62 protein-coding genes and 1 pseudogene (2 of these 63 cut by a window edge) are annotated in these 54029 nt (G+C 60.3%); 34 read left to right on the top strand and 29 right to left on the bottom strand.

Annotation, left to right across the window (positions count from 1 at the left end):
- From V7787_RS04585 to V7787_RS04565, 5 genes are all read left to right on the top strand, one after another.
- Nucleotides 1–116: the 3' end of a cytochrome-c peroxidase gene (locus tag V7787_RS04585; protein ID WP_064490630.1), read on the top strand. The gene continues 883 nt to the left of window position 1, outside the view; 116 of the gene's 999 nt are visible here — the last part of the coding sequence; its start codon lies beyond the left edge, outside the window; it ends in the stop codon at nucleotides 114–116.
- Complete coding sequence (locus V7787_RS04580) at nucleotides 113–1927, top strand: DAHL domain-containing protein (RefSeq protein ID WP_064490629.1); 1815 nt, start codon at nucleotides 113–115, stop codon at nucleotides 1925–1927. Before V7787_RS04585 ends, V7787_RS04580 begins: the two co-directional genes overlap by 4 nt.
- Entirely contained in the window at nucleotides 1924–3327 is a 1404-nt protein-coding gene (locus tag V7787_RS04575; RefSeq protein ID WP_064490628.1) for an ATP-binding protein, read from the top strand. The genes V7787_RS04580 and V7787_RS04575 overlap by 4 nt, the downstream gene beginning before the upstream one ends.
- 157 nt (nucleotides 3328–3484) lie before the next feature.
- On the top strand, nucleotides 3485–3898 hold the full coding sequence (arfB, locus tag V7787_RS04570; RefSeq protein WP_010953846.1) for an alternative ribosome rescue aminoacyl-tRNA hydrolase ArfB: 414 nt from the start codon (nucleotides 3485–3487) through the stop codon (nucleotides 3896–3898).
- Between the two features lie 266 nt (nucleotides 3899–4164).
- A complete protein-coding gene (locus V7787_RS04565) occupies nucleotides 4165–4530 on the top strand; it encodes a histone-like nucleoid-structuring protein, MvaT/MvaU family (RefSeq protein WP_014591145.1) in 366 nt (121 codons plus the stop codon).
- Between the two features lie 141 nt (nucleotides 4531–4671).
- Here the strand turns inward: V7787_RS04565 and V7787_RS04560 are convergent, their stop codons facing one another.
- On the bottom strand, nucleotides 4672–6054 hold the full coding sequence (locus tag V7787_RS04560) for an aminotransferase-like domain-containing protein (RefSeq protein ID WP_336086141.1): 1383 nt from the start codon (nucleotides 6052–6054) through the stop codon (nucleotides 4672–4674).
- Between the two features lie 121 nt (nucleotides 6055–6175).
- On the opposite strand from V7787_RS04560, the gene V7787_RS04555 reads away from it, so the two are divergent.
- Entirely contained in the window at nucleotides 6176–7045 is an 870-nt protein-coding gene (locus tag V7787_RS04555; RefSeq protein WP_064490626.1) for a DMT family transporter, read from the top strand.
- A 111-nt stretch (nucleotides 7046–7156) separates the two neighbouring features.
- On the opposite strand, the gene V7787_RS04550 is transcribed toward V7787_RS04555, so the two are convergent.
- The 7 genes from V7787_RS04550 to oxdA all read right to left on the bottom strand — a co-directional run bounded on the left by V7787_RS04550 (nucleotide 7157) and on the right by oxdA (nucleotide 14078).
- Nucleotides 7157–8419: a GTP-binding protein gene (locus V7787_RS04550; RefSeq protein WP_336085995.1), complete on the bottom strand. Its 1263-nt coding sequence runs from the start codon at nucleotides 8417–8419 to the stop codon at nucleotides 7157–7159.
- On the bottom strand, nucleotides 8416–9078 hold the full coding sequence (gene nthB, locus V7787_RS04545) for a nitrile hydratase subunit beta (protein WP_336085993.1): 663 nt from the start codon (nucleotides 9076–9078) through the stop codon (nucleotides 8416–8418). The genes V7787_RS04550 and nthB overlap by 4 nt, the downstream gene beginning before the upstream one ends.
- A gap of 41 nt (nucleotides 9079–9119) precedes the next feature.
- Nucleotides 9120–9701 (bottom strand): nitrile hydratase subunit alpha, encoded by a 582-nt coding sequence (gene nthA, locus V7787_RS04540; protein ID WP_064490623.1) that lies wholly within the window; start codon nucleotides 9699–9701, stop codon nucleotides 9120–9122.
- Nucleotides 9702–9789: 88 nt separating this feature from the next.
- The gene (locus V7787_RS04535; protein ID WP_336085989.1) at nucleotides 9790–11304 is read right to left on the bottom strand and encodes an amidase; all 1515 of its coding nucleotides are present in this window, start codon (nucleotides 11302–11304) and stop codon (nucleotides 9790–9792) included.
- 189 nt (nucleotides 11305–11493) lie between these two features.
- A complete protein-coding gene (locus V7787_RS04530) occupies nucleotides 11494–12018 on the bottom strand; it encodes a group I truncated hemoglobin (protein WP_064490621.1) in 525 nt (174 codons plus the stop codon).
- Nucleotides 12019–12071: 53 nt separating this feature from the next.
- Nucleotides 12072–12938, bottom strand: a complete 867-nt coding sequence (locus V7787_RS04525; protein WP_336085985.1) for a transporter — start codon at nucleotides 12936–12938, stop codon at nucleotides 12072–12074.
- A gap of 81 nt (nucleotides 12939–13019) precedes the next feature.
- Nucleotides 13020–14078, bottom strand: coding sequence for an aliphatic aldoxime dehydratase (gene oxdA, locus V7787_RS04520; RefSeq protein ID WP_198747050.1), 1059 nt, complete (start codon nucleotides 14076–14078; stop codon nucleotides 13020–13022).
- A gap of 529 nt (nucleotides 14079–14607) precedes the next feature.
- Between oxdA and V7787_RS04515 the strand changes: the two genes are divergently transcribed.
- Nucleotides 14608–15549, top strand: coding sequence for a helix-turn-helix domain-containing protein (locus V7787_RS04515; protein ID WP_336085982.1), 942 nt, complete (start codon nucleotides 14608–14610; stop codon nucleotides 15547–15549).
- A gap of 85 nt (nucleotides 15550–15634) precedes the next feature.
- On the opposite strand, the gene V7787_RS04510 is transcribed toward V7787_RS04515, so the two are convergent.
- The 3 genes from V7787_RS04510 to V7787_RS04500 form a co-directional block, all read right to left on the bottom strand.
- The gene (locus V7787_RS04510; protein WP_010953850.1) at nucleotides 15635–16111 is read right to left on the bottom strand and encodes a nuclear transport factor 2 family protein; all 477 of its coding nucleotides are present in this window, start codon (nucleotides 16109–16111) and stop codon (nucleotides 15635–15637) included.
- A gap of 53 nt (nucleotides 16112–16164) precedes the next feature.
- Nucleotides 16165–16743, bottom strand: coding sequence for a TetR/AcrR family transcriptional regulator (locus V7787_RS04505; protein WP_064490618.1), 579 nt, complete (start codon nucleotides 16741–16743; stop codon nucleotides 16165–16167).
- 113 nt (nucleotides 16744–16856) lie between these two features.
- Nucleotides 16857–17747 (bottom strand): LysR family transcriptional regulator, encoded by an 891-nt coding sequence (locus tag V7787_RS04500; protein WP_336085977.1) that lies wholly within the window; start codon nucleotides 17745–17747, stop codon nucleotides 16857–16859.
- Between the two features lie 105 nt (nucleotides 17748–17852).
- On the opposite strand from V7787_RS04500, the gene V7787_RS04495 reads away from it, so the two are divergent.
- Both V7787_RS04495 and V7787_RS04490 read left to right on the top strand, forming a co-directional pair.
- Nucleotides 17853–18860, top strand: a complete 1008-nt coding sequence (locus tag V7787_RS04495) for a zinc-binding alcohol dehydrogenase family protein (RefSeq protein ID WP_336085975.1) — start codon at nucleotides 17853–17855, stop codon at nucleotides 18858–18860.
- Nucleotides 18861–18974: 114 nt separating this feature from the next.
- The gene (locus tag V7787_RS04490) at nucleotides 18975–19361 is read left to right on the top strand and encodes a putative quinol monooxygenase (RefSeq protein ID WP_129932428.1); all 387 of its coding nucleotides are present in this window, start codon (nucleotides 18975–18977) and stop codon (nucleotides 19359–19361) included.
- A gap of 109 nt (nucleotides 19362–19470) precedes the next feature.
- Here the strand turns inward: V7787_RS04490 and V7787_RS04485 are convergent, their stop codons facing one another.
- Genes V7787_RS04485 through V7787_RS04475 form a run of 3 tightly spaced genes read right to left on the bottom strand, consistent with a single transcriptional unit; the run spans nucleotide 19471 to nucleotide 22166 of the window.
- On the bottom strand, nucleotides 19471–19614 hold the full coding sequence (locus tag V7787_RS04485) for a hypothetical protein (protein ID WP_177410024.1): 144 nt from the start codon (nucleotides 19612–19614) through the stop codon (nucleotides 19471–19473).
- 56 nt (nucleotides 19615–19670) lie between these two features.
- Nucleotides 19671–20582, bottom strand: a complete 912-nt coding sequence (locus tag V7787_RS04480) for a magnesium transporter CorA family protein (RefSeq protein ID WP_064490615.1) — start codon at nucleotides 20580–20582, stop codon at nucleotides 19671–19673.
- A gap of 3 nt (nucleotides 20583–20585) precedes the next feature.
- Nucleotides 20586–22166 (bottom strand): RimK family protein, encoded by a 1581-nt coding sequence (locus V7787_RS04475; RefSeq protein ID WP_336085970.1) that lies wholly within the window; start codon nucleotides 22164–22166, stop codon nucleotides 20586–20588.
- 94 nt (nucleotides 22167–22260) lie between these two features.
- Here V7787_RS04475 and V7787_RS04470 point away from each other — a divergent pair, with 94 nt between their 5' ends.
- Together V7787_RS04470 and V7787_RS04465 are read left to right on the top strand one after the other, a co-directional pair.
- On the top strand, nucleotides 22261–23355 hold the full coding sequence (locus V7787_RS04470; RefSeq protein ID WP_064490613.1) for a GNAT family N-acetyltransferase/peptidase C39 family protein: 1095 nt from the start codon (nucleotides 22261–22263) through the stop codon (nucleotides 23353–23355).
- 96 nt (nucleotides 23356–23451) lie between these two features.
- A pseudogene (locus V7787_RS04465) lies at nucleotides 23452–24111 on the top strand (AraC family transcriptional regulator); the annotation flags it as partial.
- 62 nt (nucleotides 24112–24173) lie between these two features.
- Here V7787_RS04465 and V7787_RS04460 read toward each other — a convergent pair.
- On the bottom strand, nucleotides 24174–25052 hold the full coding sequence (locus tag V7787_RS04460) for a LysR family transcriptional regulator (RefSeq protein ID WP_014591125.1): 879 nt from the start codon (nucleotides 25050–25052) through the stop codon (nucleotides 24174–24176).
- A 107-nt stretch (nucleotides 25053–25159) separates the two neighbouring features.
- On the opposite strand from V7787_RS04460, the gene V7787_RS04455 reads away from it, so the two are divergent.
- A complete protein-coding gene (locus tag V7787_RS04455; protein ID WP_064490611.1) occupies nucleotides 25160–26161 on the top strand; it encodes a zinc-dependent alcohol dehydrogenase family protein in 1002 nt (333 codons plus the stop codon).
- Between the two features lie 196 nt (nucleotides 26162–26357).
- On the opposite strand, the gene V7787_RS04450 is transcribed toward V7787_RS04455, so the two are convergent.
- The 4 genes from V7787_RS04450 to V7787_RS04435 form a co-directional block, all read right to left on the bottom strand.
- Nucleotides 26358–26873, bottom strand: coding sequence for a GrpB family protein (locus V7787_RS04450; protein ID WP_019438508.1), 516 nt, complete (start codon nucleotides 26871–26873; stop codon nucleotides 26358–26360).
- A 118-nt stretch (nucleotides 26874–26991) separates the two neighbouring features.
- Complete coding sequence (locus V7787_RS04445; RefSeq protein WP_081273118.1) at nucleotides 26992–27540, bottom strand: histidine phosphatase family protein; 549 nt, start codon at nucleotides 27538–27540, stop codon at nucleotides 26992–26994.
- Between the two features lie 17 nt (nucleotides 27541–27557).
- Nucleotides 27558–28586 (bottom strand): SDR family oxidoreductase, encoded by a 1029-nt coding sequence (locus V7787_RS04440; protein WP_064490609.1) that lies wholly within the window; start codon nucleotides 28584–28586, stop codon nucleotides 27558–27560.
- A gap of 3 nt (nucleotides 28587–28589) precedes the next feature.
- Entirely contained in the window at nucleotides 28590–28778 is a 189-nt protein-coding gene (locus V7787_RS04435; RefSeq protein WP_064490608.1) for a hypothetical protein, read from the bottom strand.
- Nucleotides 28779–28895: 117 nt separating this feature from the next.
- Here V7787_RS04435 and V7787_RS04430 point away from each other — a divergent pair, with 117 nt between their 5' ends.
- On the top strand, nucleotides 28896–29777 hold the full coding sequence (locus V7787_RS04430) for a LysR family transcriptional regulator (protein WP_064490607.1): 882 nt from the start codon (nucleotides 28896–28898) through the stop codon (nucleotides 29775–29777).
- A 65-nt stretch (nucleotides 29778–29842) separates the two neighbouring features.
- Here V7787_RS04430 and V7787_RS04425 read toward each other — a convergent pair whose 3' ends face one another.
- Nucleotides 29843–30286 carry a winged helix-turn-helix transcriptional regulator gene (locus V7787_RS04425; RefSeq protein WP_020190213.1) on the bottom strand — a complete coding sequence of 148 codons (444 nt, stop codon included), beginning with the start codon at nucleotides 30284–30286 and terminating at the stop codon, nucleotides 29843–29845.
- A 114-nt stretch (nucleotides 30287–30400) separates the two neighbouring features.
- On the opposite strand from V7787_RS04425, the gene V7787_RS04420 reads away from it, so the two are divergent.
- The 4 genes from V7787_RS04420 (at nucleotide 30401) to V7787_RS04405 (ending at nucleotide 34027) form a co-directional block, all read left to right on the top strand.
- On the top strand, nucleotides 30401–31399 hold the full coding sequence (locus tag V7787_RS04420) for an NADP-dependent oxidoreductase (RefSeq protein ID WP_064490606.1): 999 nt from the start codon (nucleotides 30401–30403) through the stop codon (nucleotides 31397–31399).
- A 46-nt stretch (nucleotides 31400–31445) separates the two neighbouring features.
- A complete protein-coding gene (locus tag V7787_RS04415; protein WP_020190215.1) occupies nucleotides 31446–32240 on the top strand; it encodes an SDR family NAD(P)-dependent oxidoreductase in 795 nt (264 codons plus the stop codon).
- A 40-nt stretch (nucleotides 32241–32280) separates the two neighbouring features.
- Nucleotides 32281–33348, top strand: coding sequence for an alkene reductase (locus tag V7787_RS04410; RefSeq protein WP_336085955.1), 1068 nt, complete (start codon nucleotides 32281–32283; stop codon nucleotides 33346–33348).
- Between the two features lie 199 nt (nucleotides 33349–33547).
- The gene (locus V7787_RS04405) at nucleotides 33548–34027 is read left to right on the top strand and encodes a MerR family transcriptional regulator (protein ID WP_104887557.1); all 480 of its coding nucleotides are present in this window, start codon (nucleotides 33548–33550) and stop codon (nucleotides 34025–34027) included.
- A 15-nt stretch (nucleotides 34028–34042) separates the two neighbouring features.
- On the opposite strand, the gene V7787_RS04400 is transcribed toward V7787_RS04405, so the two are convergent.
- Both V7787_RS04400 and V7787_RS04395 read right to left on the bottom strand, forming a co-directional pair.
- Nucleotides 34043–34969, bottom strand: a complete 927-nt coding sequence (locus tag V7787_RS04400; protein WP_104887885.1) for an acetoacetate decarboxylase family protein — start codon at nucleotides 34967–34969, stop codon at nucleotides 34043–34045.
- Between the two features lie 114 nt (nucleotides 34970–35083).
- Nucleotides 35084–35887, bottom strand: coding sequence for a type 1 glutamine amidotransferase domain-containing protein (locus V7787_RS04395; protein WP_064490604.1), 804 nt, complete (start codon nucleotides 35885–35887; stop codon nucleotides 35084–35086).
- A gap of 300 nt (nucleotides 35888–36187) precedes the next feature.
- Between V7787_RS04395 and V7787_RS04390 the strand changes: the two genes are divergently transcribed.
- Both V7787_RS04390 and V7787_RS04385 read left to right on the top strand, forming a co-directional pair.
- Nucleotides 36188–37444 carry an NADH:flavin oxidoreductase/NADH oxidase family protein gene (locus tag V7787_RS04390; protein WP_064490603.1) on the top strand — a complete coding sequence of 419 codons (1257 nt, stop codon included), beginning with the start codon at nucleotides 36188–36190 and terminating at the stop codon, nucleotides 37442–37444.
- 167 nt (nucleotides 37445–37611) lie between these two features.
- Nucleotides 37612–38154 (top strand): AAA family ATPase, encoded by a 543-nt coding sequence (locus V7787_RS04385; RefSeq protein WP_020190221.1) that lies wholly within the window; start codon nucleotides 37612–37614, stop codon nucleotides 38152–38154.
- A 62-nt stretch (nucleotides 38155–38216) separates the two neighbouring features.
- On the opposite strand, the gene V7787_RS04380 is transcribed toward V7787_RS04385, so the two are convergent.
- Complete coding sequence (locus V7787_RS04380) at nucleotides 38217–38675, bottom strand: hypothetical protein (RefSeq protein WP_336085949.1); 459 nt, start codon at nucleotides 38673–38675, stop codon at nucleotides 38217–38219.
- Nucleotides 38676–38905: 230 nt separating this feature from the next.
- A complete protein-coding gene (locus V7787_RS04375) occupies nucleotides 38906–39805 on the bottom strand; it encodes a LysR family transcriptional regulator (RefSeq protein WP_064490601.1) in 900 nt (299 codons plus the stop codon).
- A gap of 93 nt (nucleotides 39806–39898) precedes the next feature.
- Here V7787_RS04375 and V7787_RS04370 point away from each other — a divergent pair, with 93 nt between their 5' ends.
- The 7 genes from V7787_RS04370 (at nucleotide 39899) to V7787_RS04340 (ending at nucleotide 44756) form a co-directional block, all read left to right on the top strand.
- Nucleotides 39899–40924 (top strand): ketopantoate reductase family protein, encoded by a 1026-nt coding sequence (locus tag V7787_RS04370; protein ID WP_336085947.1) that lies wholly within the window; start codon nucleotides 39899–39901, stop codon nucleotides 40922–40924.
- A complete protein-coding gene (locus V7787_RS04365) occupies nucleotides 40921–41319 on the top strand; it encodes a VOC family protein (protein WP_010953899.1) in 399 nt (132 codons plus the stop codon). The genes V7787_RS04370 and V7787_RS04365 overlap by 4 nt, the downstream gene beginning before the upstream one ends.
- A complete protein-coding gene (locus V7787_RS04360) occupies nucleotides 41316–41771 on the top strand; it encodes a MaoC family dehydratase (RefSeq protein ID WP_060537967.1) in 456 nt (151 codons plus the stop codon). Before V7787_RS04365 ends, V7787_RS04360 begins: the two co-directional genes overlap by 4 nt.
- The gene (locus V7787_RS04355; protein WP_064490600.1) at nucleotides 41768–43000 is read left to right on the top strand and encodes a CaiB/BaiF CoA transferase family protein; all 1233 of its coding nucleotides are present in this window, start codon (nucleotides 41768–41770) and stop codon (nucleotides 42998–43000) included. The genes V7787_RS04360 and V7787_RS04355 overlap by 4 nt, the downstream gene beginning before the upstream one ends.
- Nucleotides 42997–43815, top strand: a complete 819-nt coding sequence (gene aroE, locus V7787_RS04350) for a shikimate dehydrogenase (protein ID WP_064490599.1) — start codon at nucleotides 42997–42999, stop codon at nucleotides 43813–43815. The genes V7787_RS04355 and aroE overlap by 4 nt, the downstream gene beginning before the upstream one ends.
- Before the next feature lie 4 nt (nucleotides 43816–43819).
- A complete protein-coding gene (gene aroQ / locus V7787_RS04345) occupies nucleotides 43820–44257 on the top strand; it encodes a type II 3-dehydroquinate dehydratase (protein ID WP_010953903.1) in 438 nt (145 codons plus the stop codon).
- 241 nt (nucleotides 44258–44498) lie between these two features.
- Entirely contained in the window at nucleotides 44499–44756 is a 258-nt protein-coding gene (locus V7787_RS04340; protein WP_014591103.1) for a hypothetical protein, read from the top strand.
- Nucleotides 44757–44807: 51 nt separating this feature from the next.
- Here V7787_RS04340 and V7787_RS04335 read toward each other — a convergent pair whose 3' ends face one another.
- The 3 genes from V7787_RS04335 to V7787_RS04325 all read right to left on the bottom strand — a co-directional run bounded on the left by V7787_RS04335 (nucleotide 44808) and on the right by V7787_RS04325 (nucleotide 46676).
- Nucleotides 44808–45500 carry an anti-sigma factor gene (locus V7787_RS04335; protein WP_064490598.1) on the bottom strand — a complete coding sequence of 231 codons (693 nt, stop codon included), beginning with the start codon at nucleotides 45498–45500 and terminating at the stop codon, nucleotides 44808–44810.
- The gene (locus V7787_RS04330) at nucleotides 45497–46045 is read right to left on the bottom strand and encodes a sigma-70 family RNA polymerase sigma factor (RefSeq protein ID WP_064490597.1); all 549 of its coding nucleotides are present in this window, start codon (nucleotides 46043–46045) and stop codon (nucleotides 45497–45499) included. The genes V7787_RS04335 and V7787_RS04330 overlap by 4 nt, the downstream gene beginning before the upstream one ends.
- Nucleotides 46046–46148: 103 nt before the next feature.
- Entirely contained in the window at nucleotides 46149–46676 is a 528-nt protein-coding gene (locus V7787_RS04325) for a DUF3455 domain-containing protein (RefSeq protein ID WP_064490596.1), read from the bottom strand.
- 216 nt (nucleotides 46677–46892) lie between these two features.
- On the opposite strand from V7787_RS04325, the gene V7787_RS04320 reads away from it, so the two are divergent.
- From V7787_RS04320 to V7787_RS04310, 3 genes are all read left to right on the top strand, one after another.
- Nucleotides 46893–47180 (top strand): hypothetical protein, encoded by a 288-nt coding sequence (locus V7787_RS04320; protein ID WP_012052457.1) that lies wholly within the window; start codon nucleotides 46893–46895, stop codon nucleotides 47178–47180.
- A gap of 403 nt (nucleotides 47181–47583) precedes the next feature.
- The gene (locus V7787_RS04315) at nucleotides 47584–47952 is read left to right on the top strand and encodes a hypothetical protein (RefSeq protein WP_010953909.1); all 369 of its coding nucleotides are present in this window, start codon (nucleotides 47584–47586) and stop codon (nucleotides 47950–47952) included.
- Nucleotides 47953–48152: 200 nt separating this feature from the next.
- Nucleotides 48153–48461 carry a hypothetical protein gene (locus V7787_RS04310; RefSeq protein ID WP_064490595.1) on the top strand — a complete coding sequence of 103 codons (309 nt, stop codon included), beginning with the start codon at nucleotides 48153–48155 and terminating at the stop codon, nucleotides 48459–48461.
- A gap of 225 nt (nucleotides 48462–48686) precedes the next feature.
- Here the strand turns inward: V7787_RS04310 and V7787_RS04305 are convergent, their stop codons facing one another.
- Entirely contained in the window at nucleotides 48687–48887 is a 201-nt protein-coding gene (locus tag V7787_RS04305; RefSeq protein WP_020191126.1) for a hypothetical protein, read from the bottom strand.
- Between the two features lie 169 nt (nucleotides 48888–49056).
- On the opposite strand from V7787_RS04305, the gene V7787_RS04300 reads away from it, so the two are divergent.
- Entirely contained in the window at nucleotides 49057–49416 is a 360-nt protein-coding gene (locus tag V7787_RS04300; protein ID WP_064490594.1) for a hypothetical protein, read from the top strand.
- 42 nt (nucleotides 49417–49458) lie between these two features.
- Here the strand turns inward: V7787_RS04300 and V7787_RS04295 are convergent, their stop codons facing one another.
- Nucleotides 49459–49665, bottom strand: coding sequence for a hypothetical protein (locus V7787_RS04295; protein WP_020191128.1), 207 nt, complete (start codon nucleotides 49663–49665; stop codon nucleotides 49459–49461).
- Between the two features lie 227 nt (nucleotides 49666–49892).
- Here V7787_RS04295 and V7787_RS04290 point away from each other — a divergent pair, with 227 nt between their 5' ends.
- From V7787_RS04290 to V7787_RS04275, 4 genes are all read left to right on the top strand, one after another.
- Complete coding sequence (locus V7787_RS04290; RefSeq protein ID WP_019438486.1) at nucleotides 49893–50873, top strand: quinone oxidoreductase family protein; 981 nt, start codon at nucleotides 49893–49895, stop codon at nucleotides 50871–50873.
- A gap of 13 nt (nucleotides 50874–50886) precedes the next feature.
- Entirely contained in the window at nucleotides 50887–51735 is an 849-nt protein-coding gene (locus V7787_RS04285) for a TauD/TfdA dioxygenase family protein (RefSeq protein WP_012052451.1), read from the top strand.
- A gap of 54 nt (nucleotides 51736–51789) precedes the next feature.
- Entirely contained in the window at nucleotides 51790–52842 is a 1053-nt protein-coding gene (locus V7787_RS04280; RefSeq protein ID WP_020191130.1) for a 3-keto-5-aminohexanoate cleavage protein, read from the top strand.
- A 127-nt stretch (nucleotides 52843–52969) separates the two neighbouring features.
- Nucleotides 52970–54029: the 5' portion of an MFS transporter gene (locus V7787_RS04275; protein ID WP_064490592.1), read on the top strand. The gene runs 221 nt beyond the window's last position; only the first 1060 of its 1281 coding nucleotides appear in the window; its start codon is at nucleotides 52970–52972; its stop codon lies off the right edge, out of view.

Raw genomic sequence — 54029 nt, 5'->3', positions numbered from 1 at the left:
GTGCGATCGACGTGATGTTCCAGTATCAGCTTGGACGAATCCCAAGCGATGAGGACCGCAGGCTCATCACGCTGTTCCTCAAAACCCTTACTGCTGAAAAGGCGGGTCAGCCATGAGGGTGATTTCCCGGCGTACAAGCCTGATTCTATTCAGTGGGTTGGTCTTTGTACTGGCGTCGATGCTGCTGTACTTGTACCTGAATTCCGGGTCAGAGCAGACCCAGACCTACAACGAATCCCGAGATCTCATTCGTCAGCTCAAGCAACAGGATGCTGTATGGGAAAACGAGGTGCTCAAGGCCCGGGTAGCCGTCTCCCATAACTACGATCCACTTGTGATTCCTCTCAAGGAGATGAAGCGGCTGTGGGCACGATTCGACCGCCGGGAAGCCGAGCAAGGGCGCGATGACTCAGACCAGTGGCGCGATGCCCATGACGGTTTTCTTTCTGCGTTCGGGGAAAAGGCTCGGCTCGTGGAGCAATTCAAGTCGCATAATGCCTTGCTGCGAAATTCGTTGGCATTTCTACCCACCGCCGAGGACGGTATTCAGGCCCAGATCAACACCATGCTGGCCCCGAATCGGCAGGAGGTACACGGATTCGTCACTGACACCTATGACCTCTTGCTGAGTGCCCTGGAGTTCGCGCAGGTTACCTCTGTGGAAAGGGCTGCCGAGATAGAGGTGGGGTTAGGCAACTTGGCTGTTAACACGGAGAACCTGCCCAAAGAATTCCAGACGCCCCTCAATCTGTTGAGCAATCACGTGGCGTTGATCCTGCGCGAGCAACCTGTCGTCAACCGCCTGCTCGAGCAGATCGAGGCGATCCCGGTTGCCGAGCGCCTGGATACGATCACCAGCCTTTTGGACAGGGATCAACAGCAGGTTGAAAAGATCAACCGTAAAAACCATCTCTACACGTTATGGCTATCAGGCTTGCTGATGTTCTCGGTCATTTGCCTGGCAGGGCTGCTGGTGCGCAGTTTCGCCGAGGTGAGACGGGTCAACAACGCATTGCAAAGCGCCAATGACGTCCTGGAACAGCGGGTCGAGGAACGCACCCTGGCGCTCCGGAACGCTCAGAGCGAGCTGTTCAACGCCGCGCGCCAGGCAGGTATGGCGGAGATCGCCACCAATGTGTTGCATAACGTGGGCAACGTGCTCAACAGCGTGAACACATCCTCTGATCTCATCGCTCGAACGTTGCGCAGCAGCAAAACCCAGGGTTTGGGCAAGGCCATGCAACTGTTTCGCGAGCATGCCACTGACATCGGTCGGTTTCTCGACGAGGATCCCAGAGGCCGGTTGCTTCCTGGCTACCTCAACCAGCTGACCGAGGCGATCGCCGATGAACAGAAGGAGATGGCGATCGAGCTGGAACGAATGAACAAGAGCATCGACCACATCAAGGAAGTGGTGGCCACCCAGCAATCCTATGCCGGCGCTAAAAATGTGCCAGAGCCGCTGTCGGTCAACGACCTGGTCGAGGACGCGCTGCGCATGAACGCAGGCGCGTTGACCCGGCATCAAGTGAGGGTAGTGCGCGACTTCGCAGATCTGCCTATGGTGATGGGCGACCGGCATCGGCTGTTGCTGATTCTGATCAACCTGATCAGCAACGCCAAGTACGCCATGTCCGGCCCCGGCAGCGACCCGCGGACGATGATCCTCAGGACGCGCATCGTTGAGGGGGGCTTCCTGGAAATGAGCGTGCTGGACGAAGGCGAAGGCATTGCCCCTGAAAACCTGCAGAAGATCTTTGCCCATGGCTTCACCACGCGCAAGGACGGGCATGGCTTCGGCTTGCACAGTTGTGCCCTGGCCGCCATCGAGATGAATGGTCACCTGACCGCACACAGCGACGGCCCTGGCTTGGGTGCTGTCTTTACCCTGAGGATCCCGCTGATCGCGGTGACGGAGCCTGCATGAGTGACATGATCAATCGCCGGATCCTGCTGATCGATGACATGCCGACTATCCACGAGGACTTTCGCAAGATCCTTGCCCCGGCCAGATCGCAGAACTCTGAGCTGGACGAGATGGAAGGGTTGTTGTTCGGCGAGCAGGTCAAGAACGAACGACCGGTATTCGAACTCGATTCAGCCTATGGCGGTGAGGAAGGTCTCGGCCTGCTGAAGCGTGCGCTGCAGGCCAGCAAGCCCTACGCGTTAGCCTTCGTCGACATGCGAATGCCAGGTGGATGGGATGGCGCTCAGACCATTGAGCACCTGTGGGAAGAGGACCCGCTGTTGCAGGTAGTTGTCTGCACTGCCTACTCGGACTATTCCTGGGATGAGTTGCTCGACCGGCTGCAGGCCCACGATCGCTTGCTGATCCTGAAAAAACCGTTCGACAACATCGAGGTCCAGCAAATGGCCAGCACCTTGCTGACCAAGTGGGAAATGACCCAACGAGCCTCGCTGAAAATGCACCAGCTCGAACAGCGGGTAGAGCGGCGTACCCAGCAACTGACCCAGGCCAGCGAGGCGCTGCAGCTGGAGATCGAGGAGCGCAAGCAGCTGGAAAGCCAACTGGTGCAATCGGAGAAGCTCGCCTCGTTGGGGCAGATGGCCGCCGGCGTAGCGCACGAGATCAACAATCCGATCGGTTTCGTGTCCTCCAACCTGGGCACTCTGGGAGGGTACTTCCAGCAACTGGCAGCGATGCTCGACGCCTATCGCGAGGCCGAACTGATGCTCGGCGCAAACGAAACCACTGGGCGCTTGCAAAGGCTTCGTGAGCAGACGGAACTGGAGTTCCTCATGGAAGACATCCCGATCCTCATCAAGGAGTCCAAGGACGGAATCGGTCGAGTGGCGCATATCGTCAAGGACCTCAAAGACTTCTCGCGCGTTGATAGCGCTCAGCAGTGGCAATTAGCCGATTTGCAGCAGGGCATTGACTCCACGCTTAACATCGTCGCGAGCGAGCTGAAACATAAAGCCGACCTGGTAAAACGGTACCAACCGTTACCCCCTGTCGAATGCCTGCCGTCGCAGATCAACCAAGTGATAATGAACCTGGTGCTCAACGCCGCCCAAGCCATGGGCCCCGAGCGGGGCACCATCACATTGGGCACTGCTCATCAAGGCGCCTGGGTGTGCATCGAAGTTGCAGACACAGGCGCGGGGATAGCACCGGAGAACATCAAGAAAATCTTCGATCCTTTTTTCACCACCAAGCCCGTCGGCCAAGGTACAGGGCTAGGCCTGTCCCTTTCCTATGGCATTGTAAAGAAACACGGTGGGGAGATAACCGTATCAAGCCAGGTCGGAGTGGGAACAACGTTTCGTGTACAACTGCCGGTAAAGCAGAGCGCAACGCTGTGATGGCGCACGCGTTCTAGCTCTGGCTGGCATGAAGTGCACGGCCCCGACGAGGGGAGTGCTCGCTTGGGTCGGCTTGCGCACTGATTCAAAGAACCCTGCATTGTGCTATGGGGGAGCGGCGCAGTCTGTGATAATGGGCAATGACAAGGGCCCTATCATGCTGACTATCTCCAATAACGTGCATCTGCCAGATGCCGAAATCGAACTCACATACATCCGCGCGCAAGGCGCGGGTGGGCAGAATGTCAACAAAGTGTCCAGCGCGGTACACCTGCGCTTCGACATCCCGGCCTCATCGTTGCCCGAGTTTTACAAGGCGCGGCTGCTGGCGCTGCGTGACAGTCGCATCACCGGCGACGGCGTGTTGATCATCAAGGGCCAGCAGTACCGCACTCAGGAGCAAAACCGTGTTGACGCATTGGCGCGTCTTGCCGAGTTGATCATCACCGCAGGCAAGACCGAAAAGAAACGCCGCCCCACCAAGCCGACCCTCGGCTCGAAGACCCGCCGCCTCGAAGGAAAAGCCAGGCGGAGCACTGTCAAGGCGGGGCGGGGGAAGGTGGAGTTCTAGTGTCTGTATGAACAGCGTTGAGACGAAGTTCAGGCAAGGCGAAAACAGCCGAGGAAGCGGAGTTTACGGGTTGTAATTGAGCATTCCGGGGCTGTTTTCAACGCGGCCTTACCGAGTATCAAGGTATTTCATACAGCGCCAAGAAGGAGATATACCCAATGTCGTCGAGCTGACGGTAGATCTTTGCCGCTGATTTTTAATTTTGGTTTGAACTTGAACTGCGTTAGGATTCTCTAAACAGCATCCACGTATTCAGGAGTATGCACATGTCGCGTTTGGCAGAGTTTAGACAGCTTGAACAGAAGTTGGCGGCCCAGTTGGCCGAACTGGAAGCCATGAAAAGCAGCGGTGAGCTTCAGAAAGAGATCGAGTTCGAGACCAAGCTGCGTGACCTGCTAAGCAAATACGGTTACAGCCTGCGCGATATCATCAACATCCTGGATCCTCAGGCCAGTCGCCGGTCCGCAGCTCCTGCGGCTACAGAGAAAGCCCCACGCCGTGCTCGGCAAGTGAAGCAGTACAAGAACCCGCATAATGGAGAGGTCATCGAGACCAAGGGTGGCAACCACAAGCTGCTCAAGGAATGGAAAGCCCAGTACGGGGCAGAAGAAGTGGAATCCTGGGTGTCCTGATTTGTGCTGATGTCGCCCTCATTGCACTAGCTGAAACACTTTGTCCCTTTTCGAGGAAGCGACAGCGTCGCCTCCTCGAAACAGGGCGTTCATCGTGGGTGGGCGGAATGAGCTGACGTGGTTAAACAGGAAGTTTCGCCACTAAGCGCTCAGTGTCCGTTTCAATACTTCGTAAATTTTGGCATCAGCCGATTGGGCGACATTGAAACGGAGGAAGTCACCCGCAGCCATCGACTGGCTGAACGCATTTCCGGGCGCCAGTACTACACCTTCATTCAAGCAAGCCCGAGCCAGCGTTGCTGCATCCTTGCCTTGAGGAAGTTGGCACCAGACGTACATGCCTGACTGGGGCGTTATCCAGGGCTTGATACCAATGGCTTGAAGCCTCGCTACCGTTCTGTCCATAGCCTCGGCCAGCCTGAGGCGAACACTTTCCATGTGTTTCCGGTACCCGCTATCGGTAATCGCCAGATGGATGATGTCCGCGGCCAGGCGGCCACCCCCGAATGTGGTCGCAATCTTGAGATCGACCAGGCTCTCGATCCAGTCACTGCGAGCCGCGATGTAGCCGCATCTAATCGAAGCAGAGATGGTCTTTGAAAAGCTACCTATCTGGATGACACGAGAGAGGCCATCGAAGGCAGACAGCCGTGGCGCTGGTGCATTCTCGAAATCCCCGAAGATGTCGTCCTCTACGATCACCAGGCTGGAGGTGTCGGCCAGCTTCAGCAACCTGTGTGCCGTGACCGGAGACAGGGTGGCGCCGGTCGGGTTGTGGATGCCTGAATTGGTTATGTACAACCGGGGAGAATGCGCGAGCAGGGCAGCGCCAAAAGCATCGATGTCCGGGCCCGTCGCGGTGTAGGGAACCCCTACGATATTCACCCTGTGCGCTTTCAGCAGTGCGTGAAAATTGAAATAGCAGGGGTCGTCGACCAGCACAGTGTCCCCCGGCTCCAGCAGAAAACGGCAGATCAGGTCGATGGCGTGGGTGCCGGACTCAGTGAGCATGATCTGTTCAAGTGGGGCTTCGATCCCGATGCCTGTCAGCTTCCGTGACAAGAATTGCCTGAGCGGCAGATGCCCAAGTGGCGAGGCATACTCCGTCAGTTTCGACGTGTCGGAACGGGCAACGGTGCGAAGCGCTTTGCGCAAGCCGGCATCGAACATCCACGAGGCAGGTAGCCACCCGCACCCTGGTTTCAATGCATCGCTAGCGGTGTCAAGAGACTGGCGCGAGATCCACAGCGGGTCCACTTCACGATCAAGCCTTGGGCCGAGTTCGGTGAGTACCAAGGGCGCCACTGGCCCGGCTACGTAAAAGCCGGAGCCAGGACGAGAATTGAGTACACCCTCAGCCATCAACCTTTCATAGGCCTCAAGCACCGTAGAAACCGACACCTGCATGGTCTGAGCCATCGCACGCACCGAGGGAATTCTCGCACCTGGTGTGTAGGTTCGAGAGGCTATCCGCGACTGGATTTCACCCATGACAGTTCGAATTCGCGTTCCGTCCCGTTTCATCGCACCCTCAACTGTGCTGGATTCATATGCATAACAGTTTGGTTTAAGTGTATTGGATTGTACATGGTCTGGGTGAGCCTGTCGGTGATGTACTGAGCCTTGGCTTATCGAGGACTTACCGATGGAAAAATCAGCAACCGGGTGGATCAACGGTTTCATAGGCGTCGCCATTTTTGCGGGTTCGTTGCCGGCAACCCGAGTGGCAGTGGCCGACTTCGAACCGACGTTTCTCACCTGTGCCCGGGCAACAATTGCCGCCATGCTGGGCGCGCTTTTTCTGATCGTGCTACGCCAGCCTCGACCCAAACGGCGGGATCTGTCGCCTTTGGCCGTAACAGCGCTCGGCGTTGTTATCGGTTTCCCGCTACTGACAGCATTTGCCCTTCAGCACATAAGCTCTGCTCACTCCATTGTCTTTGTCGGGCTCCTGCCATTGTGTACCGCAGGATTTGCGGTTTTGCGGGGCGGTGAACGACCTCGGCCATTGTTCTGGCTGTTCTCGTTGACAGGTGCCGGGTTGGTCGCTGGCTATGCGTTGATGAACGGAGGCGAGGCGTCGGCGGTGGGCGATCTGCTGATGTTGGCTGCGGTTGTGGTCTGTGGGTTGGGCTATGCCGAAGGAGCGCGCCTCTCGCGGACATTGGGTGGTTGGCAGGTGATCAGCTGGGCGTTGCTGGTAGCGTTGCCGTTCATGCTGCTGCTGACGGTAGTCAATCTTCCAGCCCCTGATGACTTTGCCAGGGTAAGTGCCCCTGCGTGGTTCAGCTTTGGCTACGTTTCACTGTTCAGCATGCTGATCGGGTTTGTGTTCTGGTACCGAGGGCTCGTCCAGGGGGGGATTGCGGCAGTGGGCCAATTGCAACTCTTTCAGCCGTTCATGGGGCTTGGGCTGGCAGCGTTGCTTCTGCACGAGCATGTCAGCTTGACGATGCTGCTCGTGACGCTGGGGGCTGTCATCTGTGTTTATGGGGCCAGGAAGTATGCCCAATAGATGAACAGCCAGGCAGAGCGCAATGTCGAGCTGATGGGGTTAACGGGGCCGGTTGTCTCGCCACTGCAAAACGGTTGCCGACTTTCGGCGAGACGTACTCCGCACCTCCAACTAGAAAATGGCATCAGCCGGTAATGACTGCGTCTTGCTGGCCGACAAGGCCCGGTTGTCGAACGCGCTGGCCCCCGGCAACCTTGCCCAGGCCAACGGACCGATGGCGATTTCTTCTGCACTCAACAGGCAATGGTCGAGTTCGCGTTGCAGTGTCTGGGTATCCAGGTCCTGGCCAATGAACACCAGCTCCTGACGGCAATCGCCGACGATGCTGTCCCACTTGGCCATGATGCCCTGCAAGCGATACTTGTCCTGCGGCCACTGTGACGGGTCGATGAAGTTCCACCAATGGCCAACGTAGTCCCATTGAAACTGCTGGCCGCTGTGTACCAGCAAGCCGATTTCGCGGTGGCGGCTGGCAAGCCAGAAATAACCTTTGCTGCGCAGAAGACGGCCGTTGCGCCAGGGCCGGGCGAGAAAATCAAGCAAGCGTTGCGGATGGAACGGGGCGCGCGCTCGGTACACCCATGACGTCACGCCATAGGTCTGCGACTCGCCGGCCGGGGCGTCGTGCGCGTCCATCTGTTTCATCCAGCCGGGCGCTGCGGCAAGGCTGGGCAAATCGAACAGCTGGGTGCCGAGGATGCTCGACAGCGCGACGTTGCCGGCCACCATCGGCAGGATCTGTGCGCCTGGATTGAGCCCGGCGAGAACTGCCAGCAGGGCCTGGTACTGCGCCTCATCGACCAGGTCGCGTTTGTTGACCAGAATCACGTTGGCATACTCGACCTGCTCGATCAGCAGATCGGCCAGCGGGCGCCTGCTGTCATCCGTGGCGACGTCGGCCCGCGCGACGGTTTCGGGTGAGTCGAGCATGGCCATGAACTGGCTGGCATCGACCACCGTCACCAGCGTATCCAGCCGCGCCAGTTCGCTGAGGCTGAAACCGTTGGCGTCGAGAAAGGCAAAGGTCTCGGCGACTGGCATCGGCTCGGAAATCCCGGTGGACTCGATCAACAGGTAATCGAAACGCTGCTGGCGCGCCAGCGCGCTGATCTGCTCAAGCAGGTCGGCGCGCAGGGTGCAGCAGATACAGCCGTTGCTCATCTCTATCAGTTCATCCTGGCCACGATACAGCGCAACGTCGCGCTGGACCTGGGCGGCATCGATGTTGACCTCGCTCATGTCATTGACGATAACCGCCACCTTCAGGCCCTGGCGGTTGCGCAGGATGTGGTTGAGCAGGGTGGTCTTGCCTGCGCCGAGGAAGCCTGAAAGGACCGTCACCGGCAGCCGGCCTGCCTGGGCGCCGGCAATCATGCGCGCACCACTCGCGGGCTTTCGACCTTGTCCAGATAGCTTTCGAACAGGTCTACCACCACCAGGCCGTCGTCCGCGGCATCGCCCCACAGGTCCCGCACGCGGAACTCGACATGGTAGGTCGGTTGATGCGCAGCGCTCTGGTCGCCATGGCCAATCGCGTCCGGAAACGGCCACTGTTCAGTGGTCCGGTGCAGCACTACGCCTTGCTTGCCGCGCACATATGCAGGCATGCGCACATGCCCGGCCACGTATTCATCGCGTACGATGACCCGGTCGCCCACTTCAAAAGGCGCTCGCCCGGTAATTGCAGCACGCCCTTGCGCATGGGCGGGGTTGGCCAGCTTGAAGTGCGAGCCGAGTGCTTCATTCAGTTCGGCCTGTGTGATGACGCCTGTTTCGACCAGCAGCGTGGCAGTGGCGATCACATAACGCTCGTAGTATTCGGTGCCGACGTGCTGGCGCACGTCAATGCGTTCGACGGCATGACGTATCTCGTCGACGCTGAACTTGTTCAGGTGGTCGACGCCAATGAACATCAGGCTGTAGGCAAGGTGTTCCCAGTCCTGCTTGAACACCTGCTTGTAGCTCAGGCTGTTGATGCGGTGGGGCACTTTGCCAAAGCCCTGGAAACCGCCGAGATCGTGAAAGCCATCCATATTGAACACTCCGGAAGTTGAATGGGGTTGGGCGGCCTTGCTCAGCCAACGCGGGGCAGGGCGACGCCGATCAGCACATCCTTGGTCACCAGTTGCCGCAACTGCTCTTCGTTCATATGCTCTGAGCCCGCTGGTCGTTGCGGCAGCACCAGGTAGCGGCTTTCAGCGCTGGTGTCCCAGACCTTGACCACCATGTCGCCGGGCAACTCAGTGCCCAGCTCGCGCAATACCGTGCGCCCCTCCCGGACCAACCGCGCACGGAACTCGAAGCCCTTGTACCACTCAGGTGGCAGGCCCAGCACCGGCCAGTTCGTGCAGGAGCACAGGCTGCAGACGATCACGTTTTTCAACTGCGGGGTGTCTTCCAGGGCGACGATGTATTCGCCCTGTGGGCCGGTGAAGCCGAACTGGGCGCAGGCGGCCGTACCGTCCTTGAGCAGCAGCTCGCGAAACTGCGGATCGACCCAGGCCTTGGCGACGATGCGCGCGCCGTTTTCCGGGCTCCAGCCGTGTTCCATCAGCTGGGTGAGCTGTTCAATGTAGCCCTCGGGGATGAGGTCTTTGCGCTTGAGCACTGCAAACAATGCGCGCGCGCGCTCACCAGGGGTTGAAGTTGCCGTCATGGGATTACTCCTCTCGTCCAACACGGTTGTTGAAATCTGTTGTTGTGCCAGCGGTATTTTTTCAGGGGCGCAGCGCCTGCTGCCTGGGTCACAGCGTGCGCCAGTCCACCGCGGCCTCGAACGCTGCCGCGGCCTGATAGATCGTGCCTTCGGCATAGTGCTTGCCGACCAGCATCAGCCCCACCGGCAGGCCGTCGACCAGGCCGCAAGGGATGGACATGGCCGGGTGACCGGTGATGTCTTGTGCGGCGGTATTGCCGAGCATCTCCAGCGCGCGCGAGACACTCTCGGTGATCGAGCAACCTGGCGCTGGCAGCGGCTGGGCGATGATGGGCACGGTTGGCATTACCAGCAGGTCGTAGCGCTCCAGCGCCTTGTCGTAGCCGGCGCGCGCGAAACGGGCGATGTTCTGCGCCTTCGCGTAGTAACGGCCGTGGTAGTGTTCCAGGCCAAACTTGCCAACCAGCATGCACAGCTTGAGCGAGGGCGACAGGGCGTCGGCCTGGGTCCGCCAGCCGGCCTGCTTGTCGAGCAAGGCGACGTCGTACAGGCCCTTCCAGTTAAAGCCCGCGCCGTTGCCGTGCATCATCTGCATGGTCAGGCCTTCGCAGCCGATCGGGCTCCATAGCGAGCCGGCCAGCGTATGCTCGGGAACCGATACTTCCTCGACCACTGCGCCCAACGCCTCGAAGCGGGCGATGGCGCTGCGCACCTTGTCGCCAACGCGCTGATCAAGGTTAGCGAGCTGGAAACCTTGCTGGAGGATGCCGATACGCAGCCCGCGTACACCGCGCTCGAGGTAGTTGCCATAGGTATCGACTTCGGGCACGCCTTGGCGTGGGTCAAGCCCGTCGGCACCGGCCATGACTTCGAGCATGAGCGCGTTGTCGCGCACGTTGCTGGTCATCGGGCCGACATGGTCGAAGGTGGCCTCGATCGCCATCACCCCGGTGTACGGCACCAGCCCGAAAGTCGGCTTCATGCCATAGATGCCGCACCACGCTGCGGGAATACGCGCCGAACCGCCCTGATCGCCGCCCACCGCCAGGTCAACTTCGCCCGCCGCAACCAGCGCGGCGCTGCCCGACGACGAACCGCCGGTGCTGAAACCAGGGCGCAATGGGTTGTGCACGGGGGCCGGGTCCGAGGTGTGGCTGGCGCCGGACAGGCAGTAGTGCTCGCAAGTGGCCTTGCCGAGGATGGTCACCCCGGCGTCGAGCAAACGCGTAACTACAGTGGCATCGAATGACGGTACAAAACCGGCCAGTGGCGCGGCACCGTTCATCATCGGCACGCCCGCCAGCGAGATGTTGTCCTTGAGTGCGACTGTTTTGCCGAGCAGTTTGCCGGTGCTGGCGCCCATCACTTCGGTACGGTAGTACCAGGCGTTCAACGGGTTCTCCCGGCTGGAGGGGCGGTAACCCGCAGTGCGCTCGTAGCGCACCAAGGGGATGAAGTCCGGCAGTTCGTCGATCAGGTCATAGGCGTCGAGGCTTGCCTGCATGAGCGCCAGGTATTCGCTGGCTTGTTCGGGGGTCAGCTGCATGTGCAGGCGGCTGGCGAGGGACTGCAACTGTTCGAGCGTCGGGCGGATGATGGCCATGGGGTGTCCTGTTTCCGGTGGCAGGCCGCAGGGGCCGGTAAATGACTGTTCGAGAGGCTCGCCGCGGCTGGGCCTGGTAACAAGCTAGCGCCAGCGCGCGAGCGGTACTTGGCTGAGCAGGACAGTCGCTTTGTTGAGCAGGACTGCGTTGCGCCAAGTGGAGTGCGTCCTGAATGTGGCCGGGTGGGCTTACGGCTCCAGCTTGGGCACGGCTGCCTGCTCAGCCGAATCGGTGCGTGCGGGCCACACTACGCCGACGCTTTTCATGCCTTTGGCCGGGTCCATCGTGGGGTTGGCCAACACCACATCGCGGTAGGAGGGGCTGCCGATCACGGCGGGTTTGAACTTGACCAGGAAGTCGTTGACCTCCTTGCGCAGTTCCGGTGACAGGTTGTAGTCGTTGTAGCATTCCTCCAGGCAATCCAGCGTGGCTTGCCAATGAACCTCGGTAAGCCCCATGCCGCGGTGTGCGGTAACCATGTCCCGGCCGCGGTACTTGGCGCTGCCACCCCAGTGTTGCGAGAGGAAGTCGACGAAGTTGATGTGTTCCTTCTGGAAGGTCGACTCGGACATGTGTGCCCAGATATGACCGATCGCCGGGTGGGCCATGGTCTTGCGCAGTACCGCGCCGGCGAACTGGTAGATAGCGTCATAGCCGCCGAGGCGGGTATACAACGAAGGTTGCTGTTCAGGGGTTGCCTGTTGATCAGTCATGTTCTGGTGCTCCGTATCTGCTGGGGGGCTTGCTGGTGCCAACGGGCCTTGGGTTAAAAGACCCGCACGTACCTGAGGTTCAGGCGGAAGTTTTCCTTGGGGCCGTTTTCTACCGCGAGGTCACGGCCCAGTTGCACCTGCAGCTGGTCCTTGGCGGTGAAGAACTTGTTCGCGGTGACGCGCAAGTTGGTGGTTTCGGCGCGGTCGTCCTGCGCTATTCCGTCAATCTGGTTTTCCCCGCCCCAGGCGTGACCGAGGCCAACTGCCAGTGAAGTGCCTGGGTCGACGATGTAGCGCCCCATCAGTTGCGCCCCGTAGGAAACCTCCTGTTCACGGCGCGCAGAGCTGGAGCCGAAGTCGTCGTTGTCGCTGTACCAGATGGCATCACCGACCAGGTCGACAGCCCATTTTTCGCCCACATGTTTGACGTAGGCGGCCTGCAGATCGACCTTCCAGCGGTTCTCGCCAAGGTTGAGCGCGTCGTCGCGGTCGTAATTGCCAGTGGGGGCGGTAAGGTAAACGGTGGCGCCAAGGATGTCGTTGGCCTCGTTCAAGCGGTACTTGAGCGGTGCCGTCAGGGTGAGGTCGCCAACGCCGCTGGTGTCGCCCAGGGCCGAGGCATCGCCGCTGCTCGATACGCGGCCGAACGGCAGCAGAAATTGCGGCTCCAGGGTCAGTCGTTCAGTCAATTGATAGACGTGCAGCAGCCTCAGGATGCCGACGTTGGAGGTCAGGTTGAAATCGGAGCTGACTTTGTGGCCGTTGGCGTAAGCGCTGTCGGTGGTGGAATGCTGGTAATAGACCACACTGATCGTTGCACCCACCGGCAGCGCTTCATAATCACCCGGATCAACTTCGAACGCTTGCGCACACACGCTTGGCACGGCTGCCGCGAGCATCAGGTAACGGAGCTGTTTCATGGACAGAGGTCCTTTATTCTGGGCAAAAAGAGCCCCACTGCCGCAGGGACGGCAGGTGCGGGGCTAAACGTGGAGTTGGGGCTAGTTGGAACTGACTTTTGCGTCGCGCAACATGCCGGTGTGTGGGTGGCAGTTGATGTATTCGAACACCTGGCTGCTTGCATCCGACACGGACACTTCGTGATAGAGCCGCAACTTCTCGAGCCCTGCCGCTACCCGAAAGAAGGTGACGAAAATACGCAGATGAGTGGGGTGCGATTCCGCCCAGCGTTCGAGTTTCTCCAATGAACGCCAGTGGCCGATGTTGTAACTCATGTCGAGCAAATTGCCGTTCGCGTCGATATTGCGTACAAAGCGATTGCTGTAACAGCCCAGCGGCTGGCCGTTATCGCGCAGAAAATCCATACCATCCTGCAAGGTCGGCAAGATTTCATCCAGGTACAGCGAGCGCTCAGCCGCTTCTGCCGCTGCCCAGTCCTGGCCCGAGCGAATCAAGGCAATATTGTCATGGCCGATCACCACCACCCGACCGCCTTTGGCCGGGTCGCCAGCCACGACTCGCAGTTCGCCGTTCGGCTTCATCCAGTCCGTTTGCGACACCGGGAAACGGTCGCGCATCGAGCCCCAGTAACCGTGCTCCTCGATCTCGCCACTGGTGTTGTCCATGATCGCCCCGACCCCGGGCAAATCGCTCTGGAATGCATACAGCGTCTCGAACTGCTCGGCCCGGGGCGCGGTGATTTCGCGGTAGTAACCAAGGCCATCATTCAGGCGTTGCGGCGAACTCCACCAGCCATCCACCTCAGGCGAGCGTAACCAGCGGCAGTAAGCGCCGGTATCTTTCCAGTAGCCGACGATCATCAGGTTGTCGTAGCCGCTGCTGTCGGTGTGGTGCGTCAGGTCGTGAGTCAGCGGGCCGTCGTTCAAGCCAAAGCTGTCGAGAATCTCGCGCATCGCCTGCAAGGCCTGCTCACGCTGACCATCACCCTGGTACTGCACCCCCAGATAGGCCATCACGACTTGCGTCAGCTGCTCATCAGCGCGGCCGACCCACATAGGGAAGGGCGGCTGGTAATCATCAGGCACCCGGCGCGATAACGTGCGCGGGCACATGAGGTGTTTGTCGATTGCAGATTCCATCACAGGCTCCTTGTTATTTTATGTTCAGAACACGCTCAGCATTGCCTGGTGCGTTCGCCAGCCGGGCGCGCAGTGCACACGCGGCCCACTCGAGCACCCACGATAAAAACTCTTCGGGCGCCAGGTCGTGCCTATACAGCCACCTGAACTCGTCGGCGATTCGCTGTTGTTGTAATTGCATGGGCTACCTCATCAGCGCAGTTGCTGGAAACAACGTGAGGTCAAAGTTAGGGAGGACTGGGCAACGTCGCTTTGTTCGCAAGGACAATCGTTTGGTTGGAAACGACAGCGCCGTAACACCCGCTTGAGCACGAACCGCGATGGTGCAGCGGCCAGAGAAAAGCTGCGTTTTTGCCCTGAAATGGGGAGCAATATTGGTGCTTTTGGAAAGCGCCAGTTGGCACTATGAGGACGAAGGCTGTGAGGGCTGCAGCCTGTGCCAGCGGATACCGCTGGCGTGAATATTGCCTATGCGAACCTTTGTAACAGTGCCCCTTTTTCAAGTTGCCACATGAAGGTGAGCGCCATCATGGCTGAGACCAACCACTATTCGACCCTTGCCGTTTCGCCATCCCGTCGCTTTGATTACTGGCGGGAGGTGGTCTGCCGCCATTGTTTGTCGGCAGACAGCAAACCCTCCTCGCAGAGCAACTTCGAGGGTGCGCTGCAGGTCAACGGCATCGGCCCGTTGGATGTCACGACGCTGTCGTCGCCGCTGCACCACTGGGTGCGCTCCGAGCAACACCTGCGCAGCGACCCCGCCGAAGACATATGGTTGGGAGTCACCCTCGACGGTTACGGCGAAATTGAACAACACAACCGCAAGGCCAGGCTCACGGCTGGCAATGTGTTTCTTTACGACGCAACCCAACCGTTTCGATTCAGCCTGGGTGGTACCGAAAACCACCTTATCCGCATCCCCCGGCCGTTGCTCGCACAGCGTGTCCCGCACATCGCTGACATCACCGCGCTGGTGCTGGAAGAGGGGCGCCCCGGAGTGATCCCGTTGCGGCAGATGATTGGCCAGGCGGCCAGTTCTGCGCCGTTGTTGCAGGACGAAGGCGTCTCCCGACGGTACTCCAACACTATCATCGACCTGATGGTGCTCAGCCTTGAGTTGCAGGACCTGAAGACTACCCATCGGGAGCTGGATCTTTATGGGCGAATCATGAATTACATTCAACGCCATTTGACTGAGCCGGAGCTGTCGATCGAGTCGATCGCCCTGGCACATCACGTGTCGACACGGACGGTGACACGGGCGTTTGCCCGGCATCAGAAGTCACCGGTTGCCGAGATCTGGAGGGAGCGGCTGAATGCTAGCCGCGCGGCGATTGAGTGTGGGCAGGTAAAGAGTGTTTCGCAGGCGGCCTTGGAGTTTGGTTTTTCAGACTTTTCGCATTTTAGCCATGCGTTTCGCAAGGCGTTTGGCGTGGCGCCGCATTCGTTGTTACCGCGCAGTAGGGGGTGAGAATTGAAACCTGCGCTTGGCCATGCTCTGTGCCCCTCAAACAAAAAACCTGACCCCCTATGTAAAGGATCAGGTTTAACCTGACTTACAGGCCCAGTTCAGTCAGCCCTGGGTGATCATCCGGACGGCGACCCAGTGGCCAGTGGAACTTGCGCTCGCTTTCCTTGATGGGCATGTCGTTGATGCAGGCGAAACGGCGGTGCATCAAGCCATCGGCTTCAAACTCCCAGTTTTCGTTGCCATAGGAGCGGAACCAGTTGCCCGAATCGTCGTGCCACTCGTAGGCGTAACGGACGGCGATGCGGTTGTCGGTGAAGGCCCAGAGCTCTTTGATCAAGCGGTAGTCCAGTTCTTTCTTCCACTTGCGAGTTAGGAAGTCCCGTGCTTCTTCACGGTTGTTTGCAAACTCGGCACGGTTACGCCATTGGGTGTCCACCGTATAGGCCAGGGCAATCTTTTCGGGTTCGCGGGTATTCCAACCATCCTCAGCGAGTCGGACCTTTTCAATCGCCGATTCGCGAGTGAAAGGAGGAAGTGGCGGACGAGTGTGTTCGTTGGACATGGTGGTGCCTCCAATCTTTTGGATGGTTCAGTTGAGTGGGTATTTCTTTAACTTCAAGCGCTTGCGCGCTGCACGTCCTTGAGCAAAACCTTTGCGATTTCTCGTGCACTGTCGAGCGCGGTGTGATCACCCATGACGTGGGCCACGGTTATCGTGCCCTCTATAATCAAAAGAAGTTGCTTGGCCAAGCCAGTCGGATCGTTAACACCTAATTCGCTGGTCAGTTCTAGCGTGTAGTCCAGCAGCTTTTGTTTATGCAGTTTTGCGATCTGTCGAACAGGATCGTCTGCGTCACCCACCTCTCCGGCGGTGTTGATAAAAGCACATCCGCGAAAACCCTCTGACTCGAACCAACTTTTGAGGGCATCAAAAATGCCAAGGATGCGTGCCTCTGGCGTTTGCGCTTTTTCGCATTCACTTCTGAACCACGTCATCCAGCGTATATCGCGTGCATTGAGTGCCGCCGCTGCTACGTCGTCTTTATTCGCAAAATAGCGATAAATACTTTTACGGGCGACGCCCGAGGTCTTTACCAAGAGGTCCATGCCCGTGGCGTGAATCCCGTTCTCGTAAATAAGCTTCTCGGCAGTCGCCAGGATTTTTTCGCGTGTATCGGTCATTGGCTTATCCATGTAGTCAGAGTAGAACGATCGTTCTCCCTGGTCAAGCAGCTCTTGAAATTATTCGATTGCGTGCAAGCGGGGCGCCGGCGTGCGTTCGATCAGAGTGGTTGGCTTCGCGCTGATCAGTCGCGCTCCAGTTCGGCGAAGCGGCTGGACAACCAGGCGTGCAGGTGCCTTACCGCAGGCGACAACTGCTTGCGGTGCGGGCACACCAGGCTCAGTGGCATGGCGGGCCCGGGGTGATCCTGCATGAGCACGACAAGTCTTCCCGCCAGCACATCGTCGCTCACATCCAGCCAGGACTTGTAGGTTATCCCTTCGCCGGCCACGGCCCAGCGCCGGGCGATATCGGCGTCGTCGCAGAGCAGGGCGCCACGCACTTGGACGGTCTGCGTTCCCAGTTGCCACTTGTCGTAGACCCGCCCCTGCTGCATGTACAGCAGGCACTGGTGTTCGAGCAGATCTTCGGGGGCTTGGACGGTGCCTTGCCGCGCCAGGTACTCGGGCGAGGCCACCAGCACCTTGCGGTTCCAAGGTGCTAGTGGCAGGGCTATATAGTTGGCTTCGGCGTTCAGGCCATAGCGGATGGCGATATCTACCGGATCGCGAAAAAGATCGGCGATCTGGTCGGAGAGAAACAAGCGCAGGTTCAACTGTGGATGCTCTCGGCGAAACGCCGTGAGCCAGGGCAACAGCACGTTGCGGCCCAGATCGGAGGGTGCAGCCACCTGCAAGGTTCCGCTGAGCTGGGCGCTTTCCTGACGCAGGTTGTCGCGCCCGTGCCTGAGGGCTTCCAGGGCGACAAGGGCCGAGGGCAGGTACTGCTCGCCTTCGGCTGTCAGGCGCAAGCTGCGCGTGGTGCGGGCAAACAATCGCACATCCAGTTCACGCTCCAGGCGCTTGACTGCCTCGGCTGCCTGGCCAGGTAGCAGGTCGGCCTCGTGGGCCGCCGCGGTAAAGCTGCCCAGCGCAGCGCTGCGAACGAAGATACCCAGGTCGTCGAGACGGATCATTATCACTCCTGCAATGAAAGTGTTGACGGGCAGGGCCCGTTTTTCCCGGACGCCTGGCACGCCAGACTCGATGCCAAATCAAACCACATTCAGCAGTGAGTGCCTATGAAAGCGATCAGTTTCATCCGAAAAGGCTTGCCTATCGAAGACCCTGCGTCTCTCCAGGACATCTTCATGCCCAAGCCCAGCCCTGGGCCCAGGGACCTTCTGGTCGAGGTCAAAGCCGTGTCGGTCAACCCCGTAGACACTAAGGTACGCGCGGGAACTTTCACGGGAGAGCCGAAAATACTCGGCTGGGACGCGGCCGGTATCGTCCGCGAAGTCGGGCGTCAGGTGACCCTGTTCAAGCCCGGAGACCAGGTGTACTACGCCGGTTCCATCGCCAGGCCCGGCAGCTACAGTGAATATCACCTGGTTGACGAACGCATCGTCGGGCATCAACCGCGCAGCCTGGGTGCGGCGCAGGCAGCCGCGCTGCCGCTGACGGCCATCACCGCCTGGGAACTGCTGTTCGATCGCCTGGGTATCGCGGAGGGCGGCGGGGAGGGCGATGCCCTGCTGATCGTTGGCGCTGCCGGCGGCGTCGGTTCGATGCTGGTGCAGTTGGCCCGGCAACTGACCCGCCTGACGGTTATCGGCACGGCCTCCCGCGCCGAGACCAGCAACTGGGTACGCGAACTGGGCGCCCATCACGTCATCGATCACAGTGCGCCGCTGCAAGGGCAGCTGCAGGCCCTGGGGATCGAGTCGGTCAGCCATGTCGCCAGCCTCACCCATACTGATCAGCACTTTGCGCAACTGGTTGAAGTGCTGCGCCCCCAAGGTCGCCTGGGCGTGATCGACGACCCGCAGACCCTGGACGTCATGCCGCTCAAGCGCAAGTCGCTGTCGCTGCACTGGGAGCTGATGTTCACCCGCTCGCTTTACGAAACCGACGACATGGTGCGCCAGCACGAGCTGCTCGAGCGCGTGGCCGGGCTGATCGATCAAGGCATCCTGCGTACCACCTTGGGCGAGCATTTCGGCGCCATCAATGCCGCCAACATGCGCCGTGCCCATGCGCTGGTCGAGAGTGGCAAGGCGCGCGGCAAGATCGTCCTGGAAGGCTTCTGAAACCTGTTTGACAGACAACGGCGGACCGGTTGATCCGGTCTGCCATGAGCATGCTTGAACGAACCGTGTTTCTCCGCGCCGCGCACATTCCCGGCGCTACGCCCGGTGAAACTCATGCACACATTGAAGCAGGCAGTACCGCGCCTGCTCTTTGCCACTGACCAGGAGCTTGATGTGAACCGACAAGACTACCCCCTCGTTTCCCTCGCCATCCTCAAGGCCAAGCCAGGCCAGGCACCAAAGCTGAAAGCGGCCTTGCTGGCATTGATCGAACCGACTCGGGCGGAGCCCGGCAACCGCGACTACATGTTGTTCGAACGCAGCGACGAGCCTGGGACGTTCTACATGCGCGAGGCGTTCGACCATCAGCAGGCCCTGGACGCGCACTTGACCACCGCTCACTTCCAGCGGTTTGCCGAGCAGGCCGAACAGCTGTTGGCGGAGCCCTTGCAACTGATCTTCCTTGACCCGGTGTCATCTGCCGTTGCGCCCTGTCCCTGAGGCAGGCCAGGCAATGCGACCCGCCCTGGGGCACTGTTACCTCGACCGATGTGGATGGCTGTTCTCGAGGACGTTGGCGCCAGTTTGCGAGTGGGTCGCCATTCCACGTTCAAGGACGCCGCTGAACTTTGGTTGCCGGCTGCTTGATGCTGGGTTCTTCTGAGCGTGCGGCGCGGTGTTCAAACAGACTTATCAGGGTGCCTGTAATTGCAATCAGCGCCAGCATAAATAATCCGATGTCCGAATTTTCCATGGTCTCGTCCTGCGGGTTGATGGGTACACGTTGACACTATTTCTTGGCACGGCGGGTCATGCCATACGCCGTAAAGCCACGGCCATGGCCCCGCCAAGTACCGCCATGGCCAGCAGCAGCGCGGGGAACGTCAACCACCAGGGCATGCCGGCGGTCATCATGCTGAACTCCGACATGCCGCCGATGCTGGCGAGCAGGTTCAAGGGCAGGAACACCACATTGATCATGGTCAGGTTGCGCAGCGCGTGGTTCATGCCGTTGTTGGCCAGGTTGCCGCGGGCCTCGATCAGGTTGGTAAAGACCTGGGCATGGATCTTCGCCTGCTGGTAGCTTTGCTCGTTTTCGATGATCAGGTCATTCAGCACTTCCAGTTGCTCGGGCCCGAAGCCGTGTTTCTGGCCATGGCTGCGCAGCAGGGCTAGCACGGCGCCATTGCTTTGAATGGCGTTGACGTAATACACCAGGCTTTCGCTCAGGCTGTACATCTGCACCAGGTGCTGGTTGTCCATGGACCGATCGAACTGCAGCTGGATTTCGCGGGCCACCTGCTTTACCACCCGCAGGTGGCCCAGGTAGTGATGCACGCTCTCAGCCAGCATCGCCATCAGCACATCCAGTGGGGTACTCATGCCGGCCTGCCGGTCTACTCCGGCGAGTAGCGAGTTGGCGGCGCAGATCACCACCAGGCGCTTTTCGCTGAGTACAACGCCGAATGACGAGACATTGAATACCCGGCCATCAAAGCTTTCCGGGCGCTTCCAGATCAGGAACAGGTGATCGGGCTTGATCTCGATACGCGCCACTTCATCCGGGTCCAGGGAGGACTCCAGCGACTGGGCACTGACCCCCAGGCAATCGCACAACCGGGATTGCTCCGTTGCGTCCGGCGCGACACACAACCAGACGCTGGCTCGTTCCTCGGGGGCTTCAAGGAGGGCACCGTCTACGGCGAGGTAGTATTCGATCATCGTTTACCAGGCCTGGCCGAGGTGTTTACGTTCAAGCCGCTGCACGAAAGCCTGCAGCACTCGCTGGTAAAGCGCGTTACCCAGCACGGCATCTTCGGTGCCGGCATCGAGGTTGGGGTTGTCGTTGACTTCGATCACCAGTACACGGTCGCCGGTCTGCTTCAGGTCCACACCGTACAACCCTTGCCCGATCAGCCTGGCAGTGTCGACGGCCAGCTTTACGACTTCGGGCGGTGCCTGTTCCACCGGGACCGCGCGGCACAGGCCGTTGACTTCGCCGGCCTGGGCCTTGTGGTTGTAGATTTGCCAGTGGCCCTTGGACATGAAGTACTGGCAGGCATAAAGCGCTTCACCGTTGAGTACGCCGATACGCCAGTCGTATTCGGTGTAGCAGTACTCCTGGGCCAGCAGCAGTACCGAGTGTTCGAACAGCTCCTGTGCCGCCGAGGCCAGTGCCTGGGCGTCGGCGACCTTGATCACGCCTTTCGAGAAGCAGCCGTCGGGAATCTTCAACACCAGCGGAAAACCGAGGCGCCGGCCCACAAGTTCGAGTTCCTGCGGGCGGTCCTTGTACAGGATCTCCGTGGCCGGTGCGCCGAGGTTGTGGCGTTTGAGCAGATCGGCGAGGTACACCTTGTTGGTGCAGCGCAGGATGGAGGAGGGGTCGTCGATCACCACCAGGCCTTCGCTTTCGGCCTTTTTGGCAAAGCGATAGGTATGGTCGTCCACCCGCGTGGTCTCCCGAATGAACAAGGCGTCAAATTCGGCCAGGCGTGCATAGTCCTTCTTTTCGATCAGCTCTACATCGATGCCCAGCTGTTTACCGTTTTCGATGAATTGCTCCAGCGCCTTAGGATTGGACGGTGGCAGCGCCTCGGCCGGGTCATGCAGAATCGCCAGGTCGAACCGGGCCAGGCGTTTGGAGGCGGGCTGACGCCACGTCCGGCGGTTGAAGGCATCCAGCGCGTTGGCAAACAAGTACTGCTGCTCATCCCGCAGTTTGTGCAGCGCGCCGGCCTTGATCCCATCAATCTGCCAGGTATCACGCCTGCGAAACTCCACCAGCAAGACAGGGCAGGGGAACGACTCGAACAGCTGTCGACCGATATCCTGAAGGGGTTCAATGGCGGTCCGCCCGAAATACAAGGTGAGGGTGAAAGCCTCGGTGCTGCCATAGGGGTGATCGGCCAGGGCTCGCTCCAGTGTGCGTTCCAGGTCATCCAGCCCCACGCCATAGAGCGCCTTGCGGGTGAGCTCGCTGATGGTTCGCACCGACGGGAACACCTTGTGGCCCCGTGCCTCGGCGAGCAGCGAGCAGTAGTAGCCTTGCCCCAGATACTTGTAGCTGCGGCACAGGTTGATTACCTGCGTACGCCTCGCAACGTCGTCGCTGTGTTCAAAGTAATCCTGGGCCAGCATCAGGCTCTCGCTGGGAAAGTAGCTGGCCCAGTCTTCCTTGCGCTCCACCACGATCAACAAGCGGTTACCGGCGCTCCGCTTACTGGGTGGCTCCTCGGAGAGGGTTATTGTGGAAACTTCGGTTTTGGCCAATACTTCGGCCACGTTGGCTTGCACCGCTGACATGAGTATTCGATCCCTGTTGAAGAAGACGCCCCTTCAATAAATCACGGGTTTCCCGACCTGTCCCGGTTCGTTACTCAAACATTACGGTGTTGCCATGGCTTTTGATTTTCGCTTTGCATCGGTGGCCGATATCGATGCGCTGGTTGCCCTGGAGCAGGACTGTTTCACCCTCGACCGCCTGAGCCCGCGTAATTTCAACTGGATGGTGCGACGCGCCAATGCCAGCCTTATTGTCGCTGAACAACAGGGGCATCTGGCGGGCTACGCGCTGCTGCTGTTCCATCGCGGCACGTCACTTGCCCGTCTGTATTCAATTGCCGTAAGCCCGGCCTGGCGCGGCCATGGGTTGGGCCAGCAGTTGCTGGAGCAGGCCCAGGCAAGTGCGCTTGAGCGTAATTGCGCCTGGCTGCGCCTGGAGGTGCGTGCGGACAACCCTGCGGCCATCAGCTTGTACGAAAGCAATGGCTATCAACGCTTCGCTGTGGTTGAGAACTACTACGAAGACCACAGCCAGGCGCTGCGTTTCGAGAAGCGTATCCTGCGCAGTGCTCCGCCCCCTGCACGGCAAGTGCCGTACTACGCGCAAACGACCGAGTTCACCTGCGGAGCGGCCTGCCTGCTGATGGCCATGGCTGCGGTCGAACGGGGGCGGGCCATGCACCGCAGCGAGGAAATTCAACTGTGGCGAGAAGCGACCACCATCTTCATGACGGCAGGGCACGGCGGTTGCAGTCCGCAGGGGCTTGCACTGGCGGCCTGGCGCCGCGGGTTCGAGGTGTGCATGGTGGTCAGCCAGCCTGGATCGCTGTTCCTCGATGGAGTACGCAGTGCTCAGAAAAAAGACGTAATGCAATTGGTCGAGGACGGCTTTGCCGGAGCGTTGGCCGAAACCGACGTGCATCAGGTGCTGGCGCCCGGCCTTGATGTGCGGTCAGCGTTGCAAGACGGGTTCAGGCCGGTGGTGCTGATTAGCAGCTACCGTTTCACTCGTCTGAAAGCCCCGCACTGGATCTTGGTCACGGGTTGCGATGACGAATTCGTGTACCTGCATGATCCTGATGTGGATCACAGCCGCCAAAAACGCATCCTGGACTGCCAGCATCTGCCAGTAAGCCATGCCGAATTTCAGCGCATGAGCAGTTTCGGCAGGCAGCGGGTAAGGGCCGCTGTGCTGTTGCGCGGGCGATAGAACGGCTGTGCAGGTGGGTATGTATGGCATGGGCATGGAGTGAACATGAATAGTGCTCCGGATGGGATCGCATGCCGGAGCACTTTGCGCTTCAAGCGTGAAGCGACCGAACCCACCCTGATTCTGGCGGTGCGCCCGCAGGAGCATCACTTGCTTGCCACCGACGCCGATGAAGCGGAGTTAGTGTGCGCCACCCTGCAATTCGATGGCGGCGCCAACAATCCGCTGACCCTGGCTTTGCCGGACTTCATCATCAAGCCCCTCGGCGAATTGCAAGGCCTTGATGGCACCCTTGACTGGCTGTTCGAAGAAGCCTTTGGAGATGAGTGTGGTCGTGATGTCATTCTCAATCGCTTGTTCGAGCTGATGATCATTCAGCTGCTTCGCCACCTCATCGCCAGCCGCAGCATCGCCTCGGGAATGATGGCGGGTCTGGCCAACGCTCAGCTGTCTCGCGCGCTTGTGGGGATCCACGATGAGCCGCAGCGCAATTGGTCCGTGGCGGAACTGGCGAATCTTTCGGGCATGTCGCGGGCAAGCTTCGCTTCGCACTTTCGCGAGATCGTGGGTATTACGCCTGCGGACTACCTGGCGAACTGGCGCATCAGTTTGACGCAAAAACGCCTTCGCGAAGGGCGCCCCATTGCCCTGATCGCCGATGAGGTCGGCTACGAAAGTCCTTCTGCGCTAGCCCGAACCTTTCGCCGCAAGGTGGGTGCGAGCCCGAAACAATGGCTGCAGCAGGGAACGGTGTGACGCCTGGTCGACCGACTTGCACGCCAGGGAATGAGCAAGGTCCTGCGCCTCATCGGGGTGGCCTACACGTTCTCCCGAAGAAAATCGATGAACGCCATCGTCCTTGCCGAGCGGCGCCGCTCACGGCTGAACACGGCGCTGACCGGCAGCGCGGTCGTCTGGTATTCGTCGAGCAGGCTACACACGCCACCCTGCTCGAAGTCCGCAGCAAACAGCCACTGCGGAGACAGGGAGATGCCCAGGCCTCCGAGGACCATCTCACGAATGGCCTCGCTGTTGTTGCTGGTGACGTTGCCTTTGATTGCAACCTCAAGTGCTTCGCCACGATGGGTGAAGTGCCAGCGGTCGTAATGCTCAAGCAAGGTGAAGGCGATGCAGTTGTGGCCTGCCAGTTCGGCGGGCTCGCGTGGCTGGCCATGGCGATCGAGATAGGCCGGTGCAGCATAGACTCGCCGTGTGCTGGTGCCCAGGGGCACGGCCACCAGCCCCTCGCTCTTCACCACACCAATGCGGATGGCCAGGTCGATGTTTTCCATGAGCAGGTCTTCGTTGTAATCGTTCAGGCGCAGGTCAATCTGCACATCGGGGTGGCGCTGTAGAAAAGCCCCGATCAGGGGCGCTATGCACAGCCTCCCATAGCTGACCGGTGCGGCTATTCGCAGGGGGCCGGCGATCTGCTCCTGGCCGCTGGCGAAGCTGCGCGTGGCATGCTCCAGCTGGCTGAGAATCTCCTGGCAGTGGCTGTAGAAGCGTTGCCCTTGATCGGTGAGGGCGAGGTGCCGGGTGCTGCGGGCGAACACGGCTCCGCCCAGGTACTGCTCCAACGCACGGACCTGCTTGCTGACTGCCGGCTGCCCCATGTTCAGCTCCCGAGCCACTGCGGAAAACGAGCCGCGCTCCACGACGCGCACGAAGATGCGCATGCTGTCGAACAGGTCCATCGCTATTGGGCCTCTTTGGGGAATAAGTAATATCCAAATTTAGTTTCTTATCGGAATGAGGAAGACGGTGCAACCTGTAAGCGTCCACTCATTCAGAGGTTCCCGTCATGAATCAGACCATGCTTGCCGCTATCGCCGAATCCGCCCAGACCCCGCTGGTCGTGCGCCACATCGCCCGCCCTGTGCCCGGTAAGGGACAGGTTTTGGTGCGGATTCACGCCGCCGGGGTCAACCCGCTCGACACCAAGATTGCAATCGGTGCGGGTGCTCACGCCCGCCAGGAGTTGCCGGCCGTGCTCGGCCTGGATCTCGCCGGTACGGTCGTCGAACTGGGCGAGGCAGTTGATGGCTTCACGCCTGGCCAGGAGGTCTTCGGCATGGCCGGCGGAATCGGCGGCGCCCAAGGCACCCTGGCCGAATACATCGCCGTGGATGCCAGGCTGATTGCATCTAAGCCGCATGCACTCGGCATGCGTGAGGCTGCCGCGCTGCCGTTGGTATTCATCACCGCCTGGGAAGGTTTGGTAGATCACGCCAATGTTCGTAGTGGTCAGCGTGTGCTGATTCATGGCGGCGCAGGTGGCGTCGGCCAAGTTGCGGTGCAATTGGCCAAGGCTCGCGGTGCCGAAGTCTACGCCACCGGTTCCGCGGGCAGTCTAGACTTCATTCGCTCGCTGGGGGCCACGGCAATTGACTATCAGGCGCAGGGTGTAGAGGCCTATGTCGAACAATTTACGGCCGGGGAAGGTTTCGACATCGTTTATGACACCGTCGGCGGCAGCACGTTGGACGCGTCATTCAAGGCAGTAAAGCCTTATACCGGGCACGTACTCAGCTGCCTCGGTTGGGGCCAGCACAGTCTCGCGCCTTTATCCTTCAAAAGTGCCACCTACTCGGGCGTATTTACCCTGGCACCGCTGCTAACCGGCAAGGGACGCGAACACCATGGAAGCATCCTGCGCGAGGCTGCCGTTCTGGCCAATGCCGGGCAACTGGCGATCCGGGTGGACCCGCAACAGTTTGCATTGGATGAGGTCAACGACGCATTCCGACAGGTCGCCGAAGGTCGCGGCAGGGGCAAGACGGTTATCCAGTTGATAAGTGAATAGTCTCCTGAGCTTTATGTATCAGTAATTACCCGCCGGAAACGCCCGCTTCAAGCCTTGATGGCAAGTGATCATGAAAGTCCTTCCTTGATGTGAGGGCTTTGTTCCAGGCGGTGCCGGCGGCCGGCCAAGCTGGCCGCAATCGAAGTGGTGACTTCGTCGCTACTGTCGGGACGAAAGGGTGTGCCAGAAAAACCGATCATTCACGCGTGGTTATACCGGCATGAAGCAGCGCCGCGATAATGAAAGGAGCCTTTTTCTCTAGATACTCAGCCATCCCACCCGTATTGCTCGACTCCAACTGAAGCTTCAGCGTTTCATACTGTTGGCGGATCGAGGCATCGCGCCTAAGCAAATCTCTGAACCCCAGCATCTGAGTGATCGTCAGGTGGTCGCGGGTACAAACATGGAGCTTGTGCGTGCGAATCCCATCCACATTGCGCCGGTAGAAATGATGGCCCTCTGACAGATCACTTCCCCGTACATACCCCAAAGCCATCAACACCTCGTCCCGCGTCGAGGTATTGCGATGCGCGTGAACCTCAATGAGCACATCCAGTTCGGGCTTCGCCGCCAGCCCTGGGACAGACGTGCTTCCAACGTGGTGGATAGCAATCAGTTCAGCGTCGAATGCCGAGGCAATGAGTGGCTTGTCTGTCAGGAAACGGGCGGGCCATGTGGGATCGTAGGGGGTAATCTTGCTGGTCAGTGCCATGTCCGTTCCTTGGCGATAACTACATGAGGCGCCGGATTGTCCATCAAGGCGTGTGCATTTGCCACCGACTTACAGGGCAATCACTGTCGCCGAGATGTGTCTTCGGAATCCGGGCGATTCACGCTTCAACACCCGCATATCGATAGACCGTCGCACTCCAATACTGGCTGCCGCTACGCGTTTGGCGTTTCCATCCGTCTGCCATCAGTTGTTTGGAGATCATCCGGTTCATGAAACCGTGACCGAGCAATAGAACGGGACCTTCGCTGGCAAGCGATTGCAGCCGTTGCGCTGCCACGTTGGCGCGGATCCTCGCAGTGCTTGCAGATTCGACGCGGCGTGAGTAACCGCACAGCCATAAGACGCGAAGGATAAATGCCCAGGTAAACGGCGATAACCGTGGCAGCCTCCAGTGAGCATAAGGCAGTTGCGCTTCACAGAAGAGCGCGTCGACCAGGGTGGGCTTGAGACCGAGCGCCTGCAGGGAGGTCAGCGCACGTGGCGCACTACTTGAGACAATTACCGTGGCGGTTGCGGCGAGCTGCCTGCTGGCTTCCGGAACCGGCTGGTGGGTAATTTCGGACTGATTGTATTGTTCGATCCAGTCTTTCATTTGGAGCGCTGACATTTTCTCGGCTGCGACCAGTTTTGGCTGACCGTGGCGCATCAGGATTATTTCCCCGCTCACAGTAGGCTGCCTTTTTCAAACCAGCCGTGATCACGGTACCACGCCACGGTATCGGCGATTGTCAGCTCTAGTGCCCGGAAACTCAGCCCAAGCTCCTGTTCACTCTTGCGGTGGTCGAAACGGGTGCGGTCCTGCTCTCGAACCAGTAGACGCAACGTGGCCATGCTCAGCAGAATGGGTCTGCCGGTCAGGCGCGCGTAGATCTCCTGCACAGCCGCCAAGGTGTATAGAAAGGGCAGCGGTATTTGTCGGGCTGGTGTCTTGACGCCCGCCATGCGTCCTAAAACAGGCATCAGTTCGCGCATTGTCATATGTCGACCCGCCGCGAGATAGCGCTCACCTCGGCGCCCATGTCTGGCTGCGGCAATTTGTGCCAATGCCACATCGCGGGCATCGACAATGGAAAAACTGCCAGGGATCAACCCGGGCAAATTGCCCTGTACCACATCGTTGACCAATTGCCCCGACGAGGTTGGGCCAATGTCGCCAGGCCCCCACATCCAGCCAGGCAGGACCATACAGGCATGCATCTGGGGGTGGCTCTCAAGGAACGACAACACGACACGGTCAGCGAGGATCTTGCTGCGGTAGTAGTCATCGGCGTCGGCGTCAGCCCTCAGGCAGTTCTCCTCGATGGACGTGCCAGGTGCGCCGTTGAGCACAGCAATGGAAGACGTATGGATGAACCGACGTATGCCGGCCCCGTAGGCCTGCTCAAGCAGGCGCCGCGTACCCGACACGTTTATCTGTTCGAGTTCGTTCCAGTGGCTGCCGCCCTTGTAGCTATCGCGGAAGAACGCGGCTGTGTGAAATACCGTATCGCAGCCTTGCAGCGACGCTGCGAATGCGTCGACCTTGGCCATGTCCCCAACGACCAGTTCCACCCCCGGCAGATTGTTGAACTGCTGTTCACCTTTGGCTTTTGAGCGGACCAGGCCTTTGACCGTGTAGCCGCAAGCGACCAATTCACGCACCAGGTTGTTGCCCAGCAAGCCGGTTGCTCCGGTCACAAATACGCTGCGCATGGCTCAACACCCTCGCTGTTCGGTTAACGGCAGCAACACGGCGCTGTCGAAAAAGGCCTTGTCCATGACGACAAGACCCATGGTATCGAGGTGGATGCAATCGTCGCCAACCACTGCAAGCAACGCCTCTGGATCTGGTCGATTGAAAGCGCCAAAGGCGTGCTGCGAATAGGCGTTGGGGGAGAGAGTCATAAAGTCCGGTCCATTCGTATCGAAGGGCTATAGATATACCTTTGAGGGTGCTTTCGAAAAACAGCAATCACTGCATAATGGCTTTGCATATTCGCAAAGCCAGGAATGACTGACAGTATGACGTTGCACGCAAATTGGGATGATCTTCGCCTTCTGCTGGCCGTTTCGCGACGTGGCAGCTTTCTTCAGGCGGGACAATTGCTCGGTATCGCAGCTTCTACCTTGTCACGCCGCCTGACCCAACTTGAGGTTGCAGTGGGCGAGCCACTTGTCGAGCGCGGCGTTGAAGGGTGCCGGCTGACGTCCCGGGGGCAATCCCTGGTGGAAGTTGCTATCGCTGCAGAATCAGGCTTGAGGCGGCAAACCCTTTCTGACACATCGCAGCAGCCTACCGAGCTGTCCGGCAGTGTGTTGGTCAGTGCAGGGGAGGGGTTCTCGGATTACGTTCTGGAGGCGATAAGGCGCTTTACATCCCTGCACCCGCGTTGCTCCGTGGAGCTAACGGTGGCAGCCGAGTTTCACAAGATCGCCCGCGGCGTGGCAGATGTTGCTGTGCGCACCGCCCATCTGGGGGAACCGTCACTGATTTATCGACCCATTGGCCGGCTCGCCTACGGCATCTTTGCTGCCCTGGGTTATCTGAAGCAGTTTCCAGGCGTGACGCTTTCCACGGCGGTCAGTATTTCCTTGCTTCCCCCGCTGGATATCTTGCCGCAAATGCGAGCGGCAAAGGCCGCGGGTCTGGACCGCGCGCAGATCAGCGTGAACTCGTTCGCCGTGCAGCTCCAGTCGGTGAGGCGAGGGATGGGGGTGGCTGTGCTGCCCCGTATCGCGGCTACCGATTTGGTCCAGCTGTTCCCGCATCTCCAGCTTCCAGATATGGAGATCTATTTGGTGACCCGGCCTCAGGCCTTGAAGCAAGCTCACATCAAATGCTTTTTTGACACCTTGGAGCGGGTTCTGCTCGAAGCCCTGTCCTCGGCACATGTTGACGCTTGATCCAGCAGCACCCTGATCACTGCGCAGCACCTCACCGGCCGCTGACCAAGGCTGCAGAGGTCGTGTCAACTTTCCTCAGGTGTGACAATGCGCAGGGGGCGCGTGCCGATCTTTGCCCCCGTAATCTCGTCCACGGCGACAGCTTTGATTTCTGTGCCTGTTTGCGCATCGAAGAAGCGCGTCAGCTTACCACCGCCTCGGTATTGCCGGCCCCATGCACCAATCATGAACAGAACAGGCAGAAAATCGCGACCCGCAGCGGTCAGCAGGTACTCCTCCCTAGGCGGGTGCTCGGAGTAGCGCCGCTTCTCCAGTAATCCTTCCTCCGTCAGTGTCGCCAGCCGGCGGGTCAGCATTGTCGGTGCAATACCCAGGCTTTTCCTGAATTGGTCAAAGCGAGAAAGGCCGGCATGGGCATCACGCAGGATCAATATGCTCCAGGCATCACCGGCAACTGCCAGGCTGCGGGCGATTGGGCACGGGTTATCGCAACTATTTTTCACGTCCATACTATTTTGATAGTGACCTGCCTGCGAAAGGGTAGTATTGTCTGTATCAAATCGATAGTAACACCTCGATGACGAGCCATCCACCCGCAAAAACCAATGATGAATAGCCGAACCATGCAAGCACTGACCTTCAAGCGCTACGGCAAGTCACCCGACATCGGGTTGGCCGACGTTCCCCGCCCCACGCCAAAGGCTGACGAATTACTGGTGCAAGTTCACGCTGCCGGCCTGAACCCGATCGACAACATGATTCCAACGGGGATGTTCAAGCCTGTATTGCATTTCCAGCTGCCAGCCACCCTGGGCAGCGATCTGGCCGGCATCGTGACCGAGGTAGGTAGCAATGTGACCCGCTTCAAGCCAGGCGATGCTGTCTTCGCCAGCATCTTCGATCTTGGCACAGGGGCGATTGCGCAATTCGCGGTTGTGCCGGAAAGCGCCGCCGCGCTGAAACCGGCCAATCTGAGCTTCGAGCAGGCGGCGTCGATCCCGATGGTCGGCCTCACCTCATGGCAAGCGCTGAAAGAGCGCCTCAAGCTTCAGCCCGGGCAGAAGGTGTTCATTCCTGCCGGGTCGGGCGGTATCGGTACGTTCGCAATCCAGTTGGCCAAACACCTCGGTGCAAAGGTGGGCACCACCACCAGTAAAGGCAACGTTGACCTGGTGCGCGCTCTGGGGGCGGACGAAGTTGTGGACTACAAGACGCAGGATTTCGAGACCGTGCTGCGCGACTACGACGCGGTGCTCGGAACCGTAAGGGGGGATGCGATTGAAAAATCCTTGTCCATCCTCAGACCCGGAAGCCAGATTGTCTCGCTCATTGGCCCACTGGATGCTGCGTTCGCCCGGGCCAAACGCCTGAACCTCCTCCTGACCTTCGTGTTCGGCCTGATGAGCCGCAAGATCATGCGCCTGGCAAAGAGGCGGAATGTCCAGTACTCGTTTCTTTTCGTGCAGCCCGAGGGTGCCCAACTCGCCGAAATCGGCAAACTGCTGGACGCCCAGCAAATTCAGCCGGTGATCGACCGGGTATTTCCGTTCGAGGACGCAAAGGGTGCGCTTGAGTACCTTGCTCAAGGGCGCTCCAAGGGCAAGGTCGTAATCAAGATGTGACTGCCGCCGTATTTCTCACACAACCATCGACATAAAGGTAACTTCCATGACCACCCGTCCGACCGTACTCATTACTGGCGCCTCCAGCGGCATTGGCGCCACCTACGCCGAGCGTTTCGCCCGTCGTGGCCACGATCTCATCCTTGTGGCGCGCGACACATCGCGCATGGAGGCGCTTGCATTACGCTTGCGCGAGGAAAGCCATGTGGCCGTTGAGGTGCTGCCAGCCGACCTGACCAGCTCGGCAGACCTGTCCGTGCTTGAAAGTAGACTGCGCGACGACGCCAATATCGGCGTGTTGATCAACAACGCGGGTATGGCCCAATCGGGTGGTTTCCTCGACCAGTCCGCTGAAGCTATTGAGCGCCTTGTCACGCTCAACACCACCGCGCTGACGCGGCTCGCTGCTGCAATCGCGCCGCGCCTCGCGCAGTCGGGCACTGGTGCGATCGTCAACGTGGGTTCAGTGGTGGGTTTTGCGCCCGAGTTCGGCATGTCCATCTACGGCGCTACCAAAGCCTTCGTGCTGTTTCTGTCACAGGGGCTGAGTCAGGAGCTGTCACCCAAGGGCGTGTACGTGCAAGCGGTGCTGCCGGCAGCGACCCGCACCGAGATCTGGGCGCGTGCCGGCATTGACGTCAACACACTCCCGGAGGTGATGGAGGTCGGTGAGCTGGTCGATGCTGCACTTGTCGGTTTCGACCGTCGCGAGTTGGTAACCATCCCGCCACTTCATGTTGCCGAGCGCTGGGATGCACTGGAAGGTGCGCGTCAAGGGCTGATGTCTGACATTCGACAAACCCACGCGGCTGAACGATATCAGCGCCCACTGAACGCGTGATTGTGTACGAATGATCGAATCCGCCACCCAGGAGACTTCCATGAACGACCGCTTGTTCACCCCTGCGCAGCTCGGCAACCTCACACTGAAGAACCGCATTGTTATGGCGCCGCTGACCCGCAGCCGCGCGATCGGCAACCAGCCCAATGAACTGATGGCAGAGTACTACCGCCTTCGGGCGGATGCCGGACTGATCATCACCGAAGGCACCTCTCCATCACCCAATGGCCTGGGTTACCCACGTATCCCTGGCCTGTTCAACGAAGAGCACGTGCAAAACTGGCGACGCGTGACCGATGGCGTTCACCAAGCCGGCGGCAGGATTTTTGTGCAGTTGATGCACACCGGGCGGGTCAGCCACCCCGCGAACCTGCCGGCAGGCGCCCGCGTCCTGGCACCTTCGGCGATTGCCGCTCCCGGCGAGATGTGGACCGACAGCGAGGGCATGCAGCCGCATCCTGTCCCACACGCCATGAGCGAGGCGGACATCGCCCAGAGCATCAGCGAATACGCAGCTTCGGCCAAACTGGCGATACAAGCGGGTTTCGATGGCGTCGAATTGCATGCAGCCAATGGCTATCTGATTGACCAATTCCTCAATACCGCATCCAACCAGCGCAATGATCGCTGGGGAGGCCCGGTAGAAAACCGCATCCGCTTCGCGGTCGAAGTTGCCAAGGCAACGGTCGACGCCATTGGCGCGGAACGGGTTGGCATGCGTATCTCGCCGTATGGGGTTTTCAACGGCCAACTACCGGATGCCGATATGGACGCAATGTACCTGGGCCTGATTGAGGCATTGAATGCGCTTGGCCTGCTCTGTATCCACATCGTCGATCACAGCGCCATGGGGGCGCCCGAAGTCAGCCCCGAATTGAAATCCGCGATCCGCGCCGCTTTCACCGGCCAGTACATACTCTCCGGTGGCTATGATGTCGCCCGCGCCAATGCGGACCTCGACGCGCAGCGTGGCGACCTGGTGGCTTTCGGTCGTCCGTTCATTTCGAACCCGGACCTGGTCGCCAAGCTAGCGTCGGGACAGCACTTGGTAGAACCTGACAGTTCGACCTTTTATACACCCGGAGAAAAGGGATATACCGATTATTGAGGTCTGTCGTCCTGTCAGACCCGACCCAGGCGGGCGGTTACCCATGCAGTGTCCATCCCAGACCCCAATCGTCCGCGCTGAGCGGCCTCCGCTTACCCCATGAATTTCCGTGGCGACCAAGTCACACGTTGTGCTTGGCCGCCCGATGACTTCAGGTTTAAAGTCAACTTTAAGGTCAATAGGTTTTTCAGGGTGAGGTATGAGAATAGGTGAACTGGCAAAAATCAGTGGACTGGCTCCGTCACGCATTCGATTCTATGAGGCCAGTGGCCTGATCAGCTCCGTCGAGCGCAAGGCCAATGGATACCGGGACTATGCGGCTGATACCGAATGGGTTCTGCAACTGATAACCAGCGCACAGGCGGCGGGTTTTTCTCTTGAGGAGATCCGGCAACTGATGCCGATGAACGCCAGTGGCTGGCGGCACGACGAGTTGCTCACTGGGCTCAAGCAAAAGGTTGAGGAAATCAGTGCGCTGGAGGAACGGCTAGCACAAAACAAAGCGCAACTTCTGCTCGTCATCGAAGGCATCGAGGGCAAGCCCGAAGGCATGGCGTGCGCGGACAATGCGCAAATGCTGATAAATCGTTTGCGTGAAGAAGGGGTTGGCCAAGCGTCCGGCAAGCGTGCGGTAACGTCTTCCACAAGAAAAAACACCCGCCAGGCTTCCGGGGCCTGACAGGCGCAAAAGGTCTCAACGCTCGCCAATCAGGCCGGCGAGCGGTTTGGGTGCATAGAGCGCACTCTGGAACTCTGGCACGTATTCGTACTTCATCATTTTCCCAAGCTTCAGGGTGCGGAGGTAATTCGACAGACTGCCGTCGCCTAGTGTGAGGGTGGCTGAATCTGCGTCGCGGCTCGAGCCGTGACGGAGTTGGCGGGAAACCGCATAACCGTATGCCAAGTGGCCCTGATGATCGAGATTGGTGAAGCTGCTGGTGACGATATCGACTTCGCGTGAGAGCTTGTCGAGTTTCTTCGCTTTGAAGGACACATCGACTTTTCCGGTCTGGCTGTCGGTGATGTCATAGACCACAGACTGGGCATCTTCTTTGCGGTCGATACCAGTCAGCCATTTAGGCAGGTTGTAACCGACGACACCACGCACCCGTGCAAGCTCGGTATTGACCGGCAGCTTGAGCACATAGCCCCAGAAGTCGCCGGACATCGACTGGCCAATCAGTGTGAACGGACCCAGATTGGCTTTGCCTGGCGTGTTGGTAATGATCGACACCGCCACTTCGTTATAGGCGTCGTTATCACAATGCTCATAGGTGTATGCAGTAAACGCAACCAAGCCACGGCCTGGCCAGACTTGCAGGGGAGATGCGGTTGCTAGTACTTCCGGCGGCATCAATGCCCGAAGTGCGTCCAAGTCGGCCGTGTAGACAGCCGTTACCCGACTGTTCTGGTAGTAAAAGTTCGGGGAGTATGACTCGAAGCCGATGTCGACCTTGTGCTTTTCCAGTCCTTTGAACCAGCTCAAATCAACACCCGGCAGCTCTGCTGCAATCACCGACAAGGGCGGGTTCGAGCGATAACGGTCGTACAGGCCGCCTTTGACGACCGGCACCGGGTGGCCTGCGATTTCGATTGTGTTGGTTTCAGTCGACGTGAGCATTTCAGGCGTCCCCGCCAACCCTTGGTTGGCAATTGAGCTGAACAGCAATCCTGTTAATGCGGTGCTTGCAAGTTTCAATCGGTCTTTCTCCGCGGGTGGGAACAACTTGAGGGTTCAGCGAGCTACGTTGTCGCCAGAGAGCACCGCCATCACCGCTTCAGCTACGGCTTTGGGTGATTGAGGGTTTTGGCCGGTGACAAGCCTTCCATCCGTGATGGCAAATGACGTGAAGGGCAGCCAGCCTTTGCGGTACCGAGCCCCCTGACTCACCAACTTGTCCTCAAGGAAGAAGGGCACTTGGCTTTTCATGCCGGAGAACAGTTCTTCGCGATCAGAGAAGCCGGTGATGTTCTTGCCCTTGATGATCAACTGGCCCTTTTCATCCTTCAGATCCAGCAGGCCCGCTACGCCATGGCAGACGGCCGAGACGATGCCACCCTGGTTGTAGATGGTTTCGGCGACACGTCGCAGGTCGGGATTATTGGGGAAGTCCCACATCACGCCATGGCCCCCGGTGAAGTAGATGACGCCGAACTGGGACGGATCGATATCGGCGATCGGCAGCGTGTTCTGCAAGCGGGCGCGAAAGGCCGGGGACTGCAAATGCTCACGCGCGGCTTTGTCCATGTACAGCCAACCGAGACTGCGCTCGTCCAGTGGCACCGCACCGCCTTTGGGACTGGCAAAAACTGTGCTGTAGCCAGCCGCCTCCACCACATCGGTGAAATGCGTCAGCTCAGTAAGCCACAACCCCGTGGAATCGGTGCGTGAGGGATATCTGGCGTGATTGGTCATGATCACCAGAATCTGGCGATTCTTGGCAGTCGTTGTGGAAGCGGCGGTGCCAGCATTTGCAAATGTCATGAAAGCGCTACCTATCAGTACCAACGCATAAGAAACAAAGGTCTTGAGCATCATCCGAGCTCCATCACTCAAGCAGGCCAGTGCATGCTCACCTTAAACCTCGCTTTAAGGTCAATCCCCTTGCTGCAAATAATGTCCGATGCATTTGGCGCTGGGTTTGATTCGCGCTCGAGCTTTTCACCCGGTACGGCCAAGACTTCGATTGAACACTCCCCACTCGGTTGTTGGACGCCCATCGGGTGACGCACTTGCCAGGTGCCGGCGTATTGGAAATCGACTGATCTTGAAAAAGGTATTGACCTTAAAGTTGACTTCAAACTTAAGGTGGCCTCATATCCAGTTGAGGACTGCTCCATGAATGTGTTCGACACCCTGATGCTTCCCAACGGTTCGACCGTCAAGAACCGTATCGCCAAAGCCGCCATGGAAGAGAACATGGCGGATGCCGACCAGGCGCCTTCCGAAGCACTCATGCGTCTCTATCAAGCGTGGGCCGACGGTGGTGCCGGCCTGATTATCACTGGCAATGTGATGGTCGACGGCCGCGCCATGACCGGGCCGGGTGGCGTGGTATTACAGGACGATCAGCAACTGGACAAGTTCAAGCGCTGGGCGCGTATTGGTCGATCCGGTGGTGCGCAGTTCTGGTTGCAGATTAACCACCCAGGGCGGCAGATGCAGTCCAATCTTGGGCAAAAAACCTGGGCACCGTCAGCCGTGCCGCTGGAACTGGGCAAATTGTCCAAGCGTTTTGCCACGCCTCACGCGATGCCACTCGGCGTGATCGAAGAGGTTATTCAGCGCTTTGCGAACACCGCACGCCTGGGCGAACAAGCCGGATTCACAGGTGTGGAGATCCACGCTGCCCACGGCTATTTGTTGAGCCAGTTCCTTTCGCCGCTGACCAACCAAAGGACGGACGAGTGGGGTGGCTCTCTGGAAAACCGGGCGCGCCTGTTGCTCGAAATCGTCAAGGCGGTCAGGGCCGTGGTTTCTGTGGATTTTGCAGTGGCGGTCAAACTCAACTCCGCCGATTTCCAGCGCGGAGGGTTCACCACCGAAGACGCGAAAAAGGTCGTTGAGTGGCTCAACGACCTGGGCGTAGACATGGTGGAGTTATCGGGAGGCAGCTACGAAGTACCCGCCATGCAGGGTGACGCGCGCGATGGTCGCACCCTGGCTCGCGAAGCGTATTTCGTCGAGTTCGCCCGTGATCTCCAAACCGTTGCCAAAATGCCGGTGATGGTCACTGGCGGTATACGTCGGCGCCCGGTGGCCGAAAGCGTCGTGCAGAGCGGTGTGGACATGGTGGGTATCGGAACGGCGTTAGCCATCGATCCGCACTTGCCTCGTGACTGGTTGCAGGGCAAGGACAACGCCCCTCAATTGCCGCCGATCACCTGGAAAAACAAGGCCATCGCATCCTTGGCGAACATGGCAGTAGTGAAGTTTCAACTGCGCAAACTCAGCCGGGCTAAAAAGCCCGATCCGAGCGTTTCGCCGTTGCGCGCGCTGATCCAGCAACAGCTCTTCATGGCCTGTCGCGCTCGCCAGTATCGAAGATGGGTTGAAACGTCTGCGCATTACAACGGCCTGGAAGACGCAAGATGACGCTGGCCAGACCTGCGTTGCACCAGACTACGCCCTGGTTCATGAAGATGTCCTAGGCGAGTTCATCACCCAATGCCGCGACGCTGTTGCCCGTGCCTTGACCGCGTCGCCCATTGCCGTAAAATCGCGCGCCCGAAATTCAGCAGGCATGGCGAGAGGGAGCTTCAATGCAACGGGTGATGATCATTGGTCAGCCAGGGTCTGGGAAAAGTACCCTGGCGCGCAAGCTTGGCGAGCGCACAGGCTTGCCGGTCGTGCATATCGACACGATTCATTGGCAGCCAGGGTGGGTCGAGCGGAGCCGCGACGAGAAGACGCGTCTTTGTCATGAGATCGAGGCCCGTGAGCGCTGGATCTTCGAAGGCGGGCATTCGACCACATGGAACAACCGGCTGGCCCGCGCTGACATGTTGATATGGATTGATCGCTCGGCGCCGCTCCGATTCTGGCGCGTGCTCCGCAGAACAATGTTGAACCGCGGTCGATCCCGGCCTGACTTGCCGGAAAACTGCCCGGAACTGCTGGCCAACCTGCCGGAGTTTTTCAGGTTCATGTGGCGGACGAAAACCTCGTCTCGGGAGGCGATGAAGCGATTCGTGGCGACGGCCCCGTCGGGCTGTCGCGTGGTCTGCCTGCGGACCAATCGGGATACCGATGTTTTTCTCGCGAGTATGGGCACGCAGCCGGATCAGGTCGTGCAAGGTCATTGACTGAATCGCCGGTGGTTGCGAAGACATAGGAGTTGAAAAGTCGGATTTCCAGCCCGCCAGAACTAAGGCACAAACTGCTTTGATGCGCTGGCAATGCGTTGGTACTTACGCTGCTGCCGTTTAATGCTGCGGATATCCAGAAAAAATATCTCTGCGCTACGCCAAAGCAGCATCCACGCGGTGACAGTAACAACGCCCACCGGGATGGTGCCTTCAATGCCCAGCGCTGTGCCTGCCAGCACCAAGGCTAGCGCCAAGCCCAAGACTGTCAGCGCCACCAGCCGTTGGGTGCGAATATCCCCTCCGAGTTGTTCCCTCTTTTGCGCAAAGGTATTTTTGATCGCTTGCTGCAGGCGTTCTCGCTCGTCTTCCGGGCAACGGATGTGCAGGCACAGTTCGGGGTGGTACCAGGCGCTATCTGACAGATAGTCCGCCAGTTCGGGGCTTAACTTGGGGTTTTCCGGCGAGGCAAACGGATTGAGGTAACCGTCGGTGATCGTCAGCTCGATTATTCTAGTCATAACGAACCTTTACCTGGTTGAGCTTTGAACGGAGATTTCAGTGTCCGAGGTAAAGCTAGTCGCAAGACAACTGCTCTGCCCGATCGGCAGTTGCGCGCGCGGTTGCAGAAGCGGATTTATCCGGGATCCGTGACTGATCTCTGTCCCTCCCGAAGATGGGCTTGCGGCCATGGCGGATGGCCTGAATCACATCAGCTATCCAAGTCGAAACGGGGTCATGCTTGGCTGGCTCACTGAAACAATCCGCGAACGACCTCCCTCAACCATCGATTTCCATTGTCCTGATGATAGCGGGCATGCCAATGCTGTTTGACCGTGAATCCCTCCACTTCGAACGGGCAGTCATGCACCTGTAGCCCATGCATATCGGCCAGTGTCTGCCCGATATGCCGCGGCAAGGTGCCCAGTAGGTCGGTAGTCCCGATTATCTTCCCCAACCCGAGAAACGCTGGCAGCTCGAGCATGATCCGCCGTTCGATCCCGGCCCGCGCCAATCCTGCTTCCAGCAGCTTCTGCCCGGTGCCGAAACTGATCTGCACATGCCCCTCGGCCCGATACCGCTCCAGGCTCATGCCATCGCCCAGGCGCGGATGCTGCGGGTTGCTCAGGCACACCCAGTCCTGCTCGAACAGCACCTGCTGATACATCCCCCCGCCCAGCCAGGGCACGAAGCCGATGGCCAGGTCCGCTTCGCCCGATTCCAGCGCGCTCTCGGTATTGCCGTCGATCCGCGCCGCCTCCAGGCGGATGCCCGGCGCATGGCTGCGCAGATGGTTGAGGATGCTGGGCAGCAAGGTGATGTGGCTGGCATCGCTGACACACAGGCGAAAACGCCGCTGCGCTGTGGCGGCGATGAACTGCGGCTCCCAGGCGGTCAGCCGGCGCAGCGATTCCAGCACCTCGCGGCACGGCCCTATCAGCTGATCGGCGCGCGGGGTAGGGGCCATGCCGCCCGGCGTGCGCACGAACAGCGGGTCGTTCAACTGCTCGCGCAGGCGCGCCAGCCAGATGCTGATGGTCGGCTGGCTCTGCCCCAGCTGTTCGGCGGCACGGGTCACGTTGCGGCATTGGTACAGCACGTCGAACAGCTGCAGCAGCTTGGGTTCGGGCAGGGCCTCCAGGGCAGTCATTATTGAAATTCTCAATAGCCGTATTGAGGCCATTGTATAGCGCAAATAAACCCCGCTGCATAAGGTGATCGCAAATCACAGGAGGTCTGCGACGTGAAAATCTGCATTCTGGGCGCCGGTGCACTGGGTTGCGCCATCGGCGCGGCCCTGAGCGAGGCAGGGCATGAAACCTGGCTGCTGAACCGTGGCCGCGCGCATGTCGAGGCGATGAACCAGCATGGGCTGCGGGTGCAGGACGAACGGGGCGAGCGCTATATACCGGTCAACGCGGCCATCGAAGCCGAAGACGTTGGCGTGACCGATTTGGTGGTGGTGCTGGTGAAGTCGTTTCACACTGCCGAGGCCATCGCCGGTGCCCTCGCGCTGATAGGCCCACAGACGCTGGTGCTGGTGCTGGTGAAGTCGTTTCACACTGCCGAGGCCATCGCCGGTGCCCTCGCGCTGATAGGCCCACAGACGCTGGTGCTGTCGCTGCAGAACGGGCTCGGCCACGAGGACATCCTGGCCGAAGTGGTGGGTCGCGAGCGGGTGCTGGCTGGCAAGACCTATGTCGGCGGCGTGCTCCTCGCACCGGGCTCGATCCGCGCCGGTGTGGCCGGCAAACAGACTTTCATCGGCGAGCTCGACGGCCAGCTGACGCCCCGCGTGCAGGCCATCGCCGAAGCGTTCAACAATGCCGGGCTGGCCACCACGGTCAGCGACAACATCCTCGGCACCATGTGGGACAAGCTGCTGGTCAACGTCGCCACCGGTGCGTTGAGCGGCATCACCAGGCTCAGCTACGGCCAGCTGTACAGCGAGCCGCTGCTGGAAAGCACCGCCAAGGCCGCCGTGGCCGAGGCCATCGCCGTGGCCGAGCGCGCCGGCATCCGCTTGAGCCTGACCAGCCCCGAGGCTGCCTGGTCACTGGCCGCCGAAGGCCTGCCGGCGAGCTTCCGCACCTCGATGCTGCAGAGCCTGGAAAAAAACTCGATCACCGAAATCGACTTCATCAACGGCTCCGTCGTGCGCTGGGGCCAGCGCCATGGCGTGGCCACGCCGGTCAACGCGACCCTGGTGGCCTGCATCAAGGGTATCGAGCGCGCCATGGCCGATCACCAGAAGGGAGAAACCCCATGAGCCAGCCAAAAGCCTACCTCGAACACGTGGCGTTCTGGGTGCAGGACATTCAGTGGCATATCCGCTTTTTCAGCGAGGTGTGCGGCATGACCATGCGTGAAGTGCAGGGTGACGTCGAGCAACCGGCGCAGTACTGGACACTCGGCGGCCTGCAGTTCATTCACCAGCCGGACTTCGCTGGCCCGGAAGGGCGCCTGGCGCACCTGGGCATCATGTGCGAAGACCTGGAAGCGGCGCTGGCCGCCGCCCAACGCTTTGGCGTCAGTGAGATGCCCCAGGGCCGCAACTGGCTGCGCCTGCCTGATGGCCTGGCGGTGGAGTTCATCCAGGCGCTGCCGGCCAAATGCGTAGCCCAGGCACTGGCCATCGACCCGCGCGCGGAGGTGCAGGCATGAGCGTGATTGAAAAGTACTGGGACGATGCCCGCGAAGGCGATGAGTGCATCAGCCCGACCTACACCGTGACCCGCGAACGCATCCTGGCCTACGCCGACCTCACCGGCGACCACACCCCGGTGCATGTCGATGAGGCCTACGCCAACGCCAGCCACTTTGGCTGCCTGGTCGCCCACGGCCTGTTCGGGCTGTCGATCGCCGATGGCCTGAAGACCCAGTGCGAGTACCGCTTCGTGCCGGGTATGTCGCTGGGCTGGACCTGGGACTTCGTGCTGCCGATCAAGGTCAACGACGTGCTCCACGTACGTATGCGGGTGGGGGCGATGCGTCCGAGCAACAGCCGACCTGGCTGGGGCATCGTGGTGCTGCCTTCGGAGCTGATCAACCAGCACGGTGAAGTCGTGCAACGTGGCGAGCACCGGTTGATGGTGCCGCGGAGGGCAGCAGCATGAACCAGGCATTGCCATTGGCGGGTATCCGCGTCATTGACTACAGCCACTTCCTCGCCGGCCCCTATGTCGGCCGTTGCCTGGCGGCGCTCGGCGCAGAGGTGATCAAGGTCGAGCGGCCGGGTAGCGGCGACGCTGGCCGCCAGCATGCGTTCACCCTGGACGACCAGCAGAGCGGCTATTTCCTGCAGCTGAACATGGGCAAGCAGGGCGTCAGCGTCAACATGAAGGACCCGCGCGGCAAGGCGTTCATGCAGCGCCTGACCGATTCGGCCGACGTGTTCATCGAGAACTACCGCCCCGGCGCCCTGGACAAGCTGGGCCTGGGCTACGCCGAGCTGTCGGCGCGCAACCCGCGCCTGGTGTACTGCTCGATTTCCGCCTACGGCCATACCGGGCCGGACGCCCACCGCGCCGGCTTCGGCCTGATCGCCGAGGCCAAGAGCGGGATCATGCAGATGGTTGGCGTGCCGGGCGAGGCACCGCCGCTGCTGCGTATTTCCCTGGGCGACATGTACACCGGCATCCACGCGGTGGCGGCGATCAATGCCGCGCTGCTCGGTCGGGTGAGCAGTGGCCGTGGCCAGCACATCGACATGGCGCTGTACGACACTCTGGTGTCGATGCACGAATACGCGGTGCAGTGTTACACGCTGTCCGGTGGCACTGTGTTGCCCCAGCAGACCGGCCACGACATGCCCACCTCGACCCTGTACGGCGTGTTCCGCGCCACCGACGGCGACCTGGTGATCGCCGCCCAGGTCGATGATGCCTGGCAGCGCTTCGCGGTCATGCTCGAAGCCAACGGCGGCCCGCCCGGGTTCGGCAGCGACCGCCGCTACCACAGCCTCAACGGCCGCAACGCCCACCGCGAGGCGATCCTGGCGGTGGTCCGCGACTGGGTCGGCGCGCGTCGGGTGGCCGAGATCCTCGCGTTGCTCGATGCCATCGACATCCCCAGTGCCAAGGTCCAACGCATCGACGAAGTGCTGGCCGACCCGCAGATCCAGGCACGCAACATGGTCATCGAGCAGCAGCACCCACGCTACGGCACGCTGCGCCTGGCCAACCTGCCGTTCCGCTTTTCCGACTGCGATACCACGATTCACCAAGTAGCCCCGGACCTTGGCCAGCATAACGCCGAAGTGGCCGCCGGGCTTGGCTTCAGCCCTGAAGAAATCACTGCCTTGCAGGCGGATGGCGTGTTGTTTACCCACGGAGATGCACGATGAGCGACCGCTACGCAGTGATCGGCCGACCGATCAACCACACCAAGTCCCCGCTGATTCATGGCCTGTTCGCCCAGGCCAGCAACCAGCAGCTGGAATACGGAGCTATCGAAGGCTCGCTGGACGACTTCGAAGCCCAGGTACTGCAGTTTCGTAGCGAAGGCGGGAAGGGCATGAACATCACCGCCCCGTTCAAGCTGCGTGCCTTCGAGCTGGCCGACCGGCGCAGTGAGCGGGCGCAATTGGCACGGGCGGCCAATGCGCTGAAGTTCGAGGATGGCCGCATCGTCGCCGAGAACTTCGATGGCATCGGTTTGCTGCGGGACATCGAGGAGAACCTTGGCGAGCCGCTGCGCAACCGCCGTGTGCTGCTGCTGGGCGCTGGCGGCGCGGTGCGCGGGGCATTGCTGCCGTTCCTGCAGGCGGGGCCTCGCGAGCTGGTGATCGCCAACCGGGACATGGCCAAGGCGCTGGCGCTGCGTAACGAGCTCGATCACCCGCGTCTGCGCATCAGCCGCTACGAAGCGCTGGAAGGGCAATCGTTCGACATCGTGGTCAACGCCACCTCGGCGAGCCTGACCGCGGACTTGCCGCCACTGCCGGCTGATGTGCTGGGTGAGGCGGCCCTGGCCTACGAGCTGGCCTATGGCAAAGGCCTCACGCCTTTCCTGCGCCTGGCTCGCGAGCAGGGCCAGGCGCGCCTGGCCGATGGCGTCGGCATGCTGGTGGAGCAGGCCGCCGAGGCGTTCGCCTGGTGGCGCGGGGTGCGGCCCGACACACGTGCGGTGATCGATCAGCTGACGATTCCCCTGGAGTAGGTCGATGGTCGCCAATGTACTGATGCTGCATGGCATCAACCACAACATGTTCGGCAAGCGCGACCCGCGCCAGTACGGCACAGCGACCCTGGCCGACATCGACCAGGCGTTGCAGGCCCTGGGCGAGGAGCTGGGGGCGCAGGTCGAGAGCTTCCAGAGCAACTTCGAGGGCGCCATGTGCGAGCGCATCCATCAGGCCTATGAGGACCGGGTGGATGCCGTGCTGATCAATGCCGGTGCCTGGACCCATTACAGCTACGGCATTCGTGATGCGTTGGCCATTATCGAAGTGCCGGTGGTTGAAGTGCACATGTCCAACATTCATGCCAGGGAGCCATTCCGCCATCACTCGGTATTTGCCGAGGTGGTGCGCGGGCAGATCTGCGGGTTTGGTGTCGAAACCTACCTGCTGGCGCTGCGCGCGGCGATGAGCATGGTCTGAGCAGGGCGCAGGGGGCGGATCTCCGAGCGCGTCTACCCGCGAAGCAGGTGGCGCGGGGCATGCGGCGACGGCGCCTGAAGTGACCGTAGGTGTGGCGGGTGTCGTGCTGCCTACCCATCCAGCATGGATGGAAAGCCAGTAGCGACTTCCGTGACTGCATAGTACGGTCCGCCTTCAACAAGCCACCCGGTTCGTTGCCTCCAACCCCACGGACCGGGGCTCTCATGACCTGGGAGGTCGAATGGACGTCGCTACAACGATCAGTCAACAAGAACTGGATAACGCCTTGGTCGCGTTTGCACGCTACAAAATCGGAGAAATCAAGATCTTCGACCTGGAGCAGGCAATGAGCTTCGAAGCAGGCCAAGCCTTGTCCCAAAGCGGGCTGGTCCGGTTCTCAATTACCAAAATGGTGTCAGGACGTTATCGCATCAGCGATGAAGGAGAGAACGCCATCACAGAGGCTGGGCGGGATCGCCTTGAGGTGATCCGCGCCTGACCATAGGTCCAGCTTGCGAAGGCCGCAGTCGCGTTCTGCGGCCCTGTCGTGTCATATCACTTTCACCGCGCGACCAATGAACTTCACCGGCCCTGTCGGCAGACCGGTCGGCGAGCCACCGGCTTTCTCCAGCGTCAGCTCGAACAGTTGATTGGCCTCCAGGGGTGGCAAACTTTCCAGCGGAACTCGATAGGGTTCGCCCGGTTTGACCAGGCCAAGCGAAACCGGAGCACGCCATTGCTCGGCCTTGGTCCAGAGCTGCAGGGCCATGCCGTCGGGGACCTTGTCCTTACCCAGCGGCAGCAGTTCGATCATGTGGCTGTCGCTGGCCTGCACCACCCAGCCGGGGGCCTGGCTGTTCGGCGCCACCAGCACCACCAGGTATTCCGTGGTTGAGGGGGGCGTGGTCAGCAAGGTAAACGCCAGCAGCAGGCTTGCCGCCAGCCCTGCGGCGCTGAGCCCTTGCCACAGGCCGAGGCGTTGCCACCAGCGAGCCTGCGTGCGCGGTGCGGGTAGCTCATCGAGGCTGCGCTGGATGCGGCGCCACAGGCGGGGGCTAGGGGGCTGCGGGGTAGACAGCGCGGTCAGCTCCAGCAGCCGGGCCTCCCAGGCATCCACGGCGGCGCGAAGCTCGGGGTCGGTACGCAGGCGTTCGGCCGTTGCGGCATATTGCTCCGGCGACAAGGTCCCCAGCACGTATTCCCCGGCGAGGCTGTCCAGTTCTTCGGCAGAATCGGGCTTCATTCCAGACACTCCCGTAGCGCTTTGAGGCTGCGTTTGATCCAGGCCTTGACAGTGCCCAGTGGCGCACCCAATAAACCGGCTATCTCGGCGTGGCTGCAGCCGTCCACGTAGGCGTGCAGGATGCAGCGTTGCGGTGCGGGCTGCAGTTGTTCAAGGCAGCGGTAAATCTTTGCTGAGCCGGACCAGAGGTCAAGGTCATCAACCCTCCCGCGCAATGTTGACGCAGTTTCGGTGTCGGCATCGGTCAGTACAGTTTCACGGCGGGTATCGCGTATCGAGTTCAGCGCCAGGTGGCGGGTAATGCTGTAGATCCAGCCTCGAGCCGAGCCGCGCGCCGGGTCGTAGCTGGCTGCGCGGGTCCAGATGCGGATGATCGCATCGTGGACGATGTCTTCTGCGGTGGCGTCATCACGTGCGATACGCCGGGCAACGCCCAGCAGGCGCGCGCCTTCGTGATCGTAGAGCGCCTGCAGGGCCCGCCGGTCACCCTGTGCACAGGCTAACAGGCAGCGGTGGAAGTCGAAGGGGGCGGCCGGCGAGTTCAACGTGTGTGGCTTCCTTGTGAAAGGCAAGTACCCCGGCCATCCAGCCGGGGGGCTTGCCATCGAGCGTAGATCATCACTCGCAGGGCGTAGGGTCAGGTGCGTGTCACTTGGCTGTCCAGAACACATAGTCAGCCTGGTACTGGACGACCTGCCTGGCACCTTTGTTCTGCGCCGTGCAGTCGACTGACGGCGCCACACCGCCGCGGGTAGCCAGGCGCTGGATATAGCTGACCCCCTGCATGGCGCCTTTGCCTTCGGCCGGGTTGGCCTTGACCAGTTGATAGGGGATGGCGCCTTTGTCCGCCGGTGCCACTGCCAGCTGGGTGCCGGTGACCTTCGAGCCATCCTTGGCCTGCCAGGTAGCGGGTGGGCCAAAGTAGTCGCCCACCTGTTTACCGGTACGGTCATTGAGCACTGCCTTGGGGCCGACGAAAGTCCATTCGGTCTGACCGGGGGTGTTGGCCTTGTCGCGGCACTCGTAGGTGATCTCGCCGACGCCGACGGTTTCGAGCAGGACGCGATGGCCATCAGGGACTTTGACTGCGTCTGGCAGCGCGGTCTGGGCGAGGGCGGGCGGCAGCGCAAGGGCGAGGCTGCAGGCAAGCAGGCAGGCGGAGTATTTGAAGTTCATTTGCAGTGCTCCTGAAAGTCATTGGGCCGGGCAGTCAAAGGCCGCCCACTAGCAATACCCGCCAACGGGTGTACTGGATGCACGGGATGAAAAAAAATGCGTAGCGAGATGACCCTGCATGTGCTTGCCTACCATCTCGAACGAGCGATGAGCCTCTTCGTCATCGCAGGACTGCTTTAACGCGCGCACCCCGACAACCCCACGAGGACACTGCAAATGAAGCGTTTGTTACTAGGCCTGTTGCTTGCCGCATCGGGCGCTGCCCACGCCGGTATTCCGCTGTTGAACGCAACATGCCCCGGCAATATCGAGGTCCATGCCGATAAAGGTGGGCCTGTTTACATCAACGGCAAGGAAGCCACGCTGAAGAAATTCAATGACAACTATTTCGAGGCCAAAGGTGGCGGGGTAACGGTATCGTTGTCGATCAACCCGGACGGCTCGCCTGACGTCTCGTATACCGGTAAGAACAAAGCCAATGGCGTATGCCAGATCAAGGACTGACTGCGCGATTGCGCGGTTGGGCTGGCGCAGTGTCAGCGGGCTGCATCAGGGCGCTGGAACGGGAATTGCTGTGACCCCTGAGACATTGATCATGCGGAGTACGCAGAAATGACTCAGGATGACCGCTATTACATGATTTTCAGCGTGGTTGCTGTGCTGGTACTGGATCTGGCGGCGACATATGTGTTTCTCAATGCCATTCCCTGACCCCGGTTATGGGGCAGGCCTTACTCGTAATCGGGGGCAAGGCAGGGCGTGAGGGAAACGCCCCGAACCCTATATAGCAAACAAACCTGATGCCCTGTTGTCGTTGAGCAGTAACATGGGCAGGACAAAAACCAAAAAAGGGCAGGCTGCTTGGCAACATTTCCCAGTTTTCGATGGGGCTGCAGGAGCGTGTCGCGTGAAAAACTCAAGATCGCTGGCAGGTGCAATACTGGTAATCGGGGCAGCCTCGCTGTTCGTCGCAGGCTGCGCACAAAACCCTGATGTGCGTGACAGCCACGATTATACCGCTGGCACTACCGTGAAAAGCCCACCCGCTTATCTGGGCTGCGTCAAAGGCGAGCTACAAGGTAATGTGAAAACCTATGAAGTCGAGGGTGATAACGCGGTCAGGCTTTTCGTCGAAAGCACTGACCCCGACAAGGCAGAGGGTCTTGTAGAGTTGCGGGGCACGGGAAGCGAGCGCCACTTCACGGCCTATCAACGTGATGCCTGGTACGACCATGGCAGGTTGCTGGATGCTGCACTGATGTGTTCAAAAGCGTAATCATCCAACCCCCACACCAATAGCCCGCCGTCGAGAGCGGGCTTTTTGTCTGCCCATCGCCTGCCCGGCAACGTTCAAGAATGGCGGGTGGAGCCGGTATGGCCTGAGCAGCGTTGCTTTGCATTTGCCGGCCCCGCCCGTAATAATCGTTGTATTTGGATGGAGAGTCGCAGGTGGAAGCAAGAAGCGTAGTTGCCGAAATGTTCATTGGGATTCCGACGCATTTCTGGGTTTTGCCTGTTGCCGGCCTGGTTGCCTACTACGGGCTGAAGTGGTCCGCCAGATCCAGTAAACGTGCCACCCTGCTACAAGCCTCGACTTACCTGTTATTGCTGGTACTGGCCGTTCTGCCCAACGGCTTTTATGCACTGTTTCCTCCCGCGCCCGAGCCGGATGTGCTGTTGAATCAATCACCGTTGCCCAACTATGCAGGGCGTTTCTACCTGGATGCGTTCTATGTCTTCAGTGGCTGGGCGCTGAGCAAAGTGGTCAAGTTGAAGTTCAGCTGAGTCTCAGCTCGCATTCCTGATGCACTGACTGGATCAGTATTTGCTTACCCCTTTTTAAACCGGTGCATCTGGGGGATACGGCAATGCTCTCTGAAGATCTGTACATCATGTTCGTGATTGTCGGCAGTGTGTTGGCCCTGGATATAGCAGCCATCGTGTTGTACAGAGGAGCCAAGCCTTGAGCCCGCGTTTGGTTCGCAATGGGGCCGGAGCATCATGAGGACTTCAGCTTTTCTGCTGTACCTGCAGCACCGAACCCTTGTCGTCAGTTGCCAGCAATCCGCCGGCGTCGGTGTCGTCTGATTGTCGCTCGGCAAGTGGTACGTCCGGCGAGCGAAAGATGCTACGGCCTTGTTCACCGGTTTTAAGGGTGACGAGTTTGCCATTCTGATAGAAGAACTGAGTGTGGTTGGCGTTGGTTTGCATGGTCTGAAGCCCCTGCCGAGTCGTGGTGTGATGTGCCGTGGGCAGTTTCACTGTTGCAGCGGGACCTTGCTACTGGCAGAAATATCAGGTGCGCTGCACGAATCCCGCTTGGGCGCCGTCCTGCAGCAAGACTTTGGTTGATTAGTAACGCGGCGTCACCCCCGTTAAAATGCAGCCTATCCATAACGGCCGATTGCAAATGCCTGACTTTCGTATTTTTATCGCTACTGTGTTGGTTGCCAGCCTCGCCGGTTGCGCAACCCCCGGCAAACCCACTGCCAGCCAACTGACCAAAAAATCGCCGCAGCAGTACGTCGCCTGTGTCCTGCCAAAATGGCAGGCGCTGGCGCCACAGGCCACGCAGAAGTCGATAGCCCACGGCTACCGGCTGACGGCGCCAAGCGCCGTGGCAAGCGACGATGTGCTTGACGTGGTCGACGCTCGCGAGGGCAGCCGTGCGACCTTCTACAAGGGCAGCTTTCTGTCTGGCGACAAGTTACGCCAGGCTGCCAGGCAATGCCTGGATTGAATCAGTGACCCGAGCGGGTTGTGCCGCCCCGATCGCCTGCAGTTACCCCAACTCATCCCGCTTGTTCAAATGCTCGCACTTCACCTGCGCCTCCATCCGGCTCGGATAGCTCGGCTTGAGCCGCTCCTTTGCCTGATTGTCATAAATGTCGAACCCTCCACACACGGTCGCGGCGTAGTAGCGGCTGCCAACGCGGAACGATTCCTTTTCGATCGGCACAGCGGGAACGATAACGAATCTTGGTTGCATTTTTCGTGCCTCCCCAGGCAGAGATTTAAGTATTAGTCTCGCAAGAGGTAACCATCAAGCAGCCTCATGAATAAAGGCGCTGGTCCGAACGCCGGTGGGTCGACACGTGCTGTCATCAAATGAAAACCCGCTGTCGTCCGATGCGAAGCACCCCGCAAGCCAAGGGCATACAGTCCAATCACCAGCACTGACGCCTGACGTCCAGATCGATGATTGGAGAGACAAGCATGTCCAAAGTGGTACGTTTCCATCAGACCGGTGGCCCCGAGGTTTTGCGCTACGAGGACGCCGAGGTTGGCGAGCCCGGCCCTGGGCAGGTACGTTTGCGCCAGGTGGCGGTGGGCCTGAACTATGCTGACACCTACTTTCGCAACGGCACTTACCCGATCACGCTGCCCAATGGCATCGGCGTGGAAGCTGCCGGGGTGGTGGAGGCGGTGGGCGAAGGCGTGACCCAGGTGGTGGTCGGTGACCGGGTCACCTATACCGGTTTCCTCAATACCCTGGGTGCCTATTGCACCGAGCGCCTGATCCCCGCAGCGGCGCTGATCAAGCTGCCGGAAACCATTGCCTTCGAGACTGCTGCCGCCATGACCATGCGTGGCCTGACCTCGGCCTACCTGTTACGCCGGCTGTATGACTTCAAACCCGGTGACAGCGTGCTGCTGCATGCGGCTGCTGGCGGGGTGGGCCTGATTGTCGCGCAGTGGGCGCGGCTGCTTGGGCTGAACGTGATCGGCACGGTCTCCACCGAGGCCAAGGCCGAGGTGGCCCGCGCCCATGGCTGCAACCACATCATCAACTACAGCGTCGAAGACGTCGCCAGCCGCGTACGCGAACTGACCGACGGAGTAGGGGTGAACGTCGTGTTCGACAGTGTCGGCAAGACCACCTTCACCGGCTCGCTCGATTCGCTCAAGCGTCGTGGGCTGATGGTTTGCGTCGGCACGGCGTCGGGCAGCATCCCGCCGTTCGACCCGCAGTTGCTGGCCATCAAGGGCTCGTTGCAGCTTACCCGCCCGGCACTGGCCGACTTCATCGCCGATCCGGCAGAAAAGGCTGACCTGGCCGGCGAATTGTTCGACCACGTCAGCAGCGGGCGCATTCGTATCGAAATCAATCAGCACTACGCCCTGCAGGACGCGGTACAGGCCCACCGTGACCTGGAAGCCCGCAAAACCACGGGCTCGTCGATCTTCGTCATCTGAAGAGGGCAACAGCATGCACATCGAACAACTGACCTGCGCGATCGGTGCCGAGGTGAGTGGCGTCAACCTGGCCGATGCGATTCACGACGACGAACTGTTCGCCCAGTTGCGTCAGCAGTTGCTCCAGCACCGTGTGCTGTTCCTGCGCGACCAGCACTTCAGCCGTGCCGAGCATGTGGCCTTCGCCCGCCGCTTCGGCGAGCTGGAGGACCACCCGGTGGCCGGGAGCGACCCGGAGCACCCGGGGCTGGTGCAGATCTACAAGCGCCCGGACCAGCCCAACGACCGCTATGAAAATGCCTGGCACACCGATGCCACCTGGCGTGAGGCGCCGCCCATGGGGTGTGTGCTGCGCTGTGTGGAATGCCCTCCGGTAGGCGGCGATACCCTGTGGGCAAACATGGTACTGGCCTATGAAAACCTGCCAAACGATGTAAAGGCCAGAATCGAAGACCTACGCGCTCGCCACAGCATCGAGGCCAGCTTCGGCGCTGCAATGCCGCTGGACAAACGGCTGGCACTCAAGGCGCAGTTCCCCGACGCCGAGCACCCGGTCGTACGCACCCACCCGGAAACGGGCGAGCAGGTGCTGTTCGTCAACGCCTTCACCACCCACTTCAGCAACTACCACACCCCGCAGCGGGTGCGTTTCGGCCAGGATGCGAACCCCGGTGCCGGCGACCTGCTGCGTTACCTGATCAGCCAGGCCTACCTGCCCGAATACCAGGTGCGCTGGCGCTGGAAGCCCAACAGCGTGGCGATCTGGGACAACCGCAGCACCCAGCATTACGCGGTCATGGACTACCCGCCATGCCATCGCAAGATGGAGCGTGCCGGGATCAAGGGCAGCCGCACGTTCTAAGCCTGCCGCCGTCACTGGCGGTAACCGCACAATAACAATAGCGAGGACTACAGCATGCAATTCTTCGACGATTCGTTGCACCCGGAAAACATGGAAAAGGTGGTCATCACCGTCGCCCCTTATGGCCCGGAGTGGATGCCCGAAGACTTCCCTGAAGACATTCCGCTGACCATGGACGAGCAGGTGCAGAAGGCCGTCGACTGCTACGAGGCAGGCGCCACCGTGCTGCACTTGCATGTGCGTGAGCTGGACGGCAAAGGCTCCAAGCGCCTGTCCAAGTTCAACGAGCTGATCGCCGGGGTACGTGAAGCTGTGCCGGACATGATCATTCAAGTTGGTGGTTCGATTTCCTTCGCCCCGGAAGGTGAAGGCGAGGCGGCCAAATGGCTGTCGGATGACACCCGGCACATGCTTGCCGAGCTGACGCCACGCCCCGACCAGGTGACCGTGGCCATCAACACCACGCAGATGAATATCATGGAGTTGCTGTACCCCGAGTACCTTGAAGGCACCTCGCTGGCCAGCCCCGCAATCCATGCCGCCTACAGCGAAATGACCGTGCCGGCCGGCCCGGCCTGGGTCCGCGAGCACTTGCGCCGCCTGCAGGCCAGCCATATCCAGCCGCATTTCCAGCTGACCGGCATGCATGCCCTGGAAACCCTCGAACGCATCGTGCGCCGGGGTGACTACATGGGGCCGCTGAACCTGACCTGGATCGGTATTGGCGGCGGTTTCGACGGCCCCAACCCGTTCAACTTCTTCAACTTCATCCACCGCGCGCCGGACGGCTGCACCCTGACTGCCGAATCGTTGCTCAAGAACGTGCTGCCGTTCAACACCATGGCGCTGGCCATGGGCCTGCACCCGCGCTGCGGCAATGAAGACACCATCATCGACCAGCACGGCAAACGCTTCACCTCGGTGCAGCAGGTCCAGCAGACCGTGCGCGTGGCCCATGAGCTGGGGCGCGAGATTGCCAGCGGCAAGGAGGCCCGCGCCATTTACCGCATCGGGCAGCAGTACGACAGTGTCGAGCAAACGTTGAAAGCCAATGGCATGGCGCCGAACCGCCAGGCGGGTGAGAAGGGCGTGCCGCAGCGCACTTGATGCGGTTATGGCAGGCCCGGCCTCTTCGCGAGCGTCGCCGCGAAGAGGCCAAAAAACGCAACGTGAGTTCTGGCGGTTACCCATAACAACAAAAACGACACCCACGCTTCACACCCAAGGAGGCAACATGGCCACCTATCTCGTCAGCGCCGAAGACTCCGGCACCGACACTGCCAACAGCATCCCCCGGCGCTATGCCTGGGTCGTCTTCGCCTTGACCTTCGGCCTGTTGATCTCCGACTACATGTCGCGCCAGGTGCTCAATGCGGTGTTTCCGCTGCTCAAGGGCGAATGGGCATTGAGCGACAGCCAGTTGGGCTTGCTCAGCGGCATCGTCGCGCTGATGGTCGGGCTGCTGACCTTCCCGTTGTCGCTGCTGGCCGACCGTTTCGGCAGGGTACGCAGCCTGGTGCTGATGGCCGTGCTGTGGAGCCTGGCCACGCTCGGCTGTGGCCTGGCGGAAAACTATTCGCAAATGTTCATTGCACGCTTCCTAGTCGGGGTCGGCGAGGCCGCCTATGGCAGTGTCGGCATTGCCGTGGTGGTCGCGGTATTCCCCCGCGACATGCGCTCGACGCTGGCCGGGGCGTTCATGGCGGGCGGCATGTTCGGCTCGGTGCTGGGCATGGCCTTGGGCGGGGTGTTGGCCCAGCACCTGGGCTGGCGCTGGGCATTCGCCGGCATGGCATTGTTCGGCCTGGTGCTGGCGATGCTCTACCCAGTCATCGTCAAAGAGGGGCGCATTGCCCCCAAGTGCGCGCAGCAGGCGCTGGACAAGGCCAGCCACCCGCTGCGCACCCTGTACAGCAGCCGTTCGGTCATCGCCGCCTATGTCGGCAGTGGCCTGCAGTTGTTTGTCGGCGGCACCCTGATCGTGTGGATGCCCAGCTACCTGAACCGCTATTACGCCATGGGCACCGACCGCGCGGGGGCGATCGCCGCCGTCATCGTGCTGTGCAGTGGTATCGGCATGATTCTCTGCGCCATGCTCTGCGATCGCCTTGGGCGGCAACGCCCGGACCGCAAGATCAGCCTGGCCATCGGCTATTGCCTGGGCAGTTGCGCGCTGCTGAGCATAGCCTTTGCGTTGCCTGCCGGTACCGCGCAACTGGTGCTGATCTGCCTGGGCATGATGATAGCCGCCGGCACCAATGGCCCGTCCAGTGCCATGGTCGCCAACCTTACCC

The sequence above is a fragment of the Pseudomonas sp. CGJS7 genome, assembly GCF_036961695.1.
This window is presented reverse-complemented; position numbering and strand designations above follow the sequence as displayed.

Bases quoted from the DNA above. Each gene is read 5' to 3' on its own strand.
- V7787_RS04395 (WP_064490604.1), bottom strand. From the start codon at position 35,887: ATGATGCTCAAGACCTTTGTTTCTTATGCGTTGGTACTGATAGGTAGC.
- V7787_RS04510 (WP_010953850.1), bottom strand. From the start codon at position 16,111: ATGTCCAACGAACACACTCGTCCGCCACTTCCTCCTTTCACTCGCGAA.
- V7787_RS04555 (WP_064490626.1), top strand. From the start codon at position 6,176: ATGGAAAAATCAGCAACCGGGTGGATCAACGGTTTCATAGGCGTCGCC.
- V7787_RS04495 (WP_336085975.1), top strand. From the start codon at position 17,853: ATGAAAGCGATCAGTTTCATCCGAAAAGGCTTGCCTATCGAAGACCCT.
- V7787_RS04365 (WP_010953899.1), top strand. From the start codon at position 40,921: ATGAGCCAGCCAAAAGCCTACCTCGAACACGTGGCGTTCTGGGTGCAG.
- V7787_RS04475 (WP_336085970.1), bottom strand. From the start codon at position 22,166: ATGTCAGCGGTGCAAGCCAACGTGGCCGAAGTATTGGCCAAAACCGAA.
- V7787_RS04535 (WP_336085989.1), bottom strand. From the start codon at position 11,304: ATGGCCATCATCCGCCCGACGCTCGAACAGTTGCAGTCCCTCGCCAGC.
- oxdA (WP_198747050.1), bottom strand. From the start codon at position 14,078: ATGGAATCTGCAATCGACAAACACCTCATGTGCCCGCGCACGTTATCG.
- V7787_RS04320 (WP_012052457.1), top strand. From the start codon at position 46,893: ATGAAGCGTTTGTTACTAGGCCTGTTGCTTGCCGCATCGGGCGCTGCC.
- V7787_RS04380 (WP_336085949.1), bottom strand. From the start codon at position 38,675: ATGACTAGAATAATCGAGCTGACGATCACCGACGGTTACCTCAATCCG.
- V7787_RS04355 (WP_064490600.1), top strand. From the start codon at position 41,768: ATGAACCAGGCATTGCCATTGGCGGGTATCCGCGTCATTGACTACAGC.
- V7787_RS04505 (WP_064490618.1), bottom strand. From the start codon at position 16,743: ATGGATAAGCCAATGACCGATACACGCGAAAAAATCCTGGCGACTGCC.
- V7787_RS04400 (WP_104887885.1), bottom strand. From the start codon at position 34,969: ATGCTCACGTCGACTGAAACCAACACAATCGAAATCGCAGGCCACCCG.
- V7787_RS04285 (WP_012052451.1), top strand. From the start codon at position 50,887: ATGCACATCGAACAACTGACCTGCGCGATCGGTGCCGAGGTGAGTGGC.
- V7787_RS04490 (WP_129932428.1), top strand. From the start codon at position 18,975: ATGCACACATTGAAGCAGGCAGTACCGCGCCTGCTCTTTGCCACTGAC.
- V7787_RS04375 (WP_064490601.1), bottom strand. From the start codon at position 39,805: ATGACTGCCCTGGAGGCCCTGCCCGAACCCAAGCTGCTGCAGCTGTTC.
- nthA (WP_064490623.1), bottom strand. From the start codon at position 9,701: ATGACGGCAACTTCAACCCCTGGTGAGCGCGCGCGCGCATTGTTTGCA.
- V7787_RS04515 (WP_336085982.1), top strand. From the start codon at position 14,608: ATGGCTGAGACCAACCACTATTCGACCCTTGCCGTTTCGCCATCCCGT.
- V7787_RS04460 (WP_014591125.1), bottom strand. From the start codon at position 25,052: ATGGACCTGTTCGACAGCATGCGCATCTTCGTGCGCGTCGTGGAGCGC.
- V7787_RS04455 (WP_064490611.1), top strand. From the start codon at position 25,160: ATGAATCAGACCATGCTTGCCGCTATCGCCGAATCCGCCCAGACCCCG.
- V7787_RS04435 (WP_064490608.1), bottom strand. From the start codon at position 28,778: ATGACTCTCTCCCCCAACGCCTATTCGCAGCACGCCTTTGGCGCTTTC.
- V7787_RS04575 (WP_064490628.1), top strand. From the start codon at position 1,924: ATGAGTGACATGATCAATCGCCGGATCCTGCTGATCGATGACATGCCG.
- V7787_RS04430 (WP_064490607.1), top strand. From the start codon at position 28,896: ATGACGTTGCACGCAAATTGGGATGATCTTCGCCTTCTGCTGGCCGTT.
- V7787_RS04335 (WP_064490598.1), bottom strand. From the start codon at position 45,500: ATGAAGCCCGATTCTGCCGAAGAACTGGACAGCCTCGCCGGGGAATAC.
- V7787_RS04385 (WP_020190221.1), top strand. From the start codon at position 37,612: ATGCAACGGGTGATGATCATTGGTCAGCCAGGGTCTGGGAAAAGTACC.
- V7787_RS04410 (WP_336085955.1), top strand. From the start codon at position 32,281: ATGAACGACCGCTTGTTCACCCCTGCGCAGCTCGGCAACCTCACACTG.
- V7787_RS04485 (WP_177410024.1), bottom strand. From the start codon at position 19,614: ATGGAAAATTCGGACATCGGATTATTTATGCTGGCGCTGATTGCAATT.
- V7787_RS04425 (WP_020190213.1), bottom strand. From the start codon at position 30,286: ATGGACGTGAAAAATAGTTGCGATAACCCGTGCCCAATCGCCCGCAGC.
- V7787_RS04310 (WP_064490595.1), top strand. From the start codon at position 48,153: ATGTTCATTGGGATTCCGACGCATTTCTGGGTTTTGCCTGTTGCCGGC.
- V7787_RS04565 (WP_014591145.1), top strand. From the start codon at position 4,165: ATGTCGCGTTTGGCAGAGTTTAGACAGCTTGAACAGAAGTTGGCGGCC.
- V7787_RS04550 (WP_336085995.1), bottom strand. From the start codon at position 8,419: ATGATTGCCGGCGCCCAGGCAGGCCGGCTGCCGGTGACGGTCCTTTCA.
- V7787_RS04300 (WP_064490594.1), top strand. From the start codon at position 49,057: ATGCAGCCTATCCATAACGGCCGATTGCAAATGCCTGACTTTCGTATT.
- V7787_RS04290 (WP_019438486.1), top strand. From the start codon at position 49,893: ATGTCCAAAGTGGTACGTTTCCATCAGACCGGTGGCCCCGAGGTTTTG.
- V7787_RS04560 (WP_336086141.1), bottom strand. From the start codon at position 6,054: ATGAAACGGGACGGAACGCGAATTCGAACTGTCATGGGTGAAATCCAG.
- V7787_RS04450 (WP_019438508.1), bottom strand. From the start codon at position 26,873: ATGGCACTGACCAGCAAGATTACCCCCTACGATCCCACATGGCCCGCC.
- V7787_RS04580 (WP_064490629.1), top strand. From the start codon at position 113: ATGAGGGTGATTTCCCGGCGTACAAGCCTGATTCTATTCAGTGGGTTG.
- V7787_RS04280 (WP_020191130.1), top strand. From the start codon at position 51,790: ATGCAATTCTTCGACGATTCGTTGCACCCGGAAAACATGGAAAAGGTG.
- nthB (WP_336085993.1), bottom strand. From the start codon at position 9,078: ATGGATGGCTTTCACGATCTCGGCGGTTTCCAGGGCTTTGGCAAAGTG.
- V7787_RS04445 (WP_081273118.1), bottom strand. From the start codon at position 27,540: ATGCGCCACGGTCAGCCAAAACTGGTCGCAGCCGAGAAAATGTCAGCG.
- V7787_RS04340 (WP_014591103.1), top strand. From the start codon at position 44,499: ATGGACGTCGCTACAACGATCAGTCAACAAGAACTGGATAACGCCTTG.
- V7787_RS04500 (WP_336085977.1), bottom strand. From the start codon at position 17,747: ATGATCCGTCTCGACGACCTGGGTATCTTCGTTCGCAGCGCTGCGCTG.
- V7787_RS04305 (WP_020191126.1), bottom strand. From the start codon at position 48,887: ATGCAAACCAACGCCAACCACACTCAGTTCTTCTATCAGAATGGCAAA.
- V7787_RS04295 (WP_020191128.1), bottom strand. From the start codon at position 49,665: ATGCAACCAAGATTCGTTATCGTTCCCGCTGTGCCGATCGAAAAGGAA.
- V7787_RS04405 (WP_104887557.1), top strand. From the start codon at position 33,548: ATGAGAATAGGTGAACTGGCAAAAATCAGTGGACTGGCTCCGTCACGC.
- aroQ (WP_010953903.1), top strand. From the start codon at position 43,820: ATGGTCGCCAATGTACTGATGCTGCATGGCATCAACCACAACATGTTC.
- V7787_RS04325 (WP_064490596.1), bottom strand. From the start codon at position 46,676: ATGAACTTCAAATACTCCGCCTGCCTGCTTGCCTGCAGCCTCGCCCTT.
- V7787_RS04480 (WP_064490615.1), bottom strand. From the start codon at position 20,582: ATGATCGAATACTACCTCGCCGTAGACGGTGCCCTCCTTGAAGCCCCC.
- V7787_RS04415 (WP_020190215.1), top strand. From the start codon at position 31,446: ATGACCACCCGTCCGACCGTACTCATTACTGGCGCCTCCAGCGGCATT.
- V7787_RS04360 (WP_060537967.1), top strand. From the start codon at position 41,316: ATGAGCGTGATTGAAAAGTACTGGGACGATGCCCGCGAAGGCGATGAG.
- aroE (WP_064490599.1), top strand. From the start codon at position 42,997: ATGAGCGACCGCTACGCAGTGATCGGCCGACCGATCAACCACACCAAG.
- V7787_RS04525 (WP_336085985.1), bottom strand. From the start codon at position 12,938: ATGAAACAGCTCCGTTACCTGATGCTCGCGGCAGCCGTGCCAAGCGTG.
- arfB (WP_010953846.1), top strand. From the start codon at position 3,485: ATGCTGACTATCTCCAATAACGTGCATCTGCCAGATGCCGAAATCGAA.
- V7787_RS04440 (WP_064490609.1), bottom strand. From the start codon at position 28,586: ATGCGCAGCGTATTTGTGACCGGAGCAACCGGCTTGCTGGGCAACAAC.
- V7787_RS04470 (WP_064490613.1), top strand. From the start codon at position 22,261: ATGGCTTTTGATTTTCGCTTTGCATCGGTGGCCGATATCGATGCGCTG.
- V7787_RS04420 (WP_064490606.1), top strand. From the start codon at position 30,401: ATGCAAGCACTGACCTTCAAGCGCTACGGCAAGTCACCCGACATCGGG.
- V7787_RS04390 (WP_064490603.1), top strand. From the start codon at position 36,188: ATGAATGTGTTCGACACCCTGATGCTTCCCAACGGTTCGACCGTCAAG.
- V7787_RS04530 (WP_064490621.1), bottom strand. From the start codon at position 12,018: ATGACTGATCAACAGGCAACCCCTGAACAGCAACCTTCGTTGTATACC.